53 protein-coding genes and 1 tRNA gene (1 of these 54 cut by a window edge) are annotated in these 56,427 nt (G+C 61.4%); 30 read left to right on the forward strand and 24 right to left on the reverse strand.

The window, feature by feature from the left end:
• Positions 1-157 precede the first annotated feature (157 nt).
• Positions 158-781, forward strand: coding sequence for a YceI family protein (locus NCHOL11_RS06910; RefSeq protein WP_097092786.1), 624 nt, complete (start codon positions 158-160; stop codon positions 779-781).
• A gap of 77 nt (positions 782-858) precedes the next feature.
• On the opposite strand, the gene NCHOL11_RS06915 is transcribed toward NCHOL11_RS06910, so the two are convergent.
• Positions 859-1,422, reverse strand: a complete 564-nt coding sequence (locus NCHOL11_RS06915) for a DUF1993 domain-containing protein (RefSeq protein WP_097092787.1) — start codon at positions 1,420-1,422, stop codon at positions 859-861.
• Positions 1,423-1,688: 266 nt separating this feature from the next.
• On the opposite strand from NCHOL11_RS06915, the gene leuA reads away from it, so the two are divergent.
• Positions 1,689-3,359: a 2-isopropylmalate synthase gene (leuA, locus tag NCHOL11_RS06920; protein WP_097091648.1), complete on the forward strand. Its 1,671-nt coding sequence runs from the start codon at positions 1,689-1,691 to the stop codon at positions 3,357-3,359.
• A 39-nt stretch (positions 3,360-3,398) separates the two neighbouring features.
• Here the strand turns inward: leuA and NCHOL11_RS06925 are convergent, their stop codons facing one another.
• A complete protein-coding gene (locus tag NCHOL11_RS06925) occupies positions 3,399-3,815 on the reverse strand; it encodes a VOC family protein (RefSeq protein ID WP_097091649.1) in 417 nt (138 codons plus the stop codon).
• Positions 3,816-3,865: 50 nt separating this feature from the next.
• On the opposite strand from NCHOL11_RS06925, the gene trmFO reads away from it, so the two are divergent.
• Positions 3,866-5,230, forward strand: a complete 1,365-nt coding sequence (gene trmFO / locus NCHOL11_RS06930) for a methylenetetrahydrofolate--tRNA-(uracil(54)-C(5))-methyltransferase (FADH(2)-oxidizing) TrmFO (protein ID WP_255254735.1) — start codon at positions 3,866-3,868, stop codon at positions 5,228-5,230.
• 11 nt (positions 5,231-5,241) lie between these two features.
• On the opposite strand, the gene NCHOL11_RS06935 is transcribed toward trmFO, so the two are convergent.
• Positions 5,242-5,706 (reverse strand): EF-hand domain-containing protein, encoded by a 465-nt coding sequence (locus NCHOL11_RS06935; protein WP_097091650.1) that lies wholly within the window; start codon positions 5,704-5,706, stop codon positions 5,242-5,244.
• 12 nt (positions 5,707-5,718) lie between these two features.
• Complete coding sequence (locus NCHOL11_RS06940; RefSeq protein WP_097091651.1) at positions 5,719-6,333, reverse strand: hypothetical protein; 615 nt, start codon at positions 6,331-6,333, stop codon at positions 5,719-5,721.
• Positions 6,334-6,497: 164 nt separating this feature from the next.
• Between NCHOL11_RS06940 and NCHOL11_RS06945 the strand changes: the two genes are divergently transcribed.
• The 3 genes from NCHOL11_RS06945 to NCHOL11_RS06955 are packed head-to-tail and all read left to right on the forward strand — an operon-like array spanning position 6,498 to position 9,824.
• On the forward strand, positions 6,498-8,516 hold the full coding sequence (locus NCHOL11_RS06945) for a TadE/TadG family type IV pilus assembly protein (protein ID WP_097091652.1): 2,019 nt from the start codon (positions 6,498-6,500) through the stop codon (positions 8,514-8,516).
• Between the two features lie 8 nt (positions 8,517-8,524).
• Positions 8,525-9,133 (forward strand): TadE/TadG family type IV pilus assembly protein, encoded by a 609-nt coding sequence (locus NCHOL11_RS06950; protein WP_097091653.1) that lies wholly within the window; start codon positions 8,525-8,527, stop codon positions 9,131-9,133.
• 10 nt (positions 9,134-9,143) lie between these two features.
• Positions 9,144-9,824, forward strand: coding sequence for a TadE/TadG family type IV pilus assembly protein (locus NCHOL11_RS06955; protein WP_141397820.1), 681 nt, complete (start codon positions 9,144-9,146; stop codon positions 9,822-9,824).
• Positions 9,825-9,869: 45 nt separating this feature from the next.
• Here NCHOL11_RS06955 and NCHOL11_RS06960 read toward each other — a convergent pair whose 3' ends face one another.
• The 4 genes from NCHOL11_RS06960 to eno form a co-directional block, all read right to left on the reverse strand.
• A complete protein-coding gene (locus NCHOL11_RS06960; RefSeq protein ID WP_097092789.1) occupies positions 9,870-11,255 on the reverse strand; it encodes a pyruvate dehydrogenase complex E1 component subunit beta in 1,386 nt (461 codons plus the stop codon).
• A complete protein-coding gene (pdhA, locus tag NCHOL11_RS06965; RefSeq protein ID WP_097091655.1) occupies positions 11,255-12,328 on the reverse strand; it encodes a pyruvate dehydrogenase (acetyl-transferring) E1 component subunit alpha in 1,074 nt (357 codons plus the stop codon). Before pdhA ends, NCHOL11_RS06960 begins: the two co-directional genes overlap by 1 nt.
• A gap of 110 nt (positions 12,329-12,438) precedes the next feature.
• A complete protein-coding gene (locus tag NCHOL11_RS06970) occupies positions 12,439-12,750 on the reverse strand; it encodes an FtsB family cell division protein (protein WP_097091656.1) in 312 nt (103 codons plus the stop codon).
• A gap of 76 nt (positions 12,751-12,826) precedes the next feature.
• Positions 12,827-14,101 (reverse strand): phosphopyruvate hydratase, encoded by a 1,275-nt coding sequence (eno, locus tag NCHOL11_RS06975; protein ID WP_097091657.1) that lies wholly within the window; start codon positions 14,099-14,101, stop codon positions 12,827-12,829.
• Between the two features lie 207 nt (positions 14,102-14,308).
• On the opposite strand from eno, the gene NCHOL11_RS06980 reads away from it, so the two are divergent.
• From NCHOL11_RS06980 to NCHOL11_RS07000, 5 genes are all read left to right on the forward strand, one after another.
• Complete coding sequence (locus NCHOL11_RS06980) at positions 14,309-14,899, forward strand: hypothetical protein (RefSeq protein WP_097091658.1); 591 nt, start codon at positions 14,309-14,311, stop codon at positions 14,897-14,899.
• Positions 14,900-14,952: 53 nt separating this feature from the next.
• Positions 14,953-15,333 (forward strand): phage holin family protein, encoded by a 381-nt coding sequence (locus NCHOL11_RS06985; RefSeq protein WP_141397821.1) that lies wholly within the window; start codon positions 14,953-14,955, stop codon positions 15,331-15,333.
• Positions 15,330-15,653: a hypothetical protein gene (locus NCHOL11_RS06990; protein ID WP_097091659.1), complete on the forward strand. Its 324-nt coding sequence runs from the start codon at positions 15,330-15,332 to the stop codon at positions 15,651-15,653. Before NCHOL11_RS06985 ends, NCHOL11_RS06990 begins: the two co-directional genes overlap by 4 nt.
• Positions 15,646-16,233: a DUF883 family protein gene (locus NCHOL11_RS06995; protein ID WP_097091660.1), complete on the forward strand. Its 588-nt coding sequence runs from the start codon at positions 15,646-15,648 to the stop codon at positions 16,231-16,233. Before NCHOL11_RS06990 ends, NCHOL11_RS06995 begins: the two co-directional genes overlap by 8 nt.
• Before the next feature lie 102 nt (positions 16,234-16,335).
• Positions 16,336-16,557 carry a DUF4170 domain-containing protein gene (locus NCHOL11_RS07000; protein ID WP_097091661.1) on the forward strand — a complete coding sequence of 74 codons (222 nt, stop codon included), beginning with the start codon at positions 16,336-16,338 and terminating at the stop codon, positions 16,555-16,557.
• 4 nt (positions 16,558-16,561) lie between these two features.
• Here the strand turns inward: NCHOL11_RS07000 and NCHOL11_RS07005 are convergent, their stop codons facing one another.
• The 5 genes from NCHOL11_RS07005 to carA all read right to left on the reverse strand — a co-directional run bounded on the left by NCHOL11_RS07005 (position 16,562) and on the right by carA (position 22,710).
• Positions 16,562-17,203 (reverse strand): rhomboid family intramembrane serine protease, encoded by a 642-nt coding sequence (locus tag NCHOL11_RS07005; protein ID WP_097091662.1) that lies wholly within the window; start codon positions 17,201-17,203, stop codon positions 16,562-16,564.
• Positions 17,204-17,229: 26 nt separating this feature from the next.
• Positions 17,230-17,706 (reverse strand): transcription elongation factor GreA, encoded by a 477-nt coding sequence (gene greA, locus NCHOL11_RS07010; RefSeq protein ID WP_097091663.1) that lies wholly within the window; start codon positions 17,704-17,706, stop codon positions 17,230-17,232.
• 80 nt (positions 17,707-17,786) lie between these two features.
• Positions 17,787-21,122, reverse strand: a complete 3,336-nt coding sequence (gene carB / locus NCHOL11_RS07015; RefSeq protein WP_097091664.1) for a carbamoyl-phosphate synthase large subunit — start codon at positions 21,120-21,122, stop codon at positions 17,787-17,789.
• A gap of 59 nt (positions 21,123-21,181) precedes the next feature.
• Entirely contained in the window at positions 21,182-21,550 is a 369-nt protein-coding gene (locus tag NCHOL11_RS07020; RefSeq protein WP_097091665.1) for a ribonuclease E inhibitor RraB, read from the reverse strand.
• A complete protein-coding gene (carA, locus tag NCHOL11_RS07025; protein WP_097092791.1) occupies positions 21,547-22,710 on the reverse strand; it encodes a glutamine-hydrolyzing carbamoyl-phosphate synthase small subunit in 1,164 nt (387 codons plus the stop codon). Before carA ends, NCHOL11_RS07020 begins: the two co-directional genes overlap by 4 nt.
• Before the next feature lie 155 nt (positions 22,711-22,865).
• Between carA and NCHOL11_RS07030 the strand changes: the two genes are divergently transcribed.
• The 7 genes from NCHOL11_RS07030 (at position 22,866) to NCHOL11_RS07060 (ending at position 30,612) form a co-directional block, all read left to right on the forward strand.
• A complete protein-coding gene (locus tag NCHOL11_RS07030) occupies positions 22,866-23,318 on the forward strand; it encodes a GatB/YqeY domain-containing protein (RefSeq protein ID WP_097091666.1) in 453 nt (150 codons plus the stop codon).
• Positions 23,319-23,330: 12 nt separating this feature from the next.
• Entirely contained in the window at positions 23,331-25,208 is a 1,878-nt protein-coding gene (gene dnaG, locus NCHOL11_RS07035) for a DNA primase (RefSeq protein WP_097091667.1), read from the forward strand.
• Positions 25,209-25,249: 41 nt separating this feature from the next.
• Positions 25,250-27,298 (forward strand): RNA polymerase sigma factor RpoD, encoded by a 2,049-nt coding sequence (rpoD, locus tag NCHOL11_RS07040; protein WP_097091668.1) that lies wholly within the window; start codon positions 25,250-25,252, stop codon positions 27,296-27,298.
• Between the two features lie 137 nt (positions 27,299-27,435).
• Positions 27,436-28,116, forward strand: a complete 681-nt coding sequence (locus NCHOL11_RS07045) for a DUF6975 family protein (RefSeq protein WP_097092792.1) — start codon at positions 27,436-27,438, stop codon at positions 28,114-28,116.
• Positions 28,117-28,176: 60 nt separating this feature from the next.
• Entirely contained in the window at positions 28,177-29,022 is an 846-nt protein-coding gene (locus NCHOL11_RS07050) for an AAA family ATPase (protein ID WP_097091669.1), read from the forward strand.
• A 62-nt stretch (positions 29,023-29,084) separates the two neighbouring features.
• Complete coding sequence (locus NCHOL11_RS07055; protein ID WP_097091670.1) at positions 29,085-29,498, forward strand: GFA family protein; 414 nt, start codon at positions 29,085-29,087, stop codon at positions 29,496-29,498.
• A 91-nt stretch (positions 29,499-29,589) separates the two neighbouring features.
• Complete coding sequence (locus NCHOL11_RS07060) at positions 29,590-30,612, forward strand: hypothetical protein (RefSeq protein WP_097091671.1); 1,023 nt, start codon at positions 29,590-29,592, stop codon at positions 30,610-30,612.
• 5 nt (positions 30,613-30,617) lie between these two features.
• Here NCHOL11_RS07060 and NCHOL11_RS07065 read toward each other — a convergent pair whose 3' ends face one another.
• Positions 30,618-31,997, reverse strand: a complete 1,380-nt coding sequence (locus NCHOL11_RS07065; protein WP_097091672.1) for a methyl-accepting chemotaxis protein — start codon at positions 31,995-31,997, stop codon at positions 30,618-30,620.
• A 127-nt stretch (positions 31,998-32,124) separates the two neighbouring features.
• Here NCHOL11_RS07065 and NCHOL11_RS07070 point away from each other — a divergent pair, with 127 nt between their 5' ends.
• Positions 32,125-33,300, forward strand: a complete 1,176-nt coding sequence (locus NCHOL11_RS07070) for a vWA domain-containing protein (protein ID WP_097091673.1) — start codon at positions 32,125-32,127, stop codon at positions 33,298-33,300.
• Between the two features lie 6 nt (positions 33,301-33,306).
• On the opposite strand, the gene NCHOL11_RS07075 is transcribed toward NCHOL11_RS07070, so the two are convergent.
• The gene (locus NCHOL11_RS07075) at positions 33,307-34,395 is read right to left on the reverse strand and encodes an anhydro-N-acetylmuramic acid kinase (RefSeq protein ID WP_097091674.1); all 1,089 of its coding nucleotides are present in this window, start codon (positions 34,393-34,395) and stop codon (positions 33,307-33,309) included.
• A gap of 130 nt (positions 34,396-34,525) precedes the next feature.
• On the opposite strand from NCHOL11_RS07075, the gene tyrS reads away from it, so the two are divergent.
• Both tyrS and NCHOL11_RS07085 read left to right on the forward strand, forming a co-directional pair.
• Positions 34,526-35,743 carry a tyrosine--tRNA ligase gene (gene tyrS, locus NCHOL11_RS07080; RefSeq protein ID WP_097091675.1) on the forward strand — a complete coding sequence of 406 codons (1,218 nt, stop codon included), beginning with the start codon at positions 34,526-34,528 and terminating at the stop codon, positions 35,741-35,743.
• Positions 35,744-35,818: 75 nt separating this feature from the next.
• Positions 35,819-36,172, forward strand: coding sequence for a PilZ domain-containing protein (locus NCHOL11_RS07085; protein WP_097091676.1), 354 nt, complete (start codon positions 35,819-35,821; stop codon positions 36,170-36,172).
• Here NCHOL11_RS07085 and NCHOL11_RS07090 read toward each other — a convergent pair.
• A complete protein-coding gene (locus NCHOL11_RS07090; RefSeq protein ID WP_097092793.1) occupies positions 36,144-37,235 on the reverse strand; it encodes a mechanosensitive ion channel family protein in 1,092 nt (363 codons plus the stop codon). The two genes, NCHOL11_RS07085 and NCHOL11_RS07090, sit on opposite strands and share 29 nt — an antisense overlap.
• Positions 37,236-37,296: 61 nt before the next feature.
• A complete protein-coding gene (gene recG / locus NCHOL11_RS07095) occupies positions 37,297-39,360 on the reverse strand; it encodes an ATP-dependent DNA helicase RecG (protein ID WP_097091677.1) in 2,064 nt (687 codons plus the stop codon).
• Positions 39,361-39,460: 100 nt separating this feature from the next.
• On the opposite strand from recG, the gene NCHOL11_RS07100 reads away from it, so the two are divergent.
• The 4 genes from NCHOL11_RS07100 to NCHOL11_RS07115 all read left to right on the forward strand — a co-directional run bounded on the left by NCHOL11_RS07100 (position 39,461) and on the right by NCHOL11_RS07115 (position 44,598).
• Positions 39,461-39,730, forward strand: a complete 270-nt coding sequence (locus tag NCHOL11_RS07100; RefSeq protein WP_097092794.1) for an FAD assembly factor SdhE — start codon at positions 39,461-39,463, stop codon at positions 39,728-39,730.
• A 148-nt stretch (positions 39,731-39,878) separates the two neighbouring features.
• Positions 39,879-43,340, forward strand: coding sequence for a transcription-repair coupling factor (mfd, locus tag NCHOL11_RS07105; protein WP_097091678.1), 3,462 nt, complete (start codon positions 39,879-39,881; stop codon positions 43,338-43,340).
• A gap of 135 nt (positions 43,341-43,475) precedes the next feature.
• On the forward strand, positions 43,476-43,886 hold the full coding sequence (locus NCHOL11_RS07110; RefSeq protein ID WP_097091679.1) for a hypothetical protein: 411 nt from the start codon (positions 43,476-43,478) through the stop codon (positions 43,884-43,886).
• Complete coding sequence (locus NCHOL11_RS07115) at positions 43,858-44,598, forward strand: TorF family putative porin (RefSeq protein WP_097091680.1); 741 nt, start codon at positions 43,858-43,860, stop codon at positions 44,596-44,598. The genes NCHOL11_RS07110 and NCHOL11_RS07115 overlap by 29 nt, the downstream gene beginning before the upstream one ends.
• Before the next feature lie 7 nt (positions 44,599-44,605).
• On the opposite strand, the gene NCHOL11_RS07120 is transcribed toward NCHOL11_RS07115, so the two are convergent.
• Positions 44,606-46,624, reverse strand: a complete 2,019-nt coding sequence (locus tag NCHOL11_RS07120) for a putative bifunctional diguanylate cyclase/phosphodiesterase (RefSeq protein WP_097091681.1) — start codon at positions 46,622-46,624, stop codon at positions 44,606-44,608.
• A 122-nt stretch (positions 46,625-46,746) separates the two neighbouring features.
• Between NCHOL11_RS07120 and moaA the strand changes: the two genes are divergently transcribed.
• The 3 genes from moaA (at position 46,747) to NCHOL11_RS07135 (ending at position 48,687) form a co-directional block, all read left to right on the forward strand.
• Positions 46,747-47,760, forward strand: coding sequence for a GTP 3',8-cyclase MoaA (moaA, locus tag NCHOL11_RS07125; RefSeq protein ID WP_097091682.1), 1,014 nt, complete (start codon positions 46,747-46,749; stop codon positions 47,758-47,760).
• A complete protein-coding gene (locus NCHOL11_RS07130) occupies positions 47,757-48,533 on the forward strand; it encodes an NAD kinase (protein WP_097091683.1) in 777 nt (258 codons plus the stop codon). Before moaA ends, NCHOL11_RS07130 begins: the two co-directional genes overlap by 4 nt.
• A gap of 79 nt (positions 48,534-48,612) precedes the next feature.
• A tRNA-Asn gene (locus NCHOL11_RS07135) sits at positions 48,613-48,687 on the forward strand.
• A 180-nt stretch (positions 48,688-48,867) separates the two neighbouring features.
• Here NCHOL11_RS07135 and NCHOL11_RS07140 read toward each other — a convergent pair.
• From NCHOL11_RS07140 to NCHOL11_RS07150, 3 genes are read right to left on the reverse strand one after another with little or no spacing between them, the layout of a single operon-like run.
• Positions 48,868-50,169: an SPOR domain-containing protein gene (locus tag NCHOL11_RS07140; RefSeq protein WP_097091684.1), complete on the reverse strand. Its 1,302-nt coding sequence runs from the start codon at positions 50,167-50,169 to the stop codon at positions 48,868-48,870.
• Between the two features lie 10 nt (positions 50,170-50,179).
• Positions 50,180-50,698 carry a hypothetical protein gene (locus NCHOL11_RS07145; protein WP_097092795.1) on the reverse strand — a complete coding sequence of 173 codons (519 nt, stop codon included), beginning with the start codon at positions 50,696-50,698 and terminating at the stop codon, positions 50,180-50,182.
• A gap of 13 nt (positions 50,699-50,711) precedes the next feature.
• Positions 50,712-51,434, reverse strand: a complete 723-nt coding sequence (locus NCHOL11_RS07150) for a ParA family protein (RefSeq protein ID WP_097092796.1) — start codon at positions 51,432-51,434, stop codon at positions 50,712-50,714.
• Between the two features lie 191 nt (positions 51,435-51,625).
• Between NCHOL11_RS07150 and NCHOL11_RS07155 the strand changes: the two genes are divergently transcribed.
• Positions 51,626-52,636, forward strand: coding sequence for an SPOR domain-containing protein (locus NCHOL11_RS07155; protein ID WP_097092797.1), 1,011 nt, complete (start codon positions 51,626-51,628; stop codon positions 52,634-52,636).
• Between the two features lie 122 nt (positions 52,637-52,758).
• Positions 52,759-53,598, forward strand: a complete 840-nt coding sequence (purU, locus tag NCHOL11_RS07160) for a formyltetrahydrofolate deformylase (protein WP_441339492.1) — start codon at positions 52,759-52,761, stop codon at positions 53,596-53,598.
• Between the two features lie 538 nt (positions 53,599-54,136).
• Here the strand turns inward: purU and NCHOL11_RS07165 are convergent.
• From NCHOL11_RS07165 to NCHOL11_RS07175, 3 genes are all read right to left on the reverse strand, one after another.
• Complete coding sequence (locus NCHOL11_RS07165) at positions 54,137-54,349, reverse strand: DUF2093 domain-containing protein (protein WP_097091686.1); 213 nt, start codon at positions 54,347-54,349, stop codon at positions 54,137-54,139.
• On the reverse strand, positions 54,349-55,752 hold the full coding sequence (locus tag NCHOL11_RS07170; RefSeq protein ID WP_097092798.1) for an NAD(P)H-dependent flavin oxidoreductase: 1,404 nt from the start codon (positions 55,750-55,752) through the stop codon (positions 54,349-54,351). Before NCHOL11_RS07170 ends, NCHOL11_RS07165 begins: the two co-directional genes overlap by 1 nt.
• A gap of 93 nt (positions 55,753-55,845) precedes the next feature.
• A protein-coding gene (locus tag NCHOL11_RS07175; protein ID WP_097091687.1) for a glycosyltransferase family 4 protein crosses the window boundary here: on the reverse strand, positions 55,846-56,427 show its 3' portion. It continues 558 nt past the right edge of the window; the window shows 582 of its 1,140 coding nt (coding positions 559-1,140); its start codon lies beyond the right edge, outside the window; the stop codon is at positions 55,846-55,848.

Raw genomic sequence — 56,427 nt, forward strand, 5'->3', positions numbered from 1 at the left:
GAGCTATCTTAGAGATTTCGGCCTGCGCTGGAATGAAGGAAGAAGCAGACAGCGCGGAATTCATATCGGTAACGCTCCGTTTCCGATTACGGCTCTGGAACAATCAAGGGACGCCGCTATGGTAGCGCGTCCCTTGAACGCTTCTGGAGATCTGTCCATGCGCAAGTTCGTGATTTCAGCCGTTGCACTGACCGCCCTGACCGGCACGGCCCTCATCGCCCAGCAGATGCCCCCCGCCCCTGGCGCCAAAGACCCGTCTCGCGTCAGCGGAGGCACCTATCAGGTTGATCCAGGCCACACTCAGGTGGCGTTCGCCTATGACCATATGGGCTTTTCGAACAATTTCGGTCTGATCGCGCAGCCGACCGGTACGCTGACGCTAGATCCGAAAAATGTCGCGGCGTCGAAGGTGTCGATCGACGTGCCCATCGCCAATCTGCGCACGGGCGTGGCCGCGTTGGACGAGCATTTGATGAAGGCGGACTTTTTCGACGCCGCTAAATTTCCAAAAGCGACCTTCGTTTCGACAAGCGTGAAGCCGGACGGCACCACCAGTGCCGAGATCACCGGCAATCTTACCATCAAGGGCGTGACAAAGCCGGTGACGCTAAACGCCGACTTTTACGGGGCGGGCAAAGCCCCAGCCATGGCTGGCGGTAAGGAAAATGTCGGCTTCGTGGCGACGACCACCGTCAAGCGCAGTGATTTCAACATGGGGTATGGCGTCCCCATGGTCGGCGACAGCGTCGAACTGAAGATCGTCGCAGCGTTTCAGAAATAGTAGCTGGTCGGGGTGTCGAGCTGCCACACTCGCCACCCCGATCGCTTGCCGAGAGGTGCGGGTATTGTCGCCGGGTTTCAATTCGTTGGCAGCGTACCTGGCCGCGCATAAGCGAACATGTGCGTGACATAATCCGCTTTGCCAATATCGACGCCCTGATTGCGCAGGATCGCATAGGCAATCATCAGGTGGAAATAGAATTGAGGCAGGGCCCAGTCGCGGGCATATTGCTCCGCAGTCAGGTCGAAGGTCAGCCCTATCGGCAGGGCATGTTCGATCGGCCTCTGCTCATCGCCGTCAAGGGCCCCTGCCGGCAAAGCTTCAATGAGCGCGATCGTCTCATCGATCCTCGCCTTTGCATCCGCGATCGAACCAGGGTTGTCCCCGGCATTGCGGCCTTCGTCCAACAGAGCTTGTAGCGATGGAGGAAACTGCTCGCCCATAAGGCGGCAGACCCCTTCCCGTGCCTGCACGCAGGCAAAGCGGACTTGCGTGGACAATGGAAACATGTCGGACGCCAGCTTGGCCGACAGCAGCCGTTCCGCCTCCTCCCCCATCTGCTCCTGGGCCTTGGAAAGCCAAGCGGACAGAGTGGCAAGCATCTGTTTATAGGTAGGAACGAGTAAGCTGTTGAGTGACATGGCGATACCTTGATTGCATTCGAGGCGTGTTAACCCGATCTCATACGACAACAAAAGCTGGACGAGCGCCATCGAAAAGGGTTAAGGCCGACCCATCATGCAGCGCGCGCTTCTTCCCCTGCTACGACTTACACGCCCTTAGGCGTGGTTTTTGTGCTGCTCTTCGCTTGAATGACGCAGCGATACGCCTAAGGGCATAATCAAGCAGATAGTCGTTTCACCGGGCCCGCATCGCGCCGCCCGTTTGCATAAAGAAGTAGCTTCCCATGATGCTGACCGACCCTTCGCAGAAATACCGCCCCTTCCCTCAGGTGGATCTGCCCAACCGCCAGTGGCCCAGCGCCGTCATCACCTCACCGCCGCGCTGGCTGTCGACCGACATGCGCGACGGCAACCAGTCGCTGATCGACCCCATGAACGCGGAGAAGAAGCGCCGCTTCTTCGACCTTCTGATCAAGGTCGGCGTCAAGGAGATCGAGGTCGGTTTCCCCAGCGCGGGCGCGACCGAGTTCGACTTCATTTCCGGCCTGGTCCGCGAAGGCGCTATCCCGGACGATGTGTTCCCGCAGGTTCTGACGCAGGCCCGCGAAGACCTGATCGCGACCACCTTTGAATCCTTGACCGGTGCGAAGAAGGCGATCGTTCACGTCTATAACGCCGTCTCTCCGGCGTGGCGCAACATCGTATTCCAGATGGACCGTCCGCAGATCAAGGAAATCGCGATCAACGCGGCCAAGCTGCTGCGTGACAATGCCGCCAAGCAACCGGACACAGATTGGCATTTCGAATATTCGCCCGAAACCTTTTCGACGGCCGAGCTGGATTTCAGCCTGGAATGTTGTGAAGCGGTGATGGAGATCCTGCAGCCGACGCCTGAGCGCCCGCTGATCCTGAACTTGCCCGCGACGGTAGAGGCCGCGACGCCCAACATCTATGCCGACCAGATCGAATGGATGTGCCGAAACATTTCAAAGCGCGACAGCGTCGTCATTTCGCTCCACACCCATAATGACCGGGGAACCGGCGTCGCTGCGGCCGAGCTGGGCCTGATGGCGGGCGCGGACCGTGTCGAAGGCTGTCTGTTCGGCAATGGCGAGCGGACCGGCAATTGCGACTTGGTGACGGTCGCGCTCAACATGTACACGCAGGGTGTCAATCCGGGGCTGGACTTCTCCGACATCGATGAGGTCATCCAGACGGTCGAATATTGCAATCAGCTGCCGGTCCACCCGCGTCACCCCTATGCGGGCGAACTGGTCTTCACGGCCTTTTCCGGCTCGCATCAGGACGCGATCAAGAAGGGCTTTGCCGTTCAGGAAACGCGCAACGACCAGATTTGGGACGTGCCCTATCTGCCGATCGATCCCAAGGATCTGGGCCGCGACTATGAGGCCGTGATCCGCGTCAATTCGCAGTCCGGCAAAGGCGGCGTCGCCTGGGTGCTGCAGCAGGACAAGGGACTGAAGCTGCCCAAGCGCATGCAGGCGGATTTCTCGAAGGTCGTGCAAGCGCTGGCCGACCAGAGCAGCCGCGAACTGAACGCGTCCGACATCTGGACCGCGTTCGAGGATCATTACCGCCTCTCTGGCGACCAGCCCTACAGGCTGATCGACTATAATGAGACCGGCCATGCGGGCGACCGCATCTTCACCGGCAAGATCGCGCACAAAGGCGGCGAACGGTCCATTTCCGGGCGCGGGAACGGCCTGATCTCTTCGGTGCTGGCGGCTCTGCGTGACGATCTGGGCGTCGATCTGGAGGTCGCAGATTACAGCGAACATGCGATCGGCGCGGGAACGGACGTTGCCGCGGCTGCCTATGTCGAATGCCGCACGCCGGATGGCCGCACGATATTCGGGATCGGCACCGATACCGACGTCGCGACCGCATCGGTTCAGGCGGTGCTTTCCGCCGCGAACAGCGTGGCTGCGTACTGATACACAAGGGCAGGCAGCAGCTGATAAACGCTGCCTGTCCTAGGACAGTTCGCCGGGCGCGCTGAGATCGACCTCAGCATGACATACGGCTTCCACATTGATGCCGTCTGGATCGAGGATGAAAGCCGCATAATAGCTCGGGCCATAATGGGGCCTGAGGCCGGGGCCGCCATGATCTCGCCCGCCGGCCCTGAGCCCCGCTGCGTGGAAGGCGTGCACCTGCGCCCGGTTTTCGACGCGGAACGCGATATGCGTACCCTCCCCCACCGCTTCGTTGTCGCCGATCCAGAAGAAGGGATCATCGTCCCGGCCGTAGCCGTGCGCCTCGCCGCCGCTCGGATTGTCCGCAGCCGGGATGGCCATCAAATGCCGCAAGCCTATCGCCCCAAGAAGTTGATCGTAAAACTCGCGGGATCGTCCAGCGTCACTGACCGCGATACCGACATGATCGATCATTTTACGCTCTCCTTTTGCTGCTGATTGACCTACAGGCCGTGCATCAACGCATGGACGGGAAAATGGGCGAAGCGACGGGCCACCAGGTACATATTATCGGCGGCGGATTGGCGGGGTCGGAAGCGGCCTGGCAACTGGCGCAGGCGGGCGTGAAGGTGCGCCTGTCCGAAATGCGAGGCACTGGCGACATGACCCCGGCGCATCAGACCGATGGCCTTGCGGAGCTGGTCTGCTCCAACAGCTTCCGTTCCGACGATGCGGACAAGAATGCGGTAGGCCTGTTGCATCAGGAAATGCGGCGGCTTGGCTCCCTCATCATGGCGCAGGCGGAGCCCGCGAAGGTCCCCGCCGGGTCGGCTCTGGCCGTCGACAGGCATGTCTTTTCCGAAGGCGTGACGCGCGCGCTTGCCAACCATCCCAATGTCGAAATCGTGCGTGAACGGATCGACAAGCTGCCAATCGAGGGCATGACGATAGTCGCGACAGGGCCGCTCACCGCCCCGACGCTGGCCGCCAGTATCGGCGAGGCCGCAGGCATGGATCATCTCGCCTTTTTCGATGCGATTGCGCCAGTGGTGCATTTTGACAGCATCGACATGGATAAATGCTGGATGGCGAACCGCTGGGACAAGATCGGCCCCGGCGGTGGAGAGGGCAAGGACTATATCAACTGCCCGATGAACAAGGATCAATATCAGGCCTTCGTCCAGGGACTGCTTGACGGGGAAAAAACCGAGTTCAAGGAGTGGGAGACGAACACGCCCTATTTCGAAGGCTGCATGCCTATCGAGGTAATGGCGTCCCGTGGCCCGGAGACCTTGCGGCACGGCCCGATGAAGCCAATGGGGTTGGATGATCCGCGGACAGGCCGCTGGCCCTATGCTGTCGTTCAGCTGCGGCAGGACAACGCGTCCGGCACGTTGTGGAACATGGTGGGCTTTCAGACGAAGCTCAAACATGGTGCCCAGGTTGAATTGTTCCGCACAATTCCGGGGCTGGAAAAGGCTGAATTCGCTCGGCTTGGAGGTCTACACCGCAATACTTTCATCCAGAGCCCCAAGCTGCTCGACGCGACCCTGCGACTGAAAAGTGCGCCGCACATCCGGTTTGCCGGACAGATGACCGGGTGTGAAGGCTATGTCGAAAGCGCCGCGATCGGGCTGCTTGCCGGACGCTTCGCTGCCGCTGAGTTATTGAACCAGCGCATCACACCGCCGCCTGCCGACACGGCGCTCGGCGCGCTGCTGGGGCATGTCACCGGCAATCTCGCGACGGCCGATTATCAGCCGATGAACGTGAATTTCGGCCTGTTCCCGCCGCTTGAGGACGTGAAGAAGAAGCAGCGCAAGGAGGCTTATACCGCCCGCGCGCGATCGTCCTTATCGCAATGGGTCGACGCGTTTGAGATGAACTGACGCCGCGCCGATCAGCATCGGCATTTTGTTGGCGCCTTCCGCTTGGGCGCCGTCGTCGCGAACTCTGCTGGCGTCAGCTTGCCGTCCGCATTCGCATCCGCTCCGGCAAAGCGATCTGACGTGGCGACGGCCCATTCCTCGAAGGAAAGCAGGTTATCCTTGTCCTTGTCGAGCGCTTTGAACGCCTTGACCCGGCTGCCCAGCATCTCGACGCGAGTGATAAAGCCGTCCCGGTTGCGGTCATAACGGGCAAAACGCTTCTGCTCCCGACTCTGCGGGCTCGCCTCTCCCGGCGAAGGGGGCGCTTTGCCCACGGCATTGGGATCCCCTTCCGGCAATGCTTCCAATGCGGGAGGAGGTGGTGGCGCCATCACGGCTTCGGGGACTGGCCGAGTGGTTGCGCGCCCTTGCCACCAAAAAAGTCCCCCCGCCACCAGCAGCAACGCCGCCGCAGCGCCCGCCATTATACGTGCCACGAAAATTCCCCCTCAACGCACGCCAAGTGCAGTCCGCAATAGCCGGAAATAGAGGCGTGGTGTCAATCGGTTAGGCGCAGCCTTCCCTCGCACAATGTCCGTACGAGCCAATTCATATGCTATCCTCATCGGCCGCCATGCGGCAGGCCACACTCGATCTCCGGTCAGAAGCATATTCCGCGCAATATCGAGTGCCTGGGTTCCAAGTTCCGGGTCCTTCACATGACCCGTGAAATCCCAAAGCGCCCAGACCGCACCCGCCTGCTGCAACCACGCAGGCACCTTGGTTTCGCCTGCAAGAGAGTGGAACAGCCCCCCTCCTCTTCCGGTTGCGTAGGTTTCAAGGTCAGCATCAGCTATGATCGCCTCCCAACCGTCGAGCCAGGACGTCAAGCCCGCCGGAGGAGCCTCGCCAGCAGCGCGCAAGGCGTCAACGAGAGGGTCGCCCCTACCCATGACGTCTGCGGTATCACTCAAAGCTTCCTGCCACCATGCCAATCGCAGTTGGCCAATCATCGCTTCGGTCGTGGTGGCCGCCACCCGGGCGAGACGCGCATCCAAAGTCCAGAGCAGACGATGGCGGGAAATTTCGCGACCAGCATAAGCGCTAAGTAAGGCCGCTAACATTGTGGGCCGATCGCCGACTTGATCATTCATGGGTCATATATCTGCAGCCATCGAATTATCGCTATCTTAATCAGTTCGCGGATATTGATCCTGCCAACTGCATCATATCAGCAGTGCGTCACCCTGGTTTTACGGGGGCGGGATGGGCACGGATGAGAGCAAATATGAGCGACAGGATCAAGCGCGCGCTGTTCATTTTAATGCGGCTTTACCACAATCAGGCTGGCAATACGCTGGCGATCGTGGCTGCTGCGATTTTTCCTCTCGCCGCGATGATCGGTGGGGGCGTGGATATCAGCCGCTTGTACATCACTAAGACGCGCCTGCAGCAAGCGTGCGACGCTGGCGCGCTGGCTGGGCGGCGCGCGATGACTGGACTCACTTGGACGACCACAGGTAGTGGGAACACAAAGGATATCGCGGACAACTTTTTCAAAATCAATTTTCCAGCCAATAAATATGGCACCAACTCTGCCGGGGTAGCTTATTCCGCGAGCAACACGGGAGCTGTAACAGGGAATGCGTCCGCCGTCGTCCCGATGACTCTCATGTCGCTATTCAACATGCCTGCCAGGACGATAGCCGTTACGTGCACGGCCGATCTTCAACTTCCGAATACCGACATCATGTTCGTCCTTGATACGACTGGCTCGATGACGAAAACCAATCCAGGCGATAGTGCCAACCGGATTACTGCACTGCGGCAGGCGGTAATCGATTTCTACGATGTTCTAGAAGCAGCAAAGGTCACCGGAACACAAGTTCGATATGGCTTCGTTCCCTATTCTAACACGGTGAATGTCGGCATGTTGCTGAAAAGTGAATGGCTGGCGAACACAGCCATATATCAATCGCGGGTTTTCGTAAGTCAGAACACAGTTCAGACCGGCACAGGGAGTACTAATCGAACTGTGTACACAAACTGGACACCCGACACTTTTACGACCACGATCTTGGTGGGCGATCCCGAAAACTGCGTGGCGCCGGCGAACACGCTAGTTACAAGCGGATCGCCCCCCTCGGCGTGGAGCCCAAACGGTTCAGATGTACCACGATCGAGAACCAACTACCGGACATTGAACGGTAGCAGCTATTCCGCCGCCTCACAAAGCAACGGCACGTGCAAGATCACACAAAAAACATACAACAATGTCGCGCAAACCCGCACTGAAACTTATGAAGTAAATCCCAATGGGGGTACGCCACAATATACAACTAACAACTACTGGAACTACCAGCCAGTAACTTATGATGTGAGCACACTAAAGCCTCCCGCTGGCGGCACCATCACGGCTTATATCAATAATCCAGCAAGCCCTGCCGCCGGCCAACCTTCAACGGCTACTGCCGGTGCGCCCCAGACCGTCACGTGGAACGCCAACTCGGCATGCATTGAAGAGCGCAAAACGCTGCGTCCCAATGAAGTCGGTACTGCTTACGACATGGATGTCGATTCCGTGCCCAATCCGGGCAATCCTGATACGCAATGGCGCCCGTGGTTGCCACGGCTTGTTTATGCCCGCAATGTCAGCAATTACGGCAGCACCACCGACCCGTCGACCTGGGCCTGGAATTATGCCGCAACACTCAATACCACCGCTTCCTATGTCAATATGTCGAGCTATCCCAACGACCGAGCGGCGTGCCCAAGTCCAGCACGGAAGTTGATGTCGAAGGAAAACGGTCTCACTCTCACAGTCCTGTCAAACTACCTAAATGGCCTCAAGACGATAGGCGACACCTACCACGATATCGGCTTTTTGTGGGGCCTACGCCTGACGTCGGCCGAGGGAATTTTTTCTAACGAAAACAGAACTGCCTCTAATGGCTATAATATCGCACGGAACATCATCTTCATGACCGATGGCGCGACCGAAACGCACATCCAAGATTATGATGCCTACGGCCTCTCCGCGCTTGATCGCCGTCGAACTGCGACCGCCTCTTTACCGGACGACGTGACACAAGACAGCATTGTCGAAGACCGGCTCCAGAAATACTGCACGGTTGCGAAAGGTAAAGGGATCACCGTCTGGGTTATCGCCTTTGGTACGGATCTTACGTCCACATTAACCAGTTGTGCATCGCCTGGCCGTGCTTATCAGGCTGACGATTCAAGTCAGTTAAATGAGACCTTCTCAAAGATTGCTTCCCAAATCGCTCAGTTGCGAGTGACACAGTGAGCTGTTGGATGGCGGAGCAAGATCGAAAACGCCGCATCAAGTCTTTGGCGGCGAACGCTCATGGCGCGACGGTGATCGAGTTCGCGATCGTCGCGCCCGTGCTCGTGCTTATGCTTATGTTCCTGTTCGACACAGGCTATTATCTTTACGCTCGATCGATCTTAAGCGGTGAAGTTCAGGCAGCAGGGCGTGCGTCAGCGCTTGAGACTGCAACCGACACGAACCGTACGCTGCTCGACGCTAAGGTGGAGACCGCGGTGAAAAGCCTCGTTGGGGGCGGAACATTCAGCTTTAACAGGCTGTCGTTCAAATCATACGGGCGCGCGCAAACCCGCGCCGAAGCATTCGTGGATTCGAATAGCGACAATATCTGCAATAATAACGAAAGCTTTGATGACGCCAACCGCAATGGCGTGAGGGATGCTGATTCAGGCGTGGAGGGACAGGGTGGTGCGAAGGATGTAACGATCTATTCTGTCACTCTGCACTACAATAGGTTGTTCCCGATGGCTTCCCTGCTTGGATGGAATCAGCAGGCGAGCATAACCGAGAATACAATTTTGCGTAATCAGCCATTCGACAAGCAAGCTGAAGCTTTGATCGGCACGTGCACTTGAGGATGTCAGAATGACTATTGCTCTAAAATTTCCTGACCCAAAGCTTCGCCGTGTCGGCAAACAGTTTGGCCGCCTTCCCATGCGATGTCAAAGCGGCGTCGCCTTGATGGAGTTCGCCTTATGTTTTCCGATCCTGTTGATCTTGGCATCATCCGGATTTGAACTTTTCAACTATATGTTGACGGTGAAAAGGGTTGGCGAGTTGGCGGCTATGGTCGCCGATAATGCTTCGCGCATGGGCGCGCAAAGCGCGATCAACAATAAGCCTGTCAGCGAAGCCGAGATAAACGATGTCTTCATTGGCGCCGATTTACAAGCGACCGGACTAAATCTCGGCCAGAACGGTAAGATCGTCCTTTCGAGTTTGCAGCAAAACGGCAGTGGCGGTCAGATGATCCAATGGCAGCGCTGCTTCGGCGGAAATGCCTATCATTCTGCTTATGGACCAGAAAAGACGGGCGAAACCGGAAACAGTTTCGCGGGGATGGGACCAGTTGGGCAGGAAATCAAGGCTGCCTCTGGCACAGCGGTGATGGTTGTCGAAGTCAACTACACTTACAAACGCCTGATGCCGATCATTTCCCTGCCGCTGAAAGACATCACTGATTTTTCGGTATTCAATGTCCGAGACAGCCGTGATCTTGGCGATCCAAAAAACACCGAAAACGTGACGAAATCGATGTGCACTTGAAGACTGCGCAGGGAGAATGAAAACACCCTCCCCCGCCTTCCGTTTCTATCGATAACACACTTTCTTAACGGCAGTGACGACGCGCGCGGCATCGATCAGCGCGGCTTTTTCCAGGTTCGCAGCATAAGGTAACGGTACGTCTTCATTCGTCACGCGCAGAACCGGGGCATCAAGGTCGTCGAAACCTTTTTCCATCACGACCGCGGCAATCTCCGACGCGATTGAGCAGACCGGCCAGCCTTCTTCGACCACTACGAGGCGATTTGTCTTTTTCAAGCTGTCGAGCACAGTCGCCGTGTCGAGCGGCCGGAGGGTGCGCAGGTCGATGACCTCCGCTTCGATGCTCTCTCCTGCAAGTTGCTCGGCTGCTTCGAGCGCGACTCCGACGCCGATCGAATAGCTGACCAGCGTTACATCCTTGCCCTCTCGCATGATGCGGGCCTTGCCGATGGGGAGGACATAGTCGTCCACCTTGGGCACATCGAAGCTGCGCCCGTAGACCAACTCATTTTCGAGGAAAACCACGGGGTCCTCCGAGCGGATCGCCGCCTTCAGCAACCCCTTGGCGTCCGCAGCGTCATAAGGGGCGATCACGATCAGGCCGGGAACTGACGCGTACCAGGGACCGTAATTCTGACTATGCTGCGCCGCTACGCGGCTGGCGGCGCCGTTGGGACCGCGAAACACGATCGGACAGCGCATCTGGCCGCCGGACATGTAGTTGGTCTTTGCCGCCGAGTTGATGATGTGGTCGATCGCCTGCATGGCGAAGTTGAACGTCATGAACTCGATCACGGGACGCAGGCCGCCCATGGCTGCGCCGGTGCCGACGCCTGCAAAGCCATATTCCGTGATCGGCGTATCGATGACGCGCCTGTCGCCGAATTCCTCGAGAAGGCCCTGAGTGACTTTATATGCGCCCTGATATTCGGCGACTTCCTCACCCATGACGAACACGCGCTCATCGCGGCGCATTTCTTCGGCCATGGCATCGCGTAGCGCTTCGCGAACGGTGGTCTTCACATATTCCGTGCCTTCGGGAAGGTCGGGATCAGCAACGCTGGCCTTTGCTTCCGACGCGAGCTTGGAAGTTCCGCTCTCAGCCTTTTTCGGGGCTTCGGGAGCCGCTTCCGGTTTTGCCGGAGGGGCGCTTTCTTCAGCCTTGGGTGCCGCTGTGACACGATCGCCACCCTCGCCGGCCATCGTCGCGATGACGGTGCCTACCTTCACGCCTTCCGTCCCTTCAGGAATGACGATCGCGCCGATCTTTCCTTCATCGACCGCTTCAAATTCCATCGTCGCTTTGTCCGTTTCAATCTCGGCAAGAATGTCGCCGGAACGGACTTCGTCGCCTTCCTTGACGAGCCACTTGGCCAGCGTGCCTTCCTCCATGGTGGGGGACAGTGCCGGCATCTTGATTTCGATACCCATCAATATTGCTCCACCAGCACGTCGGTATAGAGTTCGGCCATGTCCGGCTCGGGCGAGGTTTCAGCGAAGTCTGCCGCCTCGCTCACGACCTTCCGAATGTCCTGATCGATCTTCTTGAGTTCGTCTTCACTCACGCCGGCATCGGCCAGATATTTCTTCACGCCCTCGATCGGGTCCGACTTGTCACGCATCGCCTGCACTTCCTCGCGCGAGCGGTACTTGGCAGGATCGGACATGGAGTGGCCGCGATAGCGATAGGTTTTCATCTCGAGCAGGATCGGGCCATTGCCGCCCTGCACCCACTTAAGTGCTTCCTCCGTGGCGCCGCGGACCGCCAGCACATCCATGCCGTTGACCTGAATGCCCGGAATGCGGAAACTCTCACCGCGACGATAGAGCTGATCTTCGGCCGAAGAGCGATTGACGCTCGTGCCCATGGCATACTGGTTGTTCTCGATCACGAAGATGATCGGCAGCTTCCATAGCTCGGCCATGTTGAAGCTTTCGTAGACCTGGCCCTGGTTGGCGGCGCCGTCGCCGAAATAGGCGACGCAGACGCCGCCATCTCCATTATATTTATGCGCAAAGCCAAGGCCTGCGCCGAGCGAAACCTGAGCGCCGACGATGCCGTGGCCGCCAAAGAATTTATGTTCGACGCTGAACATGTGCATCGAACCGCCCTTGCCCCGGGAAATGCCAGCTTCCCGACCCGTCAATTCAGCCATGATGACATTGGGATCAATCCCATAGGCGAGCATATGGCCATGATCGCGATAGCCGGTGATAACGCTGTCTTTGCCAGGCTGAAGCGCGGATTGGATGCCCACCGCGACAGCTTCCTGACCGATATAGAGGTGGCAAAAACCGCCAATCAGGCCGAGACCATAGAGTTGGCCTGCCTTTTCCTCGAAACGGCGAATGAGGACCATCTGCCGATAGAATTCCAGCAACTCTTCCTTCGTGGCCTTGTAATCCGAAGGAGTTTCGGGGCGAGGCCGGTTGTGATCCGCGCTGGCAGGGCTTTGCGCCTTTGCCTTTGCGCGCGAAGGACGCGGCGTCGTTGGTTTCGCCAAGGCTCTTATCCTTTTGCCTGGTGATGGATGGAAGGAAGCCCGATATAGCGACAGACATGCCCGGATTGCAACGCCGCAGCCCGCCTAATAACGCCCTGAAGCGGCGCGACTCAGTTGAGCGGCACGATCACTTCGTCATGATGGATCACGCCGAGCTGCCGACGGATCAATTCATCGCTAAGATCAGGATCTACACGGCGCGGGTTGAGCAGGTCGACGCGGTTGCGAAGCTCATGCCGCTGCGCTTCGACAGATCGAAGTTCGCCTTGGGCGCGATGAAGCTGCCGGGAGTAATCGCCCCAGGCAAGAACACCGTTTGAACCAAGCACGACATATCCGGCAAAGAAAAGCAGCAGCAGGACAGCGATAGCAGGCCCGAACGCCGAAAATAACAACATGCGGAGCTTCGCGATGTGCGCCATGGAACAGTTGAATCACAGGCCGGAGCCGGCCGCAAGAAAAAACTCGTTAACTTGCGGCCGGTAGTTGAAATAAAGGTCAGCGAAAGATGGAGCGCCCGGCGTAAACCGCGACGTCGCCCAGTTCCTCTTCGATGCGGATCAGCTGATTATATTTGGCGAGCCGGTCCGACCGGGCGAGCGATCCCGTCTTGATCTGACCACAGTTGGTGGCAACAGCGAGGTCGGCGATCGTGGCATCCTCGGTTTCGCCGGAGCGGTGTGACATGACGGCGGTGTAGCGCGCGCGATGCGCCATATCGACCGCTGCCAGGGTTTCGGTAAGCGAACCGATCTGGTTCACCTTCACCAGAAGCGAGTTCGCAAGACCCTTGCCGATACCCATTTCCAGGCGCTTGGGATTGGTCACGAAGAGGTCGTCACCGACCAGCTGAACCTTGCCGCCGATCTTGTCGGTCAGCGCCTTCCAGCCTTCGAAATCATCCTCGCTCATGCCGTCTTCGATCGACTTGATCGGATAGTCAGCGCAGAGCGCTGCCAGATAATCCGCCATTTCGACGGGGCTCAGCGACAAGCCTTCGCCGGAAATTTCATATCTGCCGTTCTTGAAGAACTCCGTCGCAGCGCAGTCCAGGGCAAGGACGACGTCATCACCCGGCTTGTAACCGGCCTTCTCGACCGACAGCATGATGAAATCGAGCGCGTCACGCGTCGAGGCGATGTTGGGAGCAAAGCCACCTTCGTCGCCTACCGAAGTGGCAAGGCCTTTGTCGTGAAGCCCCTTCTTCAGCGTGTGGAAGATTTCCGCGCCGATGCGAACCGCGTCGGCGATGCTTTCCGCGCCGACTGGCATGATCATGAATTCCTGGAAGTCGATCGGATTGTCGGCATGCTCGCCGCCGTTGATGATGTTCATCATCGGCACCGGCAGGACATGGGCCGATACGCCGCCGGCATAACGGTAGAGCGGCAAGCCTCGGGCATCCGCAGCAGCCTTGGCGGTAGCCAGGCTGACGCCCAGGATCGCGTTCGCGCCCAAGCGGCCCTTATTTTCAGTTCCGTCGAGCGCGATCATGGCTGCGTCGACTTCCGCCTGGTCTTCCGCATCGAGGCCGATCAACTGCTCGGCAATCTCGTCATTGACTGCAGCCACCGCTGCCAGCACGCCCTTGCCGAGATATTTGCTTTGGTCGCCGTCGCGTTTTTCCACCGCTTCATAGGCGCCCGTCGAAGCGCCAGAGGGGACCGCCGCGCGCCCGAAGCTGCCATCTTCCAGCATGACATCGACTTCGACCGTGGGATTGCCCCGGCTGTCGAGTATCTGACGAGCGTGGATATCGAGAATGGCGGTCATGGTCGCTCCCTGAATGCTGCAATGCGCCTGAAATCGCGCTCCGCTTAGCCAGCGCCTTCCACCTTGGCAATGCGGGGCTTGCATGGACTCGAAAAATGCCGATGCTCAAATTAGTAACGGCAACGGAACTGTGTGCCGCCGCGAGCATTGAGGACGCATATCCGATCGCCCGCAACGCGACCCATAATATCTGAGGAGACTAGGACGATGGCCGACACCCCGGAAACCCCGCCCACCAAGCGTACGAAGAAGGCCGCACCTGCTGAGCCGGCCAAGGGCGCACCGGTCGCGACCCGTGAAGTGACACCGACCGCGCCGATCAAAACGGCGGCCACGAAGCCGGGAAATGGCGCTGCGTCCCATGGCTGGGCCGCGCAGATCGCACCGCTGAAGGAGCAGGCGGAAAAGGCCGCTCGTACAGCAGCCGACAAACTTAACAGCGTGGATTGGAAAACGCATATCGACCCGTTGAAAGACCAGGCCACGAAGACTGCGCTCTCGGCAGCTGGCGTTGCCAAGGACAAGACCGGCACGGCTATGCAAAGCCTGGCGAAGCTGATCACGGACACTGCCGGGACCGTCGATGCGAAGCTTGGCCCCCAATATGGCGACTATGCCCGACAGGCGGCCGAAGCGGTGGCTGGGGCAGCCGACACGCTGGATAGCAAGGACGTCGACCAGCTGATGGCCGAAGCCAAGGATTTCGTGCGCAAGAGCCCTGCGGTTGCGATCGGCGCGGCGGCAGTCGTCGGCTTTGTGCTGATGCGGCTCGCCAAAGGGTCTGACGACAAGGCTTGAGCATAGCATATCGACAATCACGCCAGAGCCCCGACGCTGGGGCGGAGGGGCTTTTGACTGAAGAACCAAGCCTGGTAGCCGCGCCTCCCGACGCCGAATATGAGCAGCAGCAGGACAGCGTCCGCGCGGCTTTCACCAAATTATACACCGACGGGCGCGCTTATGCCGACGCGGAAATCGAGCGGCAAAAGCTGCGGGCGGGCATCGCGGGGGCTGGCATACGCGACGCCACGATCTTCGCGGTAGCCGGTTTCATGCTCAGCTTTGCAGGGCTGATCGCCTTTCTGGTGGGGATGGTTCTGACGTTGAGCCCCCGGCTCGGCGCCGGCTGGGCGGCAGTGGTAGTGCTGGGATCAACCTTGCTCTTGACGCTCCTGCTGCTGCTGCTTGCCAAAGCCCGGATTTCGCGAATGCGGAGGGCCATCAAGCCATGAATGGAACTGAACAATACCGCCTGGCCACCGCGAGAGCCGAGCAGAAGAAGATGCGGTTCCTGGCCAGCGTTTCAGCGGCGAAGGAACGCGTGAAACCTGGCCGGCTGAAGCGGGATATCAAGGAGAAGGCTGCAAGCGGCATCCACAATGGACGCGCTTATGTCACCGGCAAAGTGAAGCAGCAGCCGGTTGCAGTTGGAGCGACTGCCACTGCTATTCTGATTTACCTCTTCCGCCGCCCCATTTCGGCACTTTTCAAACGGACATACGTTCGGATTACTAATCGTAACCCGGAGAGAGCGGAGACTGACGATGGCTGACATTCAAGCTCAGATCGCGCGCGTGCGCGACGCAGCGAACGACATTGCCGGAACGGCGACTGACAAGTTTCGTGACACAACAGGAAAAGCGAGAGACAATGCTGCGGAGTTGATCCAGACCGGCCGCGATCGCGCTGGCGACGCCTACAGCGACGTGCGCGACCGGACTCAACGCGTCGCAGTTCGTGCAAACGAGATCGTTCAGGAACATCCTGTTGCGGCGGTCGCTGGCGCGGTAGCCGCCGGGGCAATCGTCGCATGGATGTTCCCGAAGAGCCGCACGGTCATGAAGGCGCTTCCGGGCCTTGCTGTTACGGCGGGAAGCCGTGTCGTGGAAGCAGCTCTTGCTGCGAGCGCAGCAGCTGCACAAGGTGCGGAGAACATCAAATCGAGTGCGAGCGAAGCGCTTCACAGCGCGCAAGACAGCGCGAGCAAGACCGCCGCATCGGCTCGCGATGCGGCTGCTTCAGCCGACATCAGCGGCACGGCATCTCGGGTGGCCGATGACTTCGTGGCGCTGGTTACCAGCAAGATCGATGCGGTCAGCGACGCATTGAAGGCGCGCTTGCCGAAACGGTAATTGCCTGGCCCTAGAAAGCACGCCGACCTATGTGACGAAACCTTGGACAGGAGTGGCGCCGTTGCTAAAGTGCCGCTCCTTCCTTGGGAGACACGAAACATCATGAGCAAACTCCACCTCGTTATGGGCGGGCGCGTCAAAGATCCTCAGACGCTGGAATTTGAAGATTTGGGCTCGATCGACGTAGTTGGAGTCTTCCCGGATTATGCATCGGCTGAAAATGCATGGCGTGGCGCCGCGCAGCGCACGGTGGATGACGCAGAGATGCGTTATGTGATCGTTCACCTGCACCGGCTGCTCGAACCGGAACTGCCGCAGGCCTGAGCGTTCAAACCAGAGGCTTGGGGCCCTTGCGAAATCGCCAGAGGAGCAAGGGCCGCGTCAGAACGAGGCCTGCGAGGAACCCCCCGATATGAGCGGCGATCGCGATCTGTCCCAGATCGCCCAATCCGCCACGCGCGGACGCTAGGCCAATCATCAGCTGGAGAATGATCCAGCCTGCGGCGAGCCACATGATGCGCAGGAAATTGGCGGAAAATGGACCGATGCGCCGAACAGCGCGCTGGCCGTAGAGCAGCGCATAGGTCGCGAGAATTGCCGATATGGCGCCGCTTGCACCTACCATAGGGTTGGGAGAAGCAGGACCGAAGACCCATTGCAGCAAAGCCGCGCCATAGGCTCCTGCAACATAGAGGATCAGCACCGCTCTCTTTTGCAACACCTGCTCAACCTGGCGCCCGCAAAAGACCAGCATCAGCAAATTGAAACCGATGTGCAGCCAACCGGCATGTATCAGAGTGCAACTGAGTGGCGTCAGCCAAGCGGGCACCGCATCCGCGCCTGCAAGAAGCTGAGGATCACCGATGCGAGCGGGAATAAATCCCCCAAGGATGGCGGCCGTGTCTACCTGACCTGTGAACAGCAGCAACAGAAACGCGGCGAACGTTATCGCCGCGATCCCATCAGTCATACGGCCAGATGGCAGCTTCACTGGCTTTAGATGAATTCGATCTTGTCGATGAGGTAGAATTTGTCGCCGGAGGGAACCGACACTTCAACCTCTTCGCCGACCTGGCGGCTGATGAGCGCGCGGCCAAGCGGGCTGTTATAGCTGATCATGCCAAGCTTTGCGTCTGCCTCCGCCTGGCCGACGATCTGATATTTGACCGGCTTGTCGTCCTCATCAAGCAGCGTCACGGTGGCACCGAACACGACCTTGTCCCCGGACAGCGTCTTGGGATCGATGATCTGGGCACGCGACAGCTTGTCCTCTAGGTCCGCGATCGTCGCTTCGACCTGACCCTGCCGCTCCTTCGCCGCGTGATATTCGGCGTTTTCGGACAAATCGCCATGCGCGCGAGCTTCCTCGATGGCGTCCACGATCAAAGGCCGTTCGGCCTTCAGTTCGCGGAGCTGCTCATTGAGCTTGTCATAGCCCATCTGCAGCATCGGCATCTTCTCGACGGTCGCCATTCTTGCAAATCCTTCGTCAAAACTTCCCTTTGGCGGCTCCAACTCGGAGCCACCCGCAGCGTGCTTCCTTGTGCAGGGGATCAGGCTTGCGACATGGGATAATAGGACTGGAGCGATCGCACTTCAAGGGCATGGCCCCGAAGCGCCTCGATCGCATCCGCTGCCGCGAGGCTTGCTGCGGCCGTGGTGAAGCTTGCTACCTTGGCGCGGAGAGCGCTGGTGCGGATCGCCTTGCTGTCCTTCAGGGACTGCCAGCCTTCGGTCGTGTTGAAGATCAGGTCGATGTCGCCATCGGTGATTTTGTCGACGATATGCGGACGGCCCTCCGCCACCTTGTTGACCGGCTGAACGGCGATGCCCTGCTCTTCCAGATAGCGCGCCGTGCCGCCGGTAGCGACGATGGTGAAGCCCAGGTTTGAGAGCTTCTGCACGGCGGGCAGGATAACGGGTTTGTCGCTGTCCTTCACCGACACGAAAGCCGTGCCGCTCTTTGGGAGAACGGTGCCCGCGCCGAGCTGGGCCTTGGCGAAGGCGGTCGCGAAATTGCTGTCGATGCCCATGACTTCGCCGGTGCTCTTCATTTCAGGCGAGAGGACCGGATCAACGCCGGGGAAACGGGCGAAGGGGAAGACGGCTTCCTTAACTGCAATATGATTTATAGAATTGCGGTCGATTTTCGGGAGGGCGTTGAGCTTCTCTCCGGCCATTACTCGGCTGGCGATCTTGGCAATGGGGGTGCCGATGGCCTTGGCGACGAAGGGGACGGTGCGGCTGGCGCGGGGGTTTACCTCAATTAGGTAAACAATGTTGTCCTTTACGGCATATTGTATGTTCATGAGGCCGCGGACCGACAAAGCGCGCGCGAGAACGTCGGTTTGACGCTCAATTTCAGCGATAACGTCGCTGGAAAGGCTATAAGGCGGCAACGAACAGGCGGAATCGCCCGAATGGACGCCCGCTTCCTCGATATGCTGGAGGACGCCCGCGACCACCACATCTTCGCCGTCGCAGAGCGCGTCGACGTCCACTTCGGTCGCGTCGCGCAGATATTGGTCGATCAGCACCGGGGAGTCGCCCGACACCTGGACGGCGGTGGCGATATATTCCTCAAGCTGCGCCTGACCATCGACAATTTCCATGGCGCGGCCGCCAAGGACGTAAGACGGGCGCATCAGGACCGGGTAGCCGATGCGGTTGGCGACCGCGATCGCCTCCTCGCGGCTGCGGGCGATGCCGTTGGCGGGCTGCTTCAATTTCAGCTTGTCGATGAGGGCGGCGAAACGCTCGCGGTCTTCGGCAAGGTCAATGGCGTCCGGCGAGGTGCCGAGGATGGGAACCCCTGCGTCCTCCAGAGCCTGCGCCAGCTTGAGCGGAGTCTGGCCGCCGAACTGGACGATGACGCCCGCAAGCGTGCCGTTCGACATCTCGACGCTCATGATTTCGAGCACATCCTCGGCCGTCAGCGGCTCGAAATAGAGACGGTCGGATGTGTCATAGTCGGTCGACACGGTTTCCGGGTTGCAGTTGACCATGATCGTCTCATAGCCCGCATCCGCCAGCGCAAAGCAGGCGTGGACGCAGCAATAATCGAACTCGATCCCCTGCCCGATCCGGTTTGGACCGCCGCCAAGGATTACGACCTTCTTACGATCGCTGGGCTGCGCCTCATTCTCCGCCTCACCGAACAGCGGCGCTTCATAGGTCGAGTACATGTAGGGCGTCTTGGCCTCGAACTCGGCGGCGCAAGTGTCGATGCGCTTGAAGACGGGACGCACGCCGAGCTTGTGGCGGAGGCTCCGCACTTCCGCTTCGGTGACGCCGCCGGTCATGGCCTTGACCGCTTCGTGGATCAGGCCCGAACCGCGCGCGATGCCGCGTTCCATGCCGCGCAGATTGGCGGACTTGAGCGCCAGATGAGCAAGACGCTGGTCGGAAAAGCCCATCGCCTTCAGGCGGCGCATGCCGTCCGCATCCTGCGGCAGGCCGTTTGCCAGCACTTCCGCTTCTGCGTCGATGATTTCCTTGATCCGCTCCAGGAACCAGGGATCGAACTTGGCGATGCTGTGGATTTCGGCGACGCTGAGCCCTTCGCGGAGGGCCTGGGCAGCGACCAGCAGACGGTCGGGCGTCGGCTGCGCGAGAGCGGCGACGATGTCGTCCTTGGGCGCGCCTACCAGATGCGCCACCTCGTCGAAGCCGCAGAGGCCGGTTTCGAGGCCGCGCAGCGCCTTCTGCATCGATTCATGGATGTTGCGGCCGATCGCCATCACCTCACCCACCGACTTCATGGCGGTGCCGAGCAGCGGCTCGCTGCCCTTGAACTTTTCGAAGGCGAAGCGCGGGATCTTGGTTACGACATAGTCGATGGTCGGTTCGAACGAAGCCGGGGTCGCACCGGTAATGTCGTTCTCGATCTCATCGAGCGTATAGCCGACAGCGAGCTTCGCCGCGACCTTGGCGATCGGGAAGCCGGTTGCCTTCGACGCGAGCGCCGAAGAGCGGCTGACGCGCGGGTTCATTTCGATGACGATCAGGCGGCCGTCCTTCGGATTGACCGCGAACTGGACGTTGGAACCACCTGTTTCCACACCAATTTCACGCAACACCGCGATGCTCGCGTTGCGCATGATCTGATATTCCTTGTCGGTCAGCGTAAGCGCGGGCGCAACAGTGATGGAGTCACCCGTGTGGACGCCCATCGGATCGACATTTTCGATCGAGCAGATGATGATGGCGTTGTCGTTGCGGTCGCGGACAACCTCCATCTCATATTCTTTCCAACCGAGAAGCGATTCCTCGATCAGCACTTCGGTCGTGGGCGACGCGTCGAGACCTTCGGCGACGATCCGCTTGAACTCTTCCTTGTTATAGGCAACGCCGCCGCCGGTGCCGCCGAGCGTGAAGCTGGGGCGAATGATGGACGGCAGGCCAGTGAATTCCAGCGCCTCCATCGCCTCTTCCATCGTGTGGGCAATGCGCGAGCGGGCGGATTCCAGACCGATCTTGTCCATGGCGTCGCGGAATTTCAGGCGATCCTCGGCCTTGTCGATGGCTTGCGCGTCGGCGCCGATCATCTTGACGCCGAACTTGTCCAGCGTGCCGTCATTAAAGAGAGCGAGCGCGGTGTTGAGCGCCGTCTGGCCGCCCATGGTTGGCAGCACCGCGTCGGGCCGTTCCTTCTCGATGATCTTCGCCACGATTTCGGGCGTGATCGGCTCGACATAGGTCGCGTCGGCAAATTCCGGGTCGGTCATGATGGTGGCCGGGTTGGAATTCACCAGGATGATGCGATAGCCCTCTTCCTTGAGCGCCTTCACCGCCTGCGTGCCCGAATAGTCGAACTCGCAAGCCTGGCCGATGATGATCGGGCCAGCGCCGATGATGAGGATGGAGGAGATGTCGGTGCGCTTGGGCATTATTCGGCCTCTGGTTTAACGGTGGATAGCGCTGGCGCGCACGATGGGCAAAATGGCGGTCAATGAACCTGTCCGGTCCGGGCCCCGCAACCCCAGCCGTCATATTCGACGCCGCAGAGGATTTCGATCTGGAGGCATTTCTTGGTCAGGGCGCGGATCGATTGTTCATCGACCGGCTGCTCGCATTCGAGGAAGAGGAACAGGTCGCCATCCTCATCCTCTTCGCGGTCGAGTTCGACAAAGCCGAACTGGCTGGCGATGGTGAGAACACGCTCGAAATCCTTTTCGCTGCCCTTGAAGCTCACATCGACCGGACGCGACAAACGCGCCACGTCGCCATTCGCGGCGAGATTGGCGAGGACTTGCCTATCCGCCTCCCACTCTGCCGCGAGGCGGGCTTCGTCAACCGGGGGCAGGTTTTGGCTCACTTAAGCCCCTCAACGAAGCGCTGGAACAGGTAGAAGCTGTCCTGCGGGCCGGGCGAAGCTTCGGGGTGATACTGGACCGAAAAGGCCCTCTTGTCGGTCAATTCGATACCGCAATTGCTGCCGTCGAAGAGCGACACATGAGTCGGCTTTACGTTCGCGGGCAGCGTGTCGCTGTCCACCGCGAAGCCGTGGTTCATCGAGGTGATCTCGACCAGCCCATCCTGAAGGCGCTTGACGGGGTGGTTCGCGCCACGATGGCCCTGGTGCATCTTGACCGTCTTGGCACCAGCGGCGAGCGCCAGCATCTGGTGGCCGAGGCAGATGCCGAAGACCGGCTTGTCGGCTTCCAGCACCTTCTTGATGACGGGCACGGCATATTCGCCGGTCGCGGCCGGATCGCCGGGGCCGTTCGAGAGGAAGACGCCGTCGGGCTTTTGCTCCATCACCTGCTCATAAGTGGCGGTGGCGGGGAGAACGGTGACGCGGGCGCCGGCCTTTACCAGGTTGCGAAAGATGTTGTTCTTCGCGCCATAGTCGATGGCGACGACATGGGGGCGATCGTCTGCCGCCTCATCCTTGCCGTAGCCATGCCCAAGTTTCCACACGCCGTCTTTCCAGAGGCGGCTTTCTTTCCCTGAGACTTCGATGGCGAGGTCCATGCCTTCGAGGCCGGGCCAGTTGGCGGCCTTCTCCGCGAGGGCGGCGAGGTCGAAATTACCTTCCAGGTCATGGGCGATGACGACGTTGGGCGCGCCCTTCAGGCGGATCATGCGGGTGAGTGCGCGGGTGTCTACGCCGGAGAGGCCGATGCGGCCATTTTCGCGCATCCACTGGTCGAAGGGTTCGACGTTGCGGAAATTGCTGGGCTCCGTCACATCCTGCCGCACGACGCAGCCTAATGCGAAGGGGTTGTCCGCTTCGACGTCATCCAGGTTCGTGCCGACGTTGCCGATATGCGGGAAGGTGAAGGTGACGATCTGCCCGGCATAGCTGGGGTCGGTCATCACTTCCTGATAGCCGGTCATGGCGGTGTTGAAGCAGAGTTCGCCCACCGCTTCGCCGACAGCGCCGAAGCCGCGGCCAAACACCGCGCTGCCATCGGCGAAAACCAATACCCCTGTCGCTCCTTTGGGCACGGTGAGGGTCTTGGCATCAGCCATGGTCTTAGCGTCCTTCATGCTTTTTGCGGGAACCCGTCTGCAGCGGGTTAAACGGCCGGTCACCTATGCTTGTGAGGCCCCGCGGTCAACCACTGTAAAAAATCTCTTTTGGCGTTATATCTGGTGTTTTCCAGCAGAACAGGATTCGTATCGCCATGATTCGCGAGCAGGTTAAGAGCGCCCAGGTCGAAGCCATGAAGGCGGGGGACAAGGAACGCCTGGCCGCTGTGCGTTTGATCCTGGCGAAGCTGAAGGATCGGGATATCGAGCTGCGGACGGCTTCGAGCGTGCCGGATGACGATACGGTGGTCGTCGAGGTGCTGCAGAAGATGGTGAAGCAGCGGCGCGAATCGATCGAGATGTTCAAGAATGGCGGGCGCGATGAGCTGGCGGCGAAGGAGCAGGCCGAGCTGGCCGTGATCGAGAGCTTTCTGCCGCAGCAACTGAGCGAGGATGAGACGCGCGCCGCGATCGAAGGGATCAAGGCGGAAGTGGGCGCGGCCAGCGTCAAGGATATGGGGAAGGTCATGGCCGTCCTGAAGGAGCGGCATGGGGCGGTGATCGACATGAGCAAGGCCAGTGGGCTGGTGAAGGCGGCGCTTAGCTGACATTTAGAGGCCATGAGCCTCTCCCCCGCCTTCCTTGACGAACTGCGCATGCGGACTTCGCTGTCGACGCTGATCGGGCGGACGGTGAAGGTGCAGAAGGCTGGGCGCGAATATAAGGCGTGCTGTCCTTTTCATAATGAGAAGACGCCGAGCTTCACCATCAATGATGAGAAAGGCTTTTACCACTGCTTTGGCTGTGGGGCGCATGGGGACGCGATCCGGTGGATGACGGATCAGCGCGGCCTGCCCTTCATGGAGGCGGTGAAGGAGTTGGCAGCGGCGGCGGGCATGGATGTGCCTGCGCCCGACCCTCGCGCGGCGAAGCGGGCCGAGCAGGCAAAGGGGCTGCATGACGTCATGGCGGCGGCGCAGGCTTTGTTCGAGGAGCAGCTTGGCGGGATCGAAGGGGCCGAGGCTCGGGAATATCTGAAACGGCGCGGGATTAGCGAGGCGACGCGGCGGGCTTTTGGTTTTGGCTTTTCGGCGGATTCGAAGGGCAAGCTGAAGGGCGCGCTGAACGAGTTTGCCGAGCCTATGCTGATCGAGGCGGGGTTGCTGATCGATCCGGATGGTGAGCGCGACTCTTACGACCGGTTCCGGGGGCGGCTGATGCTGCCGATCCGGGACATTCGCGGGCGGGTGATTGCCTTTGGCGGGCGAATTTTGGGTGCGGGTGAACCCAAATATCTGAACTCGCCGGACACGCCGCTCTTCGACAAGGGACGGACGCTCTACAATATTGACCGCGCTTCTCCGGCGAGCCGCCAAAGCGGGCGGGTGATCGTGGTCGAAGGCTATATGGACGTGATCGCGCTCGCGCAGGCGGGCTTTGGCGAGGCGGTGGCGCCGCTGGGCACGGCGCTGACGGAGCATCAGATCGAGCGGCTGTGGAAGATGGTCGATGTGCCGCTGCTTTGCTTCGATGGCGATGCGGCGGGGCAGAAGGCGGCCATCCGGGCGGCGACGCGGGCTTTGCCACTGTTGAGGCCGGGGATGAGCCTGGCCTTTGCTACGCTGCCGTCAGGGCAGGACCCGGACGATCTGATCCGGGCGGAGGGACCGGGCGCGATCGAGCGGGTGCTGGATGCGGCGGAACCGCTGGTGGAGCGGCTATGGGCTTATGAGCAAAAGGCGGCCCCCCTTGATACGCCGGAGCAGCGGGCGGCGCTGAAGCAACGGCTGCGGGCGATCACCGACGCGATCGCGCATCCGGACGTGCGGGCGCATTATGTGCAGATATTCCGCGAGCGTTACGACGCGCTGTTCTTCGCGCGGGCGGCGCAGGCTGGCGCACCCCGGCATCAGCGCGGGACAGGTACGCGGCAAGGATGGCAGCGCGATCGGCGCGGGAACTGGAAGCCTCCCCTGCCCCCGGTCGGGAACGAAGCGCGGGCTATCGGCGTCAGCGGCATGGAGCAGCGGCTGCTGCGCGCGGTTCTGGCGAGTTTGCTGCGGCACCCCGAGCAAATCGTGCTGCACCGGGAGATGCTTTCCGCGCTGCATATCGGCGATTCGGCACTGGGCGAACTGATGCGCGCAATGATTGCCGCATCGTTCCGGCAAGAAACAGTTGAAACAGAGGGCCTCCTTACCATATTGGGCCAAGGTGAAGTGTATAATATGGCGAAGGGGATGCTCCGGGCCGACACGTTCACATTCACCCCCAGCAGGATGAAGACCGATCCCGGTCGCGTTTCGCGCGACCTGGAGGAAGCTATTCGGGTGATGGCGCAAGGACCGGAGTTGGAGACGGCGCTGGCGGAAGCCACGAGGCGGGCGAAGGAAGACCTCAACGAGGAAACCTTTGCCGAGCAGCAGCGGATCCAACGGTTGAAAATGGATCATGACCAGCGCCTGGCGGAACTGGCGCAGTCCGAAGATATTGTTTGATAGATCGTCCCCGGGCGGGACGATGGAGCTAAGGCGAATAAATGGCGAGCAAGGCGACAGGCAAGGGTGCGGGCGAGGATGTGGATAGCGGCGATGCGCCGCTCCTTGATCTGAACGAGGCTTCGGTCAAGAAGCTGATCGCGCGTGCCAAGAAGCGCGGCTACATCACCTATGACGAACTGAACGATGCCCTGCCGCAGGACCAGATGTCCTCCGAGCAGATCGAGGACATCATGGCCGCGCTCAACGAAATGGGCGTGAACATCGTCGAGAATGAGGAAGCCAGCGAAGACGGCGACGAGCAGCGCGAGCGCGAGGATGCCGAAGACGCCGAGGATGATTCGGGCGATGACGATGGCGCGCCCAAGCTCGTCACCGAAAAGAAGAAGGAGACGGTCGATCGCACCGACGACCCTGTGCGCATGTATCTGCGCGAAATGGGTGCCGTCGAACTGCTCAGCCGCGAGGGCGAAATCGCCATCGCCAAGCGTATCGAGGCTGGCCGGGACACGATGATCCTGGGGTTGTGCGAAAGCCCGACGACCTTCAACGCGATCATCGAATGGTCGACCGCCCTCAACAATGGCGAAATGCAGCTGCGCGAGATCCTGGACCTCGATGCGATGCTTTCGAAGGACCCTGCTCCGGAAAATCTGGAGGAAGGCGCCGAGGACGATGACGGGGAGATCAGCGAGAAGACCGCTGGCCCGAGCTTCAAGGAAGAAGAAGAGCCAGAGGAGGAATCGGCCGATTCGGACGAGGACGAAGACGGCCTGACCGAGCGCCGAGCCCGCCGGGTGGAAGAGGAAGAGGAGGAAGACAACACCCTCTCCCTCGCCCAGATGGAAGAGACGCTGAAGCCGATGGCGCTGGAGAAATTCGCGACCATCACCGAAATCTTCCGCGCCTTCTCCAAGGCGCAGGAATCGCGCATGGCCGCCATGGCCAATGGCGAGACGCTAAGCCAGAAAGCGGAGGACGATTATCAGGAATTGCGCGAGCAGCTGACCGCCGAGGTCGAGAGCGTCCAGTTCCACCAGCAGAAGATCGAATATCTGGTCGATCAGCTTTATGCCTATAACCGGCGTCTCAATGCGCTTGGCGGGCAGATACTGCGCTTGGCTGAACGGCACAAGGTAAGCCGCAAGGACTTCCTCGACCGCTACAAGGACCATGAACTGGACGACGCCTGGCTCGATAAGGTGCAGGGCCTCGACAAGAAGTGGGCGGCCTTCGCTGCGGCGGAGGGTCGTGCGGTCGAGCGCATCCGTAACGAGGTGAGCGAAATCGCGCAGGCGACCGGCATGTCGCTGGGCGAGTTCCGCCGCATCGTCAACATGGTTCAGAAGGGCGAACGCGAAGCACGTATCGCGAAGAAGGAAATGGTGGAGGCGAACCTGCGCCTCGTCATCTCCATCGCTAAAAAATATACGAACCGCGGCCTGCAATTCCTTGATCTCATTCAGGAAGGCAATATCGGCCTGATGAAGGCGGTCGATAAGTTCGAGTATCGGCGCGGCTACAAGTTCAGCACCTATGCGACCTGGTGGATTCGTCAGGCGATCACCCGATCAATCGCGGATCAGGCGCGGACCATCCGTATTCCGGTCCATATGATCGAGACGATCAACAAGCTGGTGCGCACGTCCCGCCAGTTCCTGCACGAGCAGGGTCGCGAGCCGACTCCGGAGGAAATGGCCGAGCGCCTTTCCATGCCGCTGGAGAAGGTGCGTAAGGTGATGAAGATCGCCAAGGAGCCGATCTCCCTCGAAACGCCGATCGGCGACGAGGAGGATTCGCATCTGGGCGACTTCATCGAGGACAAGAACGCCATCATTCCGGTGGATGCCGCGATCCAGGCGAACCTAAAGGAAACGGTGACGCGCGTTTTGGCTTCGCTGACGCCGCGCGAGGAACGCGTGCTGCGCATGCGCTTTGGCATCGGCATGAACACCGACCATACGCTGGAGGAAGTGGGCCAGCAGTTCAGCGTGACCCGCGAACGTATCCGCCAGATCGAGGCAAAGGCGCTGCGCAAGCTCAAGCATCCGAGCCGCAGCCGCAAGATGCGCAGCTTCCTCGACCAATAGAGGTCGTTGCACGGCGAAACGAACAGAAAGGGCGGCTTCGGGCCGCCCTTTTTTTCGTCCCATAAACGGCTCTTTTACCTGAGCTTCCTATGGTGGCGGCTGACGGACATACTGGCGCGGCGGTCGCAGGGGTTATCATGAACGAAGCAGCAGTACGCCTGGTGACAGGCGACATTTCCCAGGTGATCGAAGCGCTGGTGGCGGCTGACGGCACGGCCGGTCATGCGCATGCGAGCAGCGCCCGCGCTGCGACGGGACGGGACGCGGCATTGAGCCTGCCAGACCTTGCGGACGCCGCACATTATCTCTGCCTGCTGCACGGGCGTCATCCTGGAGTGATCGATCATGCGGCAAACCGGTCTGCGGACGGCGCAGCGCGGAACTGGTTGGTGCAGGCTGGCGCGGCCTTTGCGCGGGAGCGGGCTTACCTGACGCAGGTGGCGGTCGCCTTGGGGCCGGTTCCCAGCACGGCGGGCCAGAGCGATTGCGAAGCGATCGTGAGCCAGCAGCGCCATGCTCTTGATATGTTGGCTCAGTCGGACAGGCGCGGCTGTGCCATGGGCGCCGCGATGGCGCTCGTGCTGGATTGGCAGGCGGTTCGCGGCGTGCTCGACATGGCTGCTATCCGGGTCGGGCTGGAACCCTATCCGACCGATTTGCCGAGCCGGGCCGAGACTTTCGCGATGGCGCGCGCGATCGGCGGAGACAGCGCGGCAGACCGCGCGATCCAGTTCGGCGCGCGGCAACTTCTCAGCCAGCAGCGCGGCCTTTGGGACTTGTTGAAAGCTCGGGCCGAGGTCCGGCGGCAGAAACAATAAGCGATTGCGGCCTGTGATCGCTTTCCCTACTCGGGTGCCAGTAGAGGAAAGCGAAGATTCATGCGGTTTGAAGGTACGGAAGACTATGTCGCCACCGACGACCTGAAGGTGGCGGTGAACGCAGCGGTGCTGCTGCGCCGCCCCCTGCTGGTGAAGGGTGAGCCGGGTACTGGCAAGACGGTGCTGGCGCAGGAAATCGCCAAGGCGCTGGACGCGCCGCTGATCGAATGGAACGTCAAATCGACGACCAAAGCCCATCAGGGCCTGTATGAATATGATGCGGTGGCGCGCCTTCGCGACGGCCAGCTGGGCGACCCGCGCGTCCATGACATCAGCAATTATATCCGCAAGGGGAAGCTGTGGGAGGCGTTCACCTCCCCCATCCTGCCCGTGCTGCTGATCGACGAGATCGACAAGGCCGACATCGAATTTCCCAACGATCTGTTGCAGGAACTCGATCGCATGGCTTTCCACGTCTATGAGACTGGAGAGACGGTCGCCGCGAAAGAGCGGCCGGTAGTGGTCATCACCTCCAACAATGAGAAGGAGTTGCCCGACGCTTTCCTGCGGCGCTGCTTCTTCCATTATATCAAGTTCCCCGACCGCGAGACGATGCAGGCCATTGTCGACGTGCACTTTCCCGGCATTCAGAAGATCCTGGTCAGCCGGGCGCTCGACCTCTTCTACGAAATTCGGGAGGTGCCGGGCCTGAAGAAGAAGCCTTCGACCAGCGAGTTGCTCGACTGGTTGAAGCTGCTGCTGAACGAGGACATGCCGCTGGACGTGTTGCAGGATCGCGACCCGACAAAGGCCATTCCGCCACTCCATGGCGCGCTGCTCAAGAATGAGCAGGATATCATGATGTTCGAGCGTCTGGCATTCATGGCGAGGCGGCAGGGACGGTAAGGACTGATTCGCGTTCCCCGACCCCTACCGCTTTTGGGAAGGGGCAAATGAGGGAGAGGCGTATGACACATGAAGCCGGGTGCCTGTGCGGGACGGTTCGCGTCCAGATCGATGCGGAACCGCTGGCGGCGCGTATGTGCTGGTGCAGGCTGTGCCAATATCTTGGCGGTGGCACCGCAACGGTAAATGTCTGCTTTCCGGCCGAGAAGGTCCAGACCAAGGGCGAGGTCCGTTGGCATGAGAGCATCGCCGACAGCGGCAACAGGATGCGCCGCGGCTTTTGCCCTCAATGCGGCACGCCCTTGTTCAGCATGGCCGAATCGCGGCCCCATCTGATCTTCATCAGGGCTGGCGCCCTGGATGATCCAGGCCTGTTGGCGCCTCAGGCGGTTATCTGGACGGAGGCGGCACCACATTGGGCGCATCTGGACCCGGAACTGCCACATTATCCGGCGCAGATTCCACCGGTCGCATAAAAGGCGCTTGCCTTCGCCCTGCGGTTCGGCTCAACCTTCCTTCCTGTATTTCATAGCCGCGACAAGACGGCGTGAAACGGGAAGGATGCCTATGCCGAAGCTCGCCCTGTCGCTCTTGCCACTCCTCCTGCTTCTGCCGGTGCCCGCATTGTCGCAGGATGCCGATGTGCAGGAGGCGTGGGCTACCAGCGAGGGCAGCCTTCGCGCACGGGCTGCGGGGATCAGCCTGCCTCAGACGGTCGCCGGACTGTCCTTGTCCAAGAGTGGAGAAGTCACAAACGGCGGCAAGGGAATCGACAATTACGCCCAATATCTGTCTGATGATGGCGCGGTTCAGGCGACCTTGTACGTCTATCTGCCAAGCTATGCGGGTGCGTCGATCGCCGCTTACATGACTGATCGCGCGGTGACGGATCGTTTCGGGCCAAAGACCCGCCGTACCGCTTATGAAGGCGTTGCGCTTCACGGCAAAGCCGGGCGTGCCATCCGGGCGGTTTATGATGATGCGGCGAACGGGGCGCTGACCACGGCGGCGGCTTTCGTCCAGTCTGGCCGCTGGCTTGTGAAGCTGCGCGTCACTGGTCCGAGCGAACGGCGCAGGGAGGTGCTGGCGGGGCTGGATGGGATGCTGAGCGGACTGCGCTTTGATGATGCTTCTGCCGTCCGGTCAATCTCTCCGGCGCGATTTGCGGACTGTCCGAAGGCAGACGACGGGGACGCGCGGCTTACCGCTTCGGGAGCCGCCACTGGGGCTGATGTGCAGCCTGTGCGGGAGGGCGCTGCGTCCTTCTGCATTCGTGGCCATGTGCAGACCAGTGAGGGCAGCTATGATGTTCTGGAGCAGCAGCGAGCGCACGGGGCTTCCGTGATCGTGCCGATCGACGATGCGGGCACGGTCATGGCCTTTGATCCAGCGAGCGGCGGACGCGGCTATCAGCTGTCGATGCATTCGGTGGGCGAAACGAAGCTTTACGGCGTTTATGACCGGGTGCCGAGTACCCGGCAGATCGCCCAGATTCTGGACGGCAAGGACCCTCAAACGGCTGAGGCGCGGGCGACTGCGGCCTATGCTGCCAGTGGCCAAGTCATAGTGCGCGAGGGCGCGACGAACTGAGGAAATCAGATGAGGTAGCCGACCTCGTACAGGCCCCAGCGGCGGCCTTCGAACGTCAGCGGCACGAACACGCTGCGAAGCGCGCGGTAGCGGCCTTCTCCAAGGTCCTGACGGTAAGTGAAGAGGAAGAAGTCGCCGTCGCCATCGAGCGCACGGCGGGTCTGGCTGTCCATGAAAATCTGCCGGTTGCGCGCATATTCCATGTTCCACGCTGCCTGCCCCGGCCGCTGGGGCTGGCTGCGCGATGAGATGTGCGTCGGCAGATAGCCGTTCATGTCGATCAGGCAGCAGCCGACGATCGCTTTATCCTGCGCTGTATGGCGGTCCAGAACTGGCCGGATGATGCTGTCTGCAAAGGCGGTGAAGCCATTTTCATATTGCGGCGGATCCGATCCCAGGACCGGACGGTAATTCTCGTCGAATAGAGCAGATGGCGTGAGCTCACCCGAAGCCAGAGCCACATTGATCATTCGCGACACCTCCGCCGCGCCATCTTCGGCATAGGCGATGTAGCGGCTGTCGCGGGTCCGGTGCCCGCCATGGGCGGCGGTGTTGAGCATGCCGTTCGCCATGCCCTCAAGCTGCTCAAGCTGGACCTTCGCCATTTCGACGCGCTGGGCGCTCTCGGCGGCGGACTCGCTGAAATTGGTGAGGCCCTGACGCAGCGCGCCCACGTCAGCGTCGGCTTCATTGGTGCAGGTTACGATGGCGTGAGAGCGTTCGCCGAACTGCGTCACGAGCGAGGCTATTTCCGCCATGGTGACGCTTAGCGTGTCGATATGCGCGCTGACGTCCCGGCCACGGCCGATATTTGCCTCGACGCCGCTGATCAGGTGACGCGCGTCGCGGTCCAACTGGCCGAGCTTGTCGCCGACCGATGCTGCGGACTCGCCTGCCTGTCCGGCGAGGCGGCGGATTTCATCTGCCACGACGGCAAAGCCTTGCGTCGCTTCGCCGCCACGTGCGGCTTCGATGGCGGCGTTGACGCCCAGAAGCCGGGTTTGACGAGCGATCGCGCCGAGTTGGTCGGATATGCCGCCGACCGTTTCAATCACTCCGAGGAACTGGCGCAGGCGCCCTTCCAAACCAGTGACATGATCGACGAGGCTGGCGACCTGGGCCAGGGATTGGGTGATCGCCTCGTGACCCTCCGCGATGATGCGGGCAGCGCGGCGCGAGGTGAGGCTGAGTTCCTCCGCCGCGACGACGCTTTCATTCTGGCTCCCCGCCAGAGCCTCCATGTTCGATTGCAGCTGCGTGAGCCGCTGCGAGTCGGCCTGAATGCGACGGGTAAGTTCGCCGAGGAAACCCGCCGTCTCGCTGCATTGCAGCGCAACGTCGCCCGACCGCTCGCCAAGGTCCGTCAATAAATGCTCATTTTCCAATGAGTGTCACCCCAACCGCCCGCTCTTGGATACTGCCCAGTTAACGATGCGATGCAACACTTAACATTTTCCCAACCATGCGCTGCCCCTTGCATCCGTAACGTGGCTGAAGGACAAGGCCGCCATCATGATGCTGAATTTTCTCGACGCGCTCAGGGCCGCGGGCATTCCTGCCGGCATCAAGGAGCATCTGCTTCTACTGGAGGCGCTGGATCGTGACGTCATCGGGCAGAGGCCGGAGGAATTCTATTATCTCGCGCGGGCGACTTATGTGAAGGACGAGGGACTGATCGACCGGTTCGATCAGGTCTTTGCGAAGGTCTTCAAGGGCGTGTTGGACGCGAGCGGCGTCGAGGCCGACATTCCTGAGGAGTGGCTGCGCCTGGTCGCGGAGAAATATCTGAGCGCCGAGGAAATGGAGAAGATCAAGTCGCTGGGCAGCTGGGACGAGATCATGGAGACGCTGAAGAAACGGCTGGAGGAGCAGAAAGGACGCCATCAGGGCGGCAACAAATGGATCGGCACGGGCGGAACATCGCCGTTCGGCCATGGCGGCTATAATCCTGAAGGCATCCGCATCGGCGGCGAGAGCAGGCACAAGCGCGCGATCAAGGTGTGGGAAAAACGCGAGTTTCAAAATCTCGACAGCAGCAAGGAACTGGGCACGCGCAACATCAAGGTGGCGCTGCGACGGCTGCGGCGCTTCGCTCGCGAAGGTGCGGCGAGCGAACTCGATCTGGAAGGAACCATCCGGGGGACGGCCCGGCAGGGATGGCTGGACATAAGGATGCGGCCCGAGCGGCATAATGCGGTCAAGCTGCTGCTGTTCCTGGACGTTGGCGGATCGATGGACCCGTTCATCCGGCTTTGCGAGGAACTGTTTTCCGCCGCGACGACCGAGTTCAAGAACATGGAGTTCTTCTACTTCCACAACTGCCTTTATGAGGGCGTGTGGAAGGACAATCGCCGCCGCTTTTCAGAGCGTATCCCGACCTGGGATATCCTGCACAAATATGGCCATGACTATAAGGTCATCTTCGTCGGCGATGCAGCGATGAGCCCTTATGAGATCAGCTATCCGGGCGGTTCGGTAGAACATATGAACGAAGAACCGGGCGCGGTGTGGATGAGCCGATTGCTGCATACCTATCCGGCGGCCGTGTGGCTGAACCCGACGCCTCGCGACCATTGGGACTATAGCCAATCGACGCGGATGATCCGGGAGATCATGAGCCAGCGCATGTATCCGCTGACGCTAGAGGGCATCGATGAAGGGATGCGGGAGCTGACCCGCAAGCGGTGAGTGGCGTCAGGCCGGATCGAAGAGAACGCCGCCCGTCATCGGGACAGGCACGCCGGTGGTGCCGGGAAAGCTGATCGGCAGGGATTTGAGACGGCGCACAGCCATATAGGCAAAGCCCTGCGCTTCAAGGGCGTCGCCGTCCCAGCCGAGATCATCGACCGGGCGCACATCTGCATGGGTGAATGCCGACAGCATTGCCATCAGGGTCGCATTATGGCGGCCGCCTCCGCCGACATAGATGGCGGAAGGCGGGGATGGGAGGTGATCAAGCGCGCGTGCAACCGCTTTAGCAGTGAAGGCCGTCAGCGTTGCGGCTCCATCCTCGAGTGAAAGGCCGCGCATCGTGTCGAGTGTGAAGGCTTCGCGGTCGATGCTCTTGGGCGGTGGCAGATCGAACCAGGAGTCGGCCATCAAGCTGGCAAGCCGGGCCTCATCGATCTGCCCCTTGGCCGCCGTGACGCCATTTTCGTCGAAGGGCTTGCCGCTATGGGTCTGCATCCAATTGTCGATCAGGCCACTTGCCATGCCAGTGTCGAACGCGAGGAGGCCGCCTGCCTCTCCGATCGCGGTGATGTTGGCCACGCCGCCAAGGTTCAGGATTGCCACAGGCTTCGGCAGGCCGCTTGCCAAGGCGCGGTGATAGACCGGCATCAGCGGTGCCCCCTGCCCTCCCGCTGCAACATCGGCGCTGCGGAGGTCGCCAACGACGGGTATACCAAAAGCGCCTGCCAAGGCGGCGCCATCGCCGATTTGCCACGTCCAGCGCCATTCTGGCCGATGGGCGACGGTATGGCCATGAAACCCGATAACGGCGATATCCTGAGCGACATGACCGCTGCGCGCGAGAAGGTCCGAAACGGCCTCCACATGAAGCTCGGTGAGTTCTCCTTCCACGGACTGGATGAGAGGCTCGAAGCCCGGCTTGTCCATCGCCATGGCGCGCTGGCACGCTTCGGCCAGGCGGATGCGGAAGCCATCGAGGTAGGGCATGGCGTGGAACGCGACGGGTTTGCTGATGCCCTCTCCGTCGGTTTCGATGAGCGCGGCGTCGATGCCGTCACGCGACGTGCCCGACATGAGGCCGATCGCCAGCATGGGTTGGGTCTGGGTCACTGCTTCCTTCCTTCCGCTCTCTCCTGCTCTGTGTAGCCGAATGGATCGGGACACAAGATCAGGATGACGGGGGATGACGTTGTTGTGTCGCGATGCTAGAGGGCGGCGCATTATGACCAGCTACTCGTCCGATCTGCTCCGCCTCCTGGAGGCACGTGGTTACATCCATCAGCTGACTGATGCGGAAGGGCTCGATGCCCTTGCCGCCAAGCAGATCGTTCCAGGCTATATCGGCTTCGACCCGACCGCACCGTCCCTGCATGTCGGGCACCTCGTTTCGATCATGATGCTGCGGCAATTGCAGAAGGCGGGGCACAAGCCCATCGTCCTGATGGGCGGCGGAACGGGCAAGATCGGGGACCCGAGCTTCAAGGACGAAGCGCGCAAGCTGCTGACTACCGACACGATCGCGGAGAATGTCGCGAGCATCAAACGCGTGTTCGAACGCTTCCTGACCTTTGGTGACGGGCCGAGCGATGCCGTCATGCTCGACAATGCCGAATGGCTCGATCGGCTGGAATATATTCCCTTCCTGCGGGAAATCGGCCAGCATTTCTCCATAAACCGCATGCTGAGCTTTGATTCGGTGAAGCTGCGGCTGGACCGTGAGCAGTCGCTGTCCTTCCTCGAGTTCAACTATATGATCCTCCAGGCCTATGACTTTCTGGAGCTTTCGCGGCGATCGGGATGCCGGTTGCAGATGGGCGGATCGGACCAGTGGGGGAATATCGTCAATGGCGTCGAACTCGCGCGCCGGGTCGATGGTACGCAGGTGTTCGGGCTGACGACACCGCTTCTCACCAACGCCGATGGCACGAAGATGGGCAAGACGGTCGGCGGCGCCGTGTGGCTGAACGAAGATCAGCTTTCGACCTATGATTATTGGCAGTTCTGGCGCAACACGGCGGACGCGGACGTGGCCAACCGGCTGCGGCTGTTCACCGATCTGCCGATGGACGAGGTAGCGCGCCTGGCAGCGCTTCAGGGCTCCGAAATCAACGAAGCGAAGAAGATCCTGGCCAATGAGGCGACCGCGCTTTGCCGCGGTTTCGACGCAGCGGCGGCGGCGGCGGAGACGGCGCGCAAGACGTTCGAGGAAGGCGCTTCGGATGCCAACCTGCCGACGATCAGCGTCGGCGCGGAAGGGCTGACAATCGTACAAGGCACCGCCGCGCTAGGCTTTGCCACCTCCAACAAGGAGGTCCGGCGCAAGCTGGCTGAAGGCGCGATCCGCGTGAATGGCGAAGTCGTGAGCGACCCGATGCTGACGTTGAAGCCCGGCGACAAGGTCAGCTTCGGCGCTAAGAAACATGGGTTAGTAACTGCTTGAAACTTTAGAGAGTTAAAGGCGGATTAAGTAAAGCTGGTAAGGAAAGGGCGAGGTTCGTCGCCTTAAGCTTTCCTCATGTCTTCGGTGCTCGCCAGCCTCGCTCAGGTCGCCCGTTCACGGGACCCTTCGGTTAATCAGCGCCGCACGCCCCGCGTGCTGGTGGATATGGTCAGCCATATCGCCGCACGGGGGCGAACGCATGGCGTCCGGGTCATCAATATCTCCGAACTCGGGTTGATGTGCCGCACCGATGCGGAGGTCACGATTGGCGAGCGGATTTCAGTCTGGCTGCCGGTCGTCAAGGATGTGCAGGCCGATGTTCGGTGGGCCGAGGACGGCCGGGTCGGGGTGGAGTTTTGCCAAGCCATCGACCCGCAGGTCTATGAGGCGATGCTGTCGCTCATCCCGCCACGGCAGACCGCCTGGTAAAGAGCTGTTCAACGCTCTGATCGGCTTCGACCCGCTGACGTGATCGGACAAGCGCCTCCGGCATTTCGGTGCGCAGGAAGGTCATCATCGCCTCTCGCACTTCGCAGCGCAGGTCGAAGGCGATGCCGGCATTGCGCGCGCTGAGCAGGCCCCGCAGTTCCAGCGCATCGGCCTTGTGATCGGTGACCTGAAGGATGGCGACGCGCCCATCCCAGCGGCTGTTGGCCTTCACCACTTCCACGAAATGCGCGCGAATACGTTCGACATCCGCCGCAGGGTCGACATAGAGGAAGACGGTGCCAAGCAGGTCGGAGGTCTTGGTCGTCCAGTTCTGGAACGGCTTTTCGAGGAAATAGGACACAGGCACGACCATGCGCCGATCATCCCAGATGCGCACAACGACATAGGTGAGCTTGATATCCTCGATGCGGCCCCATTCTCCTTCGATGATCACCACATCGTCCAGTCGGATCGGTTCGGAAAAGGCCATCTGGATGCCCGCGATCAGGTTCTTTAGCGCTGGCTGCGCCGCTGCGCCGACCGCAAGGCCCGCCAGACCGGCCGAGGCCATCAAGGTGACGCCGACGGTGCGAACACCGGGAATCATGATCAGCATCAGGGATATGATCAGGAAGCCGATGATGAACTGCGCCACGCGGTAAAGGATGCGGATGCGGGTGTGCTGGCGGCGGGCCTTCAGATTATCTTCGACGGTGATGTCGCTGCGCCGCTCAAGAATGGTGCGGAAGGCCCGCATGGACGCGAAGATCAGCCAACCGACGAGCAGGGTGAAGAGCATCTTTGATCCGATCGCCCACATGGCCTCTATGCGATCGCTGAAGGTCAGCGGCTGAATGCCTGCCGCAAGTGCCATCAAGACCACGATCCAGCGGGTCGGATGATAGATGGCGGGCAGGATGACGGGATCGAGCTTCATGCGGCGCGCGATGCGGTTCGCTATCCAATAGGCGAGCCAGTGGAGCAGAAAGGCGACGGTGACCGAGATCGCGATGAAGATCGCCGCGATCGGCGTGACGTGATGCAGGCTGATGTCGGATTGCATGCTCTTGGCAACGACAGCGGGCGTTCGATGGTTTCGCTGTCGCAGCATTTCGTCGCGCGGATCAGCCGCTTCGGAGCAATCCCACCGCTGCGTCCCGTTCGAACAGGTAAAGGCAGGTCCTGGCTGCCTGGCCGCGCGCCTCGTTCAGACCGCCGTCCCGATCGATGAGGAGATGGGCGTCGTCGCGGGCGCTGTCGAGGAGCGCGGACAGATGTTCAGGAGTGGCGATCTTCAGCTGCGCCTCTCCCGACTGGCGGGTGCCGAGGATTTCGCCTGCGCCACGGAGGCGAAGGTCTTCTTCGGCAATGCGGAAGCCGTCATTGGTTTCGCGCATGAGTGCTAATCGCGCGCGGCTGGTTTCGCTCAGGGCGCCGCCGCGCAGGAGGATGCAGACGCTGTGGTTCTGGCCCCGGCCTACCCGGCCCCGGAGCTGGTGGAGTTGTGCAAGGCCGAAGCGATCCGCGCCCTCGATGATGATGAGGTTCGAGTTGGGGACATCGACGCCGACTTCGATGACGGTGGTGGCGACGAGGATCTTTGTGCGGGCGGAGGCGAAAGCCTCCATCGCCGCGTCCTTTTCTGGCCCTTTCATCCGGCCATGGACCAAACCGACGAGGTCGCCGAATCGTGTCCTCAGTAGTTCCGCCCGGGCTTCGGCGGCGGCCTGATCGCTGGTTTCGCTTTCTTCGACCAGGGGGCAGACCCAATAGGCTTGGCCGCCGCCTTCGACATGGCGGGCGAGCGCTTCGACCACTTCATCGAGACGGTTGGCCGCCATTACGACGGTCTGGATCGGCTGGCGGCCGGGCGGCATTTCATCCAGCCGTGAAACGTCCATCTCGCCATAATAGGTGAGCGTCAGGGTGCGGGGGATCGGCGTCGCGGTCATCACCAGCAGATGCGGCGTGCGCTCTGCCTTGGCGGCGAGCATCATGCGCTGGGCGACGCCGAAGCGATGCTGTTCGTCGATCACCGCGAGGGCGAGATTCTTGTAGCGGACGGCTTCCTGGAAGATGGCGTGGGTGCCGACGAGGACGTCGATGCTGCCGTCGGCGAGGCCCATGAGGGTGGATTCGCGCACCCTCCCCTTTTCGCGGCCAGTAAGGATCGCAATGGTGACGGGGAGGCCCGACGCCATCTTGCGCAGCGTTTCATGATGCTGTCGAGCGAGGATTTCCGTCGGGGCGAGGAGCGCGGCCTGCGCACCGGCCTCCACGGTGTTGAGGAGGGCCATGAGGGCGACGAGGGTCTTACCCGAGCCGACGTCCCCTTGAAGGAGGCGGAGCATGGGCACGGGTTGGGCCATGTCGCCGTCAATCTCCCCCATCGCGCGGCGCTGAGCACCTGTTGGGGCGAACGGCAGCTTGAGCATGGCGCGCAGGCGTCCGTCGCCTTCGATCGGCACGCCCCGGCGTTTGCGGGAAGATTGACGGACCAGCATCAGGGCGAGCTGGCCAGCGAAGATTTCGTCATAGGCGAGCCGCTCGCGAGCCTTGGCGTCGCTGGGGTCCGCGTGGATTCGGCCCAAGGCCTCGCGCCATGTTGGCCAATCCTTGCGCGCAAGCAAGCTGGGTTCGATCCATTCAGGAAGGTCCGGGGCGCGGCTGAGCGACTGGGCAACAAGGTCACGCAGACGGTTGTTGGTGAGGCCTTCGGACAGGCCATAGACCGGCTCCCGCGCGGGGATGGTGGCGGCTTCCTCTGGCGGGAGGACATAGTCGGGATGAACGATCTGGAGGTTGTCCCCGTACGCCTCCAGCTTGCCGGAAATGAATTTGGGTTCGTTCAAGGGCAGCAGCTTGCGTGGCCACGCGCTGTTGCGGCCGAAATAGACGAGCGCGACCGTGTTGCCGTGCTTGTCCTGCGCGATCACACGAAAAGGTGCGCGGGCACTGCCGGATGCGCGGTAGTCGGTTGGCGTGAGCGTGATACCGATCACCCGGCCCGAGTCGGACAGGATCAGCTCATCCACCATATGGCGATCAATGAAGCTGACCGGCAGGTGAAACGCCACGTCCACTGCACGTGCCAGCCCCAGACGCTCAAGCGGCTTGGCAAGCGCAGGGCCGACGCCCTTCAAGGCTTCGATCTCAGCGAAGAGTGGGTTGAGGATATCCGGGCGCATGTCTATCTGACGCCATCTAGCCCAGCCGGGACGATGCGCAAACATCCGTCAGGCATTTTGGCGATCGGTAATGTTGCCGTACTCGCGCAAGGAACAAATTGTGAACGAAGATCCCCGCATCCGCCGCCTGCAGTTCCGGGCCTGGCATCGTGGCATCAAGGAAGCGGACCTGGCGGTCGGCGGTTTCTTCGACCGCTATCATGCCGAGTGGGGAGCCGAGGAAATCGACTGGTTCGAGAGGTTTATCGAGGAACAGGATGCCGACATCATGGCTTGGGCCTTGGGCACCTTGCCGCTGCCGGAGCAATGGCGTGGGCCGATGTGGGACAAGTTCGTGAAGATGGATTTTGTCGAGATTGGGAAGAAGTGACGAGATACTCCCCTCCCGCAAGCGGGAGGGGCAGCGAGACTTGCCGAGCCGTAGGCGAGGCTAGTCGCAGCGGGGTGGGCCTGCACCACCTCTGCTGGAATGCCCACCCCTATCCCCTCCCGCCAGCGGGAGGGGGACCGAGTAGCGAATGACCGACCTTCTCAAGATTCTTAAAGCCCCCTCCCCCATAACGCTGGCGGGAGTGCCAGCCGGCTTTCAGCCCTGGCTGCTGGCGGACATCGCGCGAGCGGCGCCTTCACGCGCCTTGTTTGTCGCACCCGACGAGCAACTGATGCGGGCGGTGGCGGATACGGCCCATTATTTCGCGCCAGAAATCGAGATCGTGGAGATTCCGGCATGGGACTGTCTGCCCTACGACCGGGCCAGTCCGTCGCTGCGCTCGGCTTCGGCGCGGCTGGCGGGGCTTTATGCATTGCAGGGCAAGCCCAAGGGGCCGCAGCTGGTGCTGACGACGCTGAATGCCCTGACGCAACGCACGTTGACGCCTTTCCGCGTACGGCAACTGGTGGCCAAGCTTGCGCCCAAGGAGCGCATCGCGATTTCCCGGCTGGCCGAGATGTTGCAGGCCAATGGCTATGTGCGCACCGACACCGTGCACGACCGGGGCGAGTTCGCCATTCGCGGCGGCATTGTCGACCTGTTCCCCGGGGGTGAGGAACAGCCGCTGCGGCTCGATTTCTTCGGCGATGAGATCGAAACAGTGCGGCGGTTCGACCCCGCCGATCAGCGGACGAGCGGGAGCGTGGAGGGCTTCACCCTCCTCCCCGCCTCCGAGGCTCTGCTGGACGAGGAGACGATCAAGCGCTTTCGTGGACGCTATCGCGAAACGTTCGGCGCGACTGCGACAGGCGATCCGCTCTATCAGGCGGTGAGCGACGGGCGGCGGCTGGCGGGGATGGAGCATTGGCTGCCGCTGTTCGAAGAACGGCTGGTGCCGACGACCGAACATCTGGGCGATGACACATTGGTCGTGCTGGACCATGGCGTGGCGGGCGCGGCGGAGGCTCGGTTCGAAGCGATCCGGGATTATCATGCCAATCGCGTGCAGGCGAAATCGTCGGACCCGGGGGCATACAGGCCTTTGGAGCCGAAGGCGCTCTATCTGGACGCGGATGAGTGGGAAGGCATCGTCAGGGAATGGCCGATGCATGCTACGACGCCCTTCCATGAACCGGAAAGCGCGACCGTACTCGACTTCGAAGTCGATGGGCCGCGCGACTTTGCTCCGGAGCGGGCGCAGAACGCCAACGTCTATGAAGCCGTGGGCAAACATATCGCTTCGCTGCAACGGGCGAAGAAGAAGGTTGTCATCGCCAGCTACTCGGGCGGTGCGCGGGAGCGGCTTTCGGGGTTGCTGGTCGATCATGGACTGAAGCGCGTCGCAGCGGCGGATAGCTGGCAGGAGGCGCTGGGGATAGCTGCGGGCGGGAGTACGGTGCTGACCGTACTGCCCTTGGATCATGGCTTCACCGCGCCTGATGTGGCGGTGCTGACCGAGCAGGACATGCTGGGCGACCGGCTGGTGCGGCGGGCCAAGCGGAAGAAGAATGCCGACGCCTTCTTGCAGGAATTGGCGACGCTCTCGCCGGGCGATCTGGTGGTGCATATGGACCATGGGATTGGGCGCTATGAGGGCCTGACGCAGATCCCGGTCGCCAAGGCGGCGCATGATTGCGTGGCGTTGGAATATGCGGGCGGCGACAAGCTCTATGTGCCGGTGGAGAATCTGGAGGTTCTTTCCCGCTACGGGTCCGACAGCGAGGGCGTGAGCCTCGACAGGCTGGGCGGCGAGGCCTGGCAGCGGCGCAAGGCAAAGATGAAGGAGCGCATCCGCGAGATCGCGGGTGAATTGCTCAAGACAGCGGCGGAGCGCGCGCTGCGGGCGGCGACGGTGGCCGAGCCGGACAGCGCCGGTTATCCCGCGTTCGTCGACCGCTTCCCCTATCAGGAGACGGAGGATCAGGATCGCGCCATCATGGACGTGGTCGAGGATCTGGGCGCGGGACGACCCATGGATCGGCTGGTGTGCGGCGACGTGGGTTTCGGCAAGACCGAGGTCGCATTGCGCGCCGCATTCGTGGCGGCCATGGCGGGCATGCAGGTGGTGGTGATCTGTCCGACGACCCTGCTTGCCCGGCAGCATCATATGAATTTCGAAGAGCGGTTCCGGGGCTTTCCGGTGAATATCGGGCGGCTGTCGCGGCTGGTGCCAGACAAGGAGGCCAAGGCCGTTAAGGCTGGGCTGGCGGACGGGACGATCGACATCGTTGTCGGCACCCATGCGCTGCTGGCCAAGGGGCTGGATTTCAAGCGGCTGGGATTGGTGATCGTCGACGAGGAACAGCGGTTCGGCGTTACCCACAAGGAGCGGCTGAAGTCGCTCAAAACTGATGTCCATGTGCTGACGCTGACTGCGACTCCCATCCCGCGCACCTTGCAGATGGCGATGTCGGGCCTGCGCGAACTCTCGGTGATCCAGACTCCGCCAGTCGATCGCCTGGCGGTGCGGACCTACATCATGCCATGGGATGGCGTAGTGATACGGGAGGCGCTGCTGCGTGAACATTATCGCGGCGGTCAGAGCTTCTTCGTGGTGCCGCGCATTTCGGACCTGACCGAGGTGGAGGAGTATCTGCGGACCGAAGTGCCGGAGGTTAAGCCGATCGTCGCCCATGGGCAAATGGCGGCCGGTGAAGTCGAGGAGCGGATGTCGGCCTTTTACGACAAGCGCTATGACGTGCTGCTGTCGACCACGATCGTGGAAAGCGGCCTCGACATTCCTTCCGCCAACACGTTGATCATCCATCGCGCAGACCGCTTCGGGCTTGCGCAGCTGTACCAGCTTCGGGGGCGCGTCGGACGGTCGAAGACGCGGGCCTATGCCTATTTCACGACGCCTGCCAACCGCGTGATCACGGAGACGGCGGAGAAGCGGCTGAAGGTGCTGTCCGATCTGGATACGCTCGGGGCCGGGTTCCAGCTGGCGAGCCATGACCTCGACATTCGTGGTGCAGGCAATCTGGTGGGTGACGAGCAATCGGGCCACATCAAGGAGGTCGGGTTCGAGCTGTACCAGTCGATGCTGGAGGACGCGATCCTGGAGGCCAAGGCTGGCGGCGCAGGGATCGAGAAGCGGGAGAGCTTCTCGCCGCAGATCACCGTCGATGCACCGATCCTGATACCCGAGGACTATGTGCCAGACCTGGACCTGCGCATGGGTCTGTATCGCCGCCTGAACGAGGTGGAGGACCGGCAGGGGCTGGAGGCTTTCGCGGCGGAATTGATCGACCGTTTCGGCAAGCTGCCTGCGCCCACGCAGAACCTGTTCAAGATCATCGAGATCAAACAGAATTGCGTAACGGCCAATATCTCGAAGATCGATGTGGGGCCGAAGGGCGCGCTGGTCTGCTTTTTCGAGGATCGCTTCCCCAAGCCGGAGGGCTTGGTGGCCTATATCCAGCGCCTGAACGGCGTGGCGCGGCTGCGGCCGGACAGCAAGGTCGTGGTCAACCGGGCGTGGGCCGACCCGGCGGCCCGGCTGAACGGCGCGTTGCAATTGTCGAAAGGGTTGGCGAAGGCGGCTTCCTGATGGTGGAGAGCGCCGCCGTCGAGCCTCGTGCCAGCACCGCTTTGTCGTGCCCCAGCAAAGTATCAGCAACATGGTCCAACTAAATCCCGCTTCGATGACTGGGCAGCAAAGTCCGGCGTCAAGCAGGAGATTGACATGATTTCGACACTCGTAGCGATGGCGGCGGCTGCTGCCACGCACAGCGTACAGATCGACCATGGCGGAACGCCGGTGCAAGCGACCTATTCCGCACGCGTTGATATTTCGACGAAGACGGTTGGGGCTAAGACGCCCAATCGCATGGACATGCAGCGGTGCCAGTGGACCGCCACCGTGGTGGTTGACCGCGCGCTCAACCACGGCCCGGCGCTTGCGCGCACCGTTTCTGCCCACAAGCGAATTTCCGGAAGCGAGCATGGCGCATGCACGCCTGATCGCAAGTCGGGTGAACGCAACCTGGCCCGGCATGAAGCGGCCATTCGCGAACATCTGATATCAGTTGCCGAACGGGATCGTGCGCCGCTAATGGCTGAGCTCGATGCTGTCCGTAACCTTGCTTCAAACTGACATGCGCGTGACGTTGGCGGCTGCGCTTTTGCTGGCCGCCAGCGCCTCGCCCGCTCTAGCACAATATGCCGACACGATTTCGGGAACCGTCGAGGTTGCAAGCGATGAGCGTAGACGAGGCCTCAGCTGGAGCGATGGCGAGCCCGTCGTGCGGGGGTCTGTCGCCCTCCAGGCGACCGACGAACTGAGTTTCGACGCTGCGGCAACATCCTTGTGGAGCAGCGATCGCCATGGCGGCGCTGACGCTGTGGTGGATCTCGGCGCGTCCTATGCGCGGCAGTTGGACGGATGGCGGCTTTCGGCCAGGGGCACATATCATCTTTTCCCGGGCGCATCGGGGCAAGGATATGGGGAATTTGGAGCGGGCGCGGCTTTTATGATCGGCCCCGCCAATATCGATCTCAACGCCAGCTACGCGCCGAGGCAAGGATCAATTGGTGGCGACAATCTCTATCTGTCGGCAGCAGCCTCGACGGGCATTCCAGGAACGCCCCTTACTGTTTCGGCTCATGTCGGGCGCTCCAGCGGCAGCGTGCGCGATGAGGGCAATGCATACCGTTTACGGCCGGGCGGCTCCTATTGGGACCATGGGATCAGCGTGGATTATCTGCAACGGCGATGGTTTGCAGGCGTGCGCTATGCCAACAGCAGCATCGATGATGCACGCCACTCAGGTGCGACGCTGATCGGCCGGGCGGGGATTGCTTTCTAGGCCAGGTTCAACCCTTCAGCGCCATGGTGGCCAACTCGGCGGATGATACGCCCGCTGACCGCAAAAAGCCCTGGTAGAAGTCGCATCCTTCGCGCGCGAGAAGATCGAGTTGCTGTTGCGTCTCGACGCCCTCGGCAATGACGGACAGCCCCAGTGACTTGGCCATGTGGATGACGCCCCGGACCACGATCCTGTCCCGCGCCGTGCCAGCGATATCCTGAGCCAATCCGCTGTCGATCTTGAGATAGTCGAGCGGCAGGCTCTTGAGATAGGCGAGGCTTGAGTAGCCGGTGCCGAAGTCATCGACCGCAACTGCGAGGCCCTCTGCACGAAGAGCCGTCAGCAGCGCCGATGCGGCAGCGACATTCTCGATCAGGCCGCTTTCGGTAATCTCGACCGTCAGCCGCGAACGCGGGAAGCCGCTGCCGTCAACCAGGCCAAGGAACTGCGGCATGAAGCCGGGCTGTGCGATGTCGGCGGCGGTCACGTTGATCGACAGGCGCAAATGCGAAAGCGCCTGTGGCCAGGCAGCCGCCTGACGCAGGGCTTCCGCCTGAATGTGGGCGGACAGCGGCAGCATATAGTCCGATCGTTCGGCAGTGGCGAACAACATGCCCGCGCCCAGCGAGCCATATTGTGGATGATTCCATCGCGCGAGCGCCTCCACGCCCGTCATATGATCACCACCGATCGGATATTGCGGCTGGAACACTATGCCGATCTCTCCCCGATCAAGCGCAAGCCGCAGGTCGGTTTCAAGTTGGTCGGCATCCACCTGGCGGCTGCGTTTTTCGGCCGAGAAAATGCGGATGCCCTCCCCGCCGCCTGCCCGCGCGTCGGCCAGCGCCGTGCCCGCGCGGCGAAGCAGGCGTGTGGCATCATCGTCGGCGCGTGACTGCGCGATGCCGCAGCGGGCGGTGAGGCGGATAAGGTGATCGCCCGCACTGAACGGGCGGCCGACCGCGCCGATCAGCTGGCGCGCGAGGAAGGTCGCGCGTTCGCTCGCGGCGGCGGCTCCGGTAAGGCCGACGAGGAACTCCGTTCCGGCGATGCGGGCCACGACGGCACCGGGCGCTGCGTCAGCCGCCATGCGCTCGATCCGCCGGGCGATGCGGCCAAGCAAGGCATCGCCGACTACCTGACCATATGCGGCGTTCATCCGATCGAACTGGCTGATGGAAAGGAGGAGGATCGTCGTGGCGAGACCCGATCGCTTCTCCAGCCATTCAAGGGCTGCCTGCCGGGAGCGAAGGCCGGTCAGGTCATCGCGGCCGGTTGCGTCGTCGCCATGCGTGTCAGAGAGCCATTCGACGTCGGCGGCAACAACCCCATCGATAAGGCGGAGGTGATGAACGAGACGATCGCCCGGCCGCCCAGGGGCAGCATGCGCGAAGGATTCGGTCCGGCCCGACCGCATCATGCCGCGCAAGCCCGCAATCACCGACCGGCGCTCCGCACGGGGCAAGCAGCGGGCAAAACGCGCGGGGCTGATAACCTGCCGATCAAGGTTTAGATGCCGCGCAAGATTGTCGCTCAGGCGGACGACACGTCCTCCCTTGTCCATTTCCCAAAATAGGGCATCGCCTCGCCTTATCCGCTGAGCGCGCTGGCTGGATGCCGCGCCGCCCCCCAGGCGATCGATCAGGCGCTGCGCCGACGCGAGCGTCGCCCGCATCTGGTCAGGCGCGTAGGGAGCCGCGAGGAAATGAGTGGCCCCCGCGTCCAGCAAAGCTGTGACAGACCCGAGCGCGCTTTCATCGATCAGCACGATAATCGCGCCGCCACCAGCCTCGACGGCGGGCGCCAGTGCTTCAATCAACGTTTCACCATCTTCTGCGGAGCCACGGGCATCAATGAGGGCAATCTGCGCGTCGCTGTGCAGGAAACGCTGGGCTGCGTCCTTCGATCGCCGCGCCGCGATGGCGCGCCAACCCGCCAGCGCCGCCGCGCGAGACAATCCGTCCCTGTCGCCTGGCGACAGAATGAAAAGGCTGCGCTGGCCACGCAGTGCGGTTTCACCGCTCACATCGAAACTCCCAGACTACAGCGCATGTCGAGGCATGTAGCAGACAGGCGTTAGCGACCTGTTCATGACCCTGCAACCGGCAGTGCTTGCACCGGACTTTGCCATGGCTTAGCTAGTTGAGCATGAACAAGCCCGATCTTCGGCGCACGGGCCTGACCGATGCGTTGGGCCGCCGGATCAGCTATTTGCGGATTTCGGTCACGGATAGATGCGACCTGCGCTGCCGCTATTGCATGGCGGAGCGCATGACCTTCCTGCCCAAGGACCAGGTGCTGACGCTGGAAGAGATCGCGCTGCTTGCGGACCTCTTCATAGCGCGCGGCGTGCGCAAGATACGGCTGACCGGCGGCGAGCCGCTGGTACGGCGGGACATTGTCGATCTGGTGCGGCGGATTGGCCGCCACCTTGGCGAAGGCCTGGACGAACTGACGCTGACGACCAACGGCACACGGCTGGCCCAGCATGCCGAAGCGCTTTTCGATGCGGGCGTCCGGCGGATCAACGTCAGCCTCGACAGCCGCGATCCGGAGCGGTTCGCTCATGTCACCCGCAATGGCGACATTCGGCCGGTGATCGAGGGGCTGGCCGCGGCGAAGGCGGCGGGTCTCGCGGTCAAGATCAACATGGTCGCCTTGAAGGGCATCAACGAAGACGAAATCCTGTCGATGCTCCAATGGTGCGATCGTGAAGGGTTTGACCTCACATTGATCGAGACGATGCCGCTGGGCGAGACGGGCGAGGATCGCACGGACCATTATCTGCCGCTGACCCAAGTGGTCGAGCAATTGAGGCTGCATCATGAACTGCTGCCGATAGCGCATCGCACGGGCGGACCTTCAAGATATCATGCGGTCGAAGGGATGGGCGTGAGATTGGGGCTTATCACGCCACTCACCAACAACTTTTGTGCGGATTGCAACCGCATGCGCATGACCTGCGAAGGAAAGATATTCATGTGCCTGGGGCATGAGGATCATGTGGATCTCAAGACCGCATTCCGCGAGGGCGGCGTCGATGCGGTTCAGCCGCTGATCGACCGCGCCCTGCGGCTGAAGCCTGCCAGCCATGATTTCCGGATCGGCGGCAACGCGCCTGCCGCCGCGGTCAATCGCCATATGAGTGTAACCGGCGGATGAGCGAGGAGCCACGGCGCGCTCTGCTCGCCTCCCCTACCCAGTCCGCCAAGGCAGCCGAGGAGCGGCTTCGCGCAGCCTATGACTTCGTGCCTGTCGAGCAAGCAAATATGATCATCGCGCTGGGTGGCGATGGTTTCATGCTGCAAACCCTGCACTCCATGCTGGAAAGCCGCCGGATCATGCCCGTGTTCGGGATGAATTTGGGCACCGTCGGCTTTTTGATGAACGAGTGGCGGCTGGAACGGCTGGAGCAGCGGATCGAGGCGGCCAAGCTTTTCAAGGTCAACCCGCTACGCATGACTGTAGATACGGTTGACGGGGAGCGCTTTTCCATCCCCGCCATCAACGAAGTGTCTCTGCTGCGCGAGACGCGCCAGACGGCGAAGCTGGAAGTCCAGGTGAATGGGCGGACGGCGCTGACCGAACTGGTGTGCGATGGCGTGCTGGTGGCGACGCCCGCCGGATCGACGGCCTATAATCTGTCAGCTCATGGCCCTATCCTTCCGCTGGGATCGGGTCTGGTGGCATTGACGCCGATCAGTCCCTTTCGTCCCCGCCGCTGGCGTGGCGCCATCCTGCCGGAAAGCACGGCAATCCGCTTTACGGTGCTTGATCCGGTCAAGCGTCCAGTGAGCGCCGTGGCGGATCAGCGGGAAGTCCGTGACGTTGCGGAGGTCGAGGTGCAGATCGATCGGGGCACGCCGCTGACCCTGCTTTTCGACCCTGAACATACGCTGGATGACCGGATCGCGGCAGAACAATTCATTGCCTGAAAAAATTCGCAAATCTGCCCTTGCCATCCCAAGAATCTCGCTGCTATAGGCGCGGCCTGCCCAGCGAGAGCCGGGCTGCTCCCCGATAGCTCAGCGGTAGAGCATTCGACTGTTAATCGAATGGCCGTAGGTTCGAATCCTACTCGGGGAGCCACTTTTGCCTACTAAGGCGGCTCCAGAAATCAGCAAAAATGTAGGGTGTACGGGCTGTGAGCTTGCGCCTTCAGCGCTCTTAATCCGGCTGCTTCAGTCTACCGCTGTCAGCGGGGCCGATGATACGAAAAACCTCGCCCCCAACAGGGAGGCGAGGTGATACGATCAGAAAGGCGGGTGTTCAGCGCGAAGCGAACTGGCGTGGCTTGGATGCGAGCGCCCAACGCTGCGGGGCTGCGCCGGGCGCCTTTTCCCGGACGAAACATTGACCCCGGCGAGTGCGGATGGCGCGGCAGAGTGCGTCCGCCTCCACGCGATCATCGAAGCCGCTGACGGCAAGGCGAGCATAGCTGACGCCATTGACGGTAATCTGACTGGTCAGCACCGGCAAAGCGGAGATCGCGCTGTTGCGGCGCGCCATCTCATACCATTTTTCCTTCGCAATCGCGGTATTTGCATAAGCTCCGAGCTGGACCACCCACGCGCTGTTGCCCTTTCCGTCGAAGCGGACCGACTGACGAACCGCCCGCGCCGCGCGAATGGGTGTAGAGAGGCTGGCCGAGGCGCTCTTCTTCCCTAGTCGTGACGCTTTATTGACCGGCGCGGGAGCCGCATAAGGCGTGAAATCAACGGGCTGTCGGACGGCTTCCGCCTGGGCCATTTCGGTAGCGGCAGCCTGCTCGGCAACGGGAGCGGCAGGCATTTCCGGCGAAGCTGCCTCAGCCATTTGAGCGGGCGCAGCCTCGGGCGCGAGAGCCAGAGCGACGGGCTGGCCGACATCATTGCCGTCGAAAGTGACGCCCATCAGGCCAGCGATCCGTTGCTGTGCGAAGTCAGGAGCCGCTGTCTGCGCCCACTGCGCGATACGCTGATTGGCGGCGAGCGGATCGAGATCGAGGCCCGCCATCACGCGCGCATCTTTCCAACGGCCGGCCAGCGCATAGGCATAGGCGAGGTTCTGGCGTGTCCGCGCAGTCGCCGACGGATCATGAATGGCTTCGGACAGGATACGGACACCCTCTCCCGGGTCGCCTGCCATGGCCATTGCAAGGCCGTAATCACTGGCAGGGACAACGTCCGCATTGGTCACGAGCAGTTCGCGAGCCGCGTCATTCTTGCCCAAAGCCACCTTGACCAAGGCCAGGCTGATGATCGTGCGCGGGTCCCGGTTGCCGAGCGTCATTGCTTCGCTGAGGGCAGCTTCCGCCGAGACGAAGCGGCCGCTCGCGATATAGGCGCGGCCAAGCAATTGCCGATAGTTCGCATCCTGGGGAGCAGCCTGAACCGCCAACTCCGCCGCTGCGACGGCGCGCGCGCCATCCCGGCCGGCGAGCGCTTTTTCGATCGCAGCGGTGGCGCGAACCGGATTCTGCTTAGGCGCGGCAATAGCGGAGGGACGGAACGCTGCCCCCGTGCAGCCGACCATGGTTGTTCCGACGATCAGCGACGAGAGTGCCGCCTTGGAGAGAGCGCTGCGCTTCATGGCTGATCCTTTACTTCGCTTCGTCGCGCGGCAACTGCTGCGCGAGCTTGTCGATTTCGGGCAAAGCGGCGAGGAAATTGTCCAGAGCCTCGGTCATCATCTGCTGGGCGGAACGGCCGACGACCGCGCTTGCAAGGCGAAGCTTCAGATGACGGTCCGCATCCAGACGGAGGGTGAAGGCAGCTTTGCGGCCTTTTGCGACTGCGCGCTTGGCAGGAGCGATCGTCTTGACCGCTGCTTCCATGCGCTCCGCCAGTTCTTCCCGTTCGACCATCACCGTGGGCACCGGCGCTGCGGCGGGCGGCTGCGTCATCGGGGTCAGGCCGACTACGGCGCGAGGCTCGGCAGGAACAGGCTCGGGCTCGGTAACGTCGAAGCCCATGTCATTCCAGCCAAGATCATCCTGCAAAAGCGCCGCTGTCGCTTGTTGGCCGAAGCCCATGACGGGGCGGCGCATGGCAGGCTGGGCAGCGCCCTTCCGGGCGAGCAGTCCGGAAGTCAGCGAAGCGAGAGGCTTGGGTTCGGCCATTTTCATCCCTCCCTTACTGGCCCACGACGCGGCGGCCAAAGCCACCCGTCGCCGGACGAACTGCGCCGCTGGTGCCCGCCGTCCCATTAGGGACCGAGAAGACCGTCCGGCGGAAATTCTTTTCAAGGCGATCGGAGACATAGCTCCACAATTGCGTGACTTCGCCAGCAGAGCGCCCGTTGGGATCCACCTCCATGACCGTGCGTCCGTCGATCATCGATGCGGCAAAGTCCGTGCGATGGTGCAGCGTCACAGGCGCGACAGTGCCATGCTGTGAAAGCGCAACGGCGGCTTCCGACGTGATGCGCGCCTTGGGAGTGGCAGCGTTGACAACGAAGATCAGGGGCTTGCCCGCCCGATCGCACAGGTCGACCGTGGCACCGACGGCGCGGAGGTCATGAGGACTGGGACGGGTCGGCACCACGATCAACTCGGCGACGGAAATGACGCTCTGAATCGCCATGGTGATGGCAGGAGGCGTGTCGATGACGGCAAGCTTGAAACCCTGCTGCCGCAGGATTTCAAGATCCGCCGCGAGGCGTGCGACAGTCGTCTGGGCAAAGGCGGGAAACTCGGCTTCGCGCTCGTTCCACCAGTCGGCCAGCGAACCCTGGGGATCGATGTCGATAAGAACCACCGGGCCAGCGCCAGCCCTCTGCGCCTGTACAGCCAGATGACCAGACAAGGTGGTCTTCCCCGATCCGCCCTTTTGCGATGCCAATGCGAGTATGCGCACGCGCGTTTCCCCCAGAAAATCCAATTGCACATTGGACTGCCATGGCCGCGCCTAAGATTTGGTTAACATGCCCGCATCCTTCGACATCAGTGGCAGCGGGAGCCTACTATCAAGAATGGCATCCTCAATGCTAAGCGTGCATTAACCTTGTTCAATCATAGGCTGCGGTGACGCTGTTGTTTCAGGAGCATATGGACATGAAGCACATCTGGGGCACCTTGGCCGCAGCAACCATGCTGAGCTTGGCGCCGCCCGCCCTTGCCGATGTGAAGGCTGGCGTCGATGCCTGGCAGCAAGGCGACTATGACAAGGCAGTGAGCCTCTGGCGGCCGCTCGCCCAGGCAGGCGATCCCGATGCGCAGTTCAACATGGGTCAGGCAAGCAAACTCGGCCGGGGTGTCAAAGTTGATATGGCGGCGGCCCTCGATTGGTATCGCAAAGCCGCAGCGCAGGGCCATGTACGGGCCGAGGATAATCTGGGGCTGTTGATGTTCCAGCAGGGAGAGCGGGCGAGCGCCCTGCCCTATCTTGAGCGATCAGCGATGCGGGGAGAACCGCGCGCCCAATATATAGTGGGCACAGCGCTGTTCAACGGCGACCTGACAGCGAAGAACTGGCCGCGCGCCTATGCGCTGATGAGCCGCGCATCCGCAGCAGGGCTGGCGCAGGCGACGTCGAGCCTTAAACAGATGGACAAATATATCCCCGTTGAGCAGCGGCAGCAGGGGCTCGCCATGGCGCGGGACATGGGGCAAAAGGAAGTGGCGGCGCTGTCGGAGGCCAATGGCCGCCTGTCGAGCGCGCCGGTTCTGCGTGAGGAAACGCCCTCTCTTGCAAGCGCTACCTTGCCGCCTGTCAGGGATGCCAAGAAGCCCTCACCGGCCAAGACGAAAGCTGAGCCTTCCAAACTCAGCACCGCAGTTCCGCCGCGTAAGCCTGCCATTGAGAAGGAAGCGAAGGTGGCCGCTAGCGGGCCTTGGCGAGTGCAACTGGGTGCCTTCAGCGAGGAAGGACGCGCCCGGGCACTTTGGAGCAGCCTGCGCGGCAAGGTAGCCGGTCTTTCCGCCTATCAGCTGTATCTGGTCAAGGGCGGCGCCATGACGCGATTGCAGGCCGGGCCTTTGGCGAGCAATGCCGAAGCGGCAAAGCTATGCGGCGCGTTAAAGGCTGCGGGGGCGGATTGCATGCCGAGGAAGATGTAGTCTGCGCTGTCGCGGCTAGGTCTTGTGGCTTTAACCGCTTGATCATGGGTGCGGCATAAGGCAACGGCGTTCCCGACCATTCGCGGAGGCCCCTTTTGAACAATTTGGTTGTCCCTTCCTGGGTGCTGACGCTGGTGTGCGCCGACCGCGTCGGCATTGTTGCAGCCGTCAGCCAGTTCCTTGCGGAACGGGGCGGCTTTATCACAGATAGCCAGCAATATGCCGACAGGAAGGCCGGACGTTTCTTCATGCGCGTGGCGTTCGAAGCGACGGATGCCCGCATGTCGGACACGCAAGAGCTTCAGGCCGCATTCGCTGCCACAGGCGCCGAATTCGACATGGACTGGCGGATCAGTGGAGCGCAGGAAAAACCGCGCATGCTCCTTGCGGTTTCGAAAGGCTCGCACTGCCTCGCCGACCTGCTGCACCGGTGGCAGACGGGAACATTGGCCGTCGATATCATGGGCGTCGTGTCGAACCATCCCGACATGCGCCGGATCACCGAATGGCACGGCATCCCCTATCATGAACTGCCTGCCAATGGGGATAAGGCCGGGCAGGAAGCGGCGATCCTGGATGTCTTTGGACGCACGCGATCGGACTATCTGATCCTCGCGCGCTACATGCAGGTCCTGTCAGAAGATCTGGTCGGGCGGCTGGAAGGGCGATGCGTCAATATCCACCACAGCTTCCTGCCGGGTTTCAAGGGCGCCCGCCCCTATCACCGCGCCCATGAGCGAGGCGTGAAATTGATCGGCGCGACGGCACATTTCGTGACCGCCGATCTGGATGAGGGGCCGATCATCGAGCAGGCCGTGGAACGGGTCGATCATCGCGCTACCGCAGAGGATATGATCCGCATCGGCCGCGATATAGAGGCGCAGGTGCTGGCCCGGGCGGTCGGATGGATCGCCGACCGCCGGGTGCTGCTGAACGGCAGCAAGACCGTCGTTTTCCGCTGATCAGATCCCGAGGGCGCCCAAAAATCTTCCGGCGCGAGTGCTGCGCTGGCTGCTGCTCGTGGCTGGCGGGACCAGGACGAGTGCGGGATATAGACATCCCTGGCTGTTTCGTGCTGCCGCTTACGACGTGCAATAAGGGTACGGGGTTTCATCGTCTTCTCCTTGTCCGGAGGAACACGAAACCTTGCGTGGTCGCATAGGGCCGTGCGCTTTAGCCGTTGTTGACGCGGAGCAAGCTGTCATCCTTCAAAAGCCGCGGAGCGTTAAGCTCCACACCTGTCTACAGATATAGTTGAGAAAGGGAACATAGCTTTGCTTTAGCGGACGCGATGTGCGCTTTGTGCAAAAGCTTCAACCGAAGAAAATATCGTAGATAAACCATCCTACGATGAGGAAACTGGTGACGACGCAAACCCGATCGCCATAGACATCCAAACGCGACATCCTAGACATCCTTCCAAATGCGGCGATCTTTGTCGCCTGCATGAAGAGAATAACGCACCGCGCCGTCAAAAGGAACAAAAAGTGCGGGCGCCGTTCAGGCGGGCGCCATACCGCGATGACGGAGGAAGGACTGTGTCGCCTCAAGCGGGCCGCGATACGCCTCCTGGAACTCGGCGCTCCAATATTTGAGGTCGTCCAAATCGATCCGTGCACCCGAAACCGCACAAAAGACGAACTGTCCCGGGCGCACTATGTCGAAATAGGGCGTGTGGTATTCCAGCACCGCCAATCCCTGGATTTCTGCCATCAGTCGCCCGTCAATATGCGGTCTACAAGCTGCTTCACCGTCGGCACGAAACCGTTGGAATAGAAGGGGTCCTGCTTGAACTTGTACGCGCCATGGCCCGCGAAGAGGAGGTTCTTGTCCAGATCACCACCATGCACCGCCTCTTGCAGCGACTTCTGAATGCAGAAGCTCCGCGGATCGGCAAGACGGCCAGTCGAGTTCGTCTCACTGTCCATCCAGCTTGAAAAGGCGCACTGGCTGAGGCAGCCCATGCAGTCGGTCTGATCCTTGCGGATTTCCGCCTTTTCTTCTTCGGTGACGAATACAAGCGTGTTGTCAGGCGTCTTAAGCGCGGACGTGAAACCCTGCCCCACCCATTCGCGCGCGCGGAGCAGGTCGCCGCGCGTCACCCAGAAATTCTTGCCCTTGACCCCCGCATCCAACTGGTGCGTGTGATCGCCCGCCTGTTCCGTGCTGAACGGTATCTGGCGTTCCGAGCGCGCTTCCAGCTGACGCAGGAAGGGATTGCGGACAGCCGAGCTGTAGAAACCCGTCGGTGAGAAGCGATGCAGCAGCACGTCGCCGGGTTCCAGCTGCGTGAGGCGCTGCTTCCACTCATCGGGAATGGGGCTTTCCTGCGTCAATAGCGGACGGGTGCCGAACTGGAAGGCGATCGCGCCCAACTCCGGATTGTCGATCCAGTCGTTCCAATCCTTTAGGTGCCATACGCCGCCCGCCATGACGATCGGCACATCGTCGGAAATGCCCCCTTCACGCATCGTCGCGCGCAGGTCGCGAACGCGGGGATAGGGGTCCTGCGGCTGGCGCGGGTCTTCCGCGTTGGAAAGGCCGTTATGGCCGCCCGCCAGCCACGGATCTTCATAGACCACCGCCGCCAGCCATTCCGAGGCCTTGGAATAGGCACGTTTCCACAGCGCGCGGAAGGCGCGGCCGGAGCTGACGATGGGAAGATAGCTGACGCCATAGGACGCGGCGATTTCGCTCAGCTTATACGGCATCCCCGCGCCGCAGGTGACACCGGCGACCATGCCCTTGGTCTTTTCCAGGACGCCGTGCAGCACCCGCTGAGCGCCGCCCATTTCCCAAAGCACGTTAATGTTGATCGCGCCCTTGCCCCCGGCAATTTCGAAGGCGCGCTTTACCTGTTCAACCGCGCCATCGATAGCGTAGGCGACCAGTTCTTCATGACGGTCGCGGCGGGTGCGGCCGTGATAGATTTGAGGGATGATGTTGCCCATGCTGTCATAGCTGTCGGCATTGACGGCGGACACGGTGCCGATCCCCCCTGCCGCAGCCCATGCGCCGGAGCTGGCGTGATTGGACACAGCCACGCCCTTCCCGCCTTCGACCAGCGGCCAGACTTCACGACCACCATAGATGATGGGCTTCAAACCCTTGAACAACATAATCTCCCGCGCAACAGCTGCTGGGTCATCCGTCGACTGAACGCCGCTCTATAGCAGCTTTCGCGACCGATGACGAATAACGGGCGCGCCCTACCGCAAAATATGAGGGCTGGATAGTGCCTGTCCATAAAGCCCCGCATAGGCATCGACCATCGCAGCTTCTTCGAAGTCGCGCTGCGCCCGGCGCAGATTTGCCTCGCCAAGACGGATGCGAAGATCGGCACTGGCGGCCAGTTGACCGAGCGCCGCCGAAAGTCCAGCCTCGTCCTGTGCGATAAATGGCTGATTTTCCGGGGCAACCATTTGCGCCACGTCCCCTACGTCGGTGGACGCGACAGGCAGCCGCGCGGCCATGGCCTCCACCAGCGAAATCGGGAACTGTTCGCTATTGGACGACAGCGCGAAAATGTCGAACAGCCCGAGAATACGCGAGGGGTCGGGAAGGAAGCCGGGCAGGCAGATATCGTCGATGCCATGCTTGGCTGCCTCTGCGAGGATCGCCGCCCGCTCAGGGCCTTCGCCCACGATCACCAGTTGCAACTTATCACGATGCGGCGCGACTGCCCGTACCAGGCGAGGAATATTCTTGACCGGCCGCAATCCGGCCAATGTCCCGACGAGCAGCTTGCCAGGCGAACGAACGAGGCCGGGAATGGCGTCGGGAACGGCGCC

It is taken from the genome of Novosphingobium sp. Chol11, assembly GCF_900218065.1.
Lineage (GTDB): Bacteria > Pseudomonadota > Alphaproteobacteria > Sphingomonadales > Sphingomonadaceae > Sphingobium > Sphingobium agri.

What these genes read in the sequence shown, in the direction of transcription:
- NCHOL11_RS06945 (WP_097091652.1), top strand. Translation starts at nt 6,498, where the DNA reads ATGAGCGACAGGATCAAGCGCGCGCTGTTCATTTTAATGCGGCTTTAC.
- NCHOL11_RS06915 (WP_097092787.1), bottom strand. Translation starts at nt 1,422, where the DNA reads ATGTCACTCAACAGCTTACTCGTTCCTACCTATAAACAGATGCTTGCC.
- eno (WP_097091657.1), bottom strand. Translation starts at nt 14,101, where the DNA reads ATGACCGCCATTCTCGATATCCACGCTCGTCAGATACTCGACAGCCGG.
- NCHOL11_RS06990 (WP_097091659.1), top strand. Translation starts at nt 15,330, where the DNA reads ATGAATGGAACTGAACAATACCGCCTGGCCACCGCGAGAGCCGAGCAG.
- NCHOL11_RS07075 (WP_097091674.1), bottom strand. Translation starts at nt 34,395, where the DNA reads ATGCTGGCGATCGGCCTCATGTCGGGCACGTCGCGTGACGGCATCGAC.
- dnaG (WP_097091667.1), top strand. Translation starts at nt 23,331, where the DNA reads ATGAGCCTCTCCCCCGCCTTCCTTGACGAACTGCGCATGCGGACTTCG.
- NCHOL11_RS06995 (WP_097091660.1), top strand. Translation starts at nt 15,646, where the DNA reads ATGGCTGACATTCAAGCTCAGATCGCGCGCGTGCGCGACGCAGCGAAC.
- NCHOL11_RS07130 (WP_097091683.1), top strand. Translation starts at nt 47,757, where the DNA reads ATGAGCGAGGAGCCACGGCGCGCTCTGCTCGCCTCCCCTACCCAGTCC.
- NCHOL11_RS06940 (WP_097091651.1), bottom strand. Translation starts at nt 6,333, where the DNA reads ATGTTAGCGGCCTTACTTAGCGCTTATGCTGGTCGCGAAATTTCCCGC.
- NCHOL11_RS07070 (WP_097091673.1), top strand. Translation starts at nt 32,125, where the DNA reads ATGATGCTGAATTTTCTCGACGCGCTCAGGGCCGCGGGCATTCCTGCC.
- NCHOL11_RS06960 (WP_097092789.1), bottom strand. Translation starts at nt 11,255, where the DNA reads ATGGGTATCGAAATCAAGATGCCGGCACTGTCCCCCACCATGGAGGAA.
- NCHOL11_RS07090 (WP_097092793.1), bottom strand. Translation starts at nt 37,235, where the DNA reads ATGCAATCCGACATCAGCCTGCATCACGTCACGCCGATCGCGGCGATC.
- rpoD (WP_097091668.1), top strand. Translation starts at nt 25,250, where the DNA reads ATGGCGAGCAAGGCGACAGGCAAGGGTGCGGGCGAGGATGTGGATAGC.
- NCHOL11_RS06950 (WP_097091653.1), top strand. Translation starts at nt 8,525, where the DNA reads ATGGCGGAGCAAGATCGAAAACGCCGCATCAAGTCTTTGGCGGCGAAC.
- NCHOL11_RS07060 (WP_097091671.1), top strand. Translation starts at nt 29,590, where the DNA reads ATGCCGAAGCTCGCCCTGTCGCTCTTGCCACTCCTCCTGCTTCTGCCG.
- moaA (WP_097091682.1), top strand. Translation starts at nt 46,747, where the DNA reads ATGAACAAGCCCGATCTTCGGCGCACGGGCCTGACCGATGCGTTGGGC.
- NCHOL11_RS07165 (WP_097091686.1), bottom strand. Translation starts at nt 54,349, where the DNA reads ATGGCAGAAATCCAGGGATTGGCGGTGCTGGAATACCACACGCCCTAT.
- NCHOL11_RS06910 (WP_097092786.1), top strand. Translation starts at nt 158, where the DNA reads ATGCGCAAGTTCGTGATTTCAGCCGTTGCACTGACCGCCCTGACCGGC.
- greA (WP_097091663.1), bottom strand. Translation starts at nt 17,706, where the DNA reads ATGGCGACCGTCGAGAAGATGCCGATGCTGCAGATGGGCTATGACAAG.
- NCHOL11_RS07030 (WP_097091666.1), top strand. Translation starts at nt 22,866, where the DNA reads ATGATTCGCGAGCAGGTTAAGAGCGCCCAGGTCGAAGCCATGAAGGCG.
- trmFO (WP_255254735.1), top strand. Translation starts at nt 3,866, where the DNA reads ATGGACGGGAAAATGGGCGAAGCGACGGGCCACCAGGTACATATTATC.
- NCHOL11_RS06970 (WP_097091656.1), bottom strand. Translation starts at nt 12,750, where the DNA reads ATGGCGCACATCGCGAAGCTCCGCATGTTGTTATTTTCGGCGTTCGGG.
- NCHOL11_RS07140 (WP_097091684.1), bottom strand. Translation starts at nt 50,169, where the DNA reads ATGAAGCGCAGCGCTCTCTCCAAGGCGGCACTCTCGTCGCTGATCGTC.
- NCHOL11_RS07050 (WP_097091669.1), top strand. Translation starts at nt 28,177, where the DNA reads ATGCGGTTTGAAGGTACGGAAGACTATGTCGCCACCGACGACCTGAAG.
- NCHOL11_RS07145 (WP_097092795.1), bottom strand. Translation starts at nt 50,698, where the DNA reads ATGGCCGAACCCAAGCCTCTCGCTTCGCTGACTTCCGGACTGCTCGCC.
- NCHOL11_RS07005 (WP_097091662.1), bottom strand. Translation starts at nt 17,203, where the DNA reads ATGACTGATGGGATCGCGGCGATAACGTTCGCCGCGTTTCTGTTGCTG.
- NCHOL11_RS07155 (WP_097092797.1), top strand. Translation starts at nt 51,626, where the DNA reads ATGGACATGAAGCACATCTGGGGCACCTTGGCCGCAGCAACCATGCTG.
- NCHOL11_RS07000 (WP_097091661.1), top strand. Translation starts at nt 16,336, where the DNA reads ATGAGCAAACTCCACCTCGTTATGGGCGGGCGCGTCAAAGATCCTCAG.
- recG (WP_097091677.1), bottom strand. Translation starts at nt 39,360, where the DNA reads ATGCGCCCGGATATCCTCAACCCACTCTTCGCTGAGATCGAAGCCTTG.
- carB (WP_097091664.1), bottom strand. Translation starts at nt 21,122, where the DNA reads ATGCCCAAGCGCACCGACATCTCCTCCATCCTCATCATCGGCGCTGGC.
- NCHOL11_RS06925 (WP_097091649.1), bottom strand. Translation starts at nt 3,815, where the DNA reads ATGATCGATCATGTCGGTATCGCGGTCAGTGACGCTGGACGATCCCGC.
- carA (WP_097092791.1), bottom strand. Translation starts at nt 22,710, where the DNA reads ATGGCTGATGCCAAGACCCTCACCGTGCCCAAAGGAGCGACAGGGGTA.
- NCHOL11_RS07110 (WP_097091679.1), top strand. Translation starts at nt 43,476, where the DNA reads ATGATTTCGACACTCGTAGCGATGGCGGCGGCTGCTGCCACGCACAGC.
- tyrS (WP_097091675.1), top strand. Translation starts at nt 34,526, where the DNA reads ATGACCAGCTACTCGTCCGATCTGCTCCGCCTCCTGGAGGCACGTGGT.
- leuA (WP_097091648.1), top strand. Translation starts at nt 1,689, where the DNA reads ATGATGCTGACCGACCCTTCGCAGAAATACCGCCCCTTCCCTCAGGTG.
- NCHOL11_RS06955 (WP_141397820.1), top strand. Translation starts at nt 9,144, where the DNA reads ATGACTATTGCTCTAAAATTTCCTGACCCAAAGCTTCGCCGTGTCGGC.
- NCHOL11_RS07045 (WP_097092792.1), top strand. Translation starts at nt 27,436, where the DNA reads ATGAACGAAGCAGCAGTACGCCTGGTGACAGGCGACATTTCCCAGGTG.
- NCHOL11_RS06980 (WP_097091658.1), top strand. Translation starts at nt 14,309, where the DNA reads ATGGCCGACACCCCGGAAACCCCGCCCACCAAGCGTACGAAGAAGGCC.
- NCHOL11_RS07085 (WP_097091676.1), top strand. Translation starts at nt 35,819, where the DNA reads ATGTCTTCGGTGCTCGCCAGCCTCGCTCAGGTCGCCCGTTCACGGGAC.
- mfd (WP_097091678.1), top strand. Translation starts at nt 39,879, where the DNA reads ATGACCGACCTTCTCAAGATTCTTAAAGCCCCCTCCCCCATAACGCTG.
- NCHOL11_RS07115 (WP_097091680.1), top strand. Translation starts at nt 43,858, where the DNA reads ATGCTGTCCGTAACCTTGCTTCAAACTGACATGCGCGTGACGTTGGCG.
- NCHOL11_RS07055 (WP_097091670.1), top strand. Translation starts at nt 29,085, where the DNA reads ATGACACATGAAGCCGGGTGCCTGTGCGGGACGGTTCGCGTCCAGATC.